Source organism: Bradyrhizobium sp. U531 (assembly GCF_051710265.1).
Classification (GTDB): Bacteria; Pseudomonadota; Alphaproteobacteria; order Rhizobiales; family Xanthobacteraceae; genus Bradyrhizobium.
This window is the reverse complement of record NZ_JASVEN010000011.1, coordinates 114,078-171,748: the sequence shown is the minus strand read 5'-3', so window position 1 is coordinate 171,748 and position 57,671 is coordinate 114,078. Positions and strand designations below refer to the sequence as shown.

Here is a 57,671-nt window from a genome sequence, read left to right as displayed (position 1 = left end):
TCGAGCTCGGCGGCCACGTCCGCAAGGGCGAGAGCGGAACCATGGTGGTCTACACAAACAGGATCACCAAGACCGAGACGGACGACAGCGGCGACGACGTCGACCGGACCGTACCGTTCCTGCGGGCCTACACCGTGTTCTGCGTCGATCAGATCGACGGCCTGCCTGACCACTACTACGCGCGCCCTGCTCCGAGCACGCCGCCGGCACAGCGCATTGCGCACGTCGACGCGTTCTTCGCCAACACCGGCGCGACCATCCGGCAAGGCGGCGACAAGGCGTTCTTCGCGCCATCGCTCGACCTCATCCAGATGCCGTCGTTCGAGACCTTCCGCGACGCCGAGAGCTATGCGGCCACGCTCGCGCATGAGTGCGTCCACTGGACGGCGCCGGCGCACCGCGTCAATCGCGATCTCAGCCGCTACGCGAAGGACAGCAGCGAGCGCGCCCGCGAGGAGCTTGTCGCCGAGCTCGGCGCCTGCTTCCTTAGCGCGGACCTTGGCATCGTGCCCGAGCTCGAGCCGCGTGCTGACCACGCGAGTTACCTTGCGTCGTGGCTGGAAGTGCTGGCCAACGACAAGCGCTTCATCTTTTCGGCGGCGGCGCACGCGCAGCGCGCCGTTACCTATTTGCACGATCTTCAGCCGAAGCCGGCCGAAATCGACCAGGCGGCATGAGCGCGACCGCGTCGCGTCTTGCCCTTCTTCATGAGCTCACCAAGGCCCTCGCCTCGCGGCGAGGTCCTTCTTGCGTGCACAGTCGTGCGCTTGCGTCTTCCGGAGGCGGAGGCACTTCCCTCATCACCTCGTCCAGCGCGGCTGGGATTCGCCGCGTGGGGCCGCTGGGATCCCGAGATGTTGTCTGTTCCTCAATGGGCGTCTTCTCGCAGCGGCGTGAGGGCGGTGCATCACGAATTGCGTTCGTCCGGCATCGCACTCGCGGTGGCCGTACCTCGAAAGAAGCCTCAGGGGCGCGGGCGAGTCTCTTTGGTCAAGTGGCTCTGCCGCTCTCGTGCGGTGCGCGCCTGTCACCAGTCATATCCCCTCGGTCGGCCTGACGCGCTCAGTGTGTCCTCGATTTGGCATGTCTAACCGAAGGCCGTCGTCGCTGCGCTCCAACTCGATTCCATGACCGCAACGTCCGTTCGCGACTTTCTTCCCCTGGCCGCTGCGCGCCCATTCCTCGCGAGACAAGAAAGCCTCGCCCTGGCCGCCCTCCACTTCGTTGCGGCCCTTCGGGTGCGGTCCAATCGCCTCCGGTCAACGACAGCCATCGAGGTCGCGGTGGTCGCGGCCCGAGAACCGAAGAGGATACGAATATGGCTACCATCGGCAACTTCACCGTGAACGGCAACGGCTTCGTGGGCACCGTCAAGACTCTCGCCCTCGGTACCGTGAAGGCCAAGATCGTCGCGGCCGACCGCACCTCGGAGAAAGCCCCGGACTACCGCATCTTCGCCGGCACCATCGAGTTCGGCGCCGCGTGGAAGAAGAAGTCCCAGGAGCAGAACCGTGACTATCTCTCGGTCAAGCTCGACGACCCGAGCTTCGCGGCGCCGATCTATGCGACGCTGGTCGAGATCGAAGGCGAGGAAGGCCACTCGCTCATCTGGTCTCGCCCGAGCCGCGACTGAAAGCCCGCGCAAGAAGGCCTCGCCAGTGGCGAGGCCTTCGCCTGCCGAAAGACAGGGGCAACGATGTGCAAGGTTCTGAACGTGCGAATGTCGGCCAACCGCTTGAGCGCGGTGCGATCTGTCTCGGCCGACCCAGCAAAGGGCATGTCGCTCTGCCCGAGGTCTCTAGAGGATTCCCCACGCCCGGTACCGCCCTCGCCCGGTGGCCTCGCGCAGGCCGAGCTCGGTCACCAGGCTCAATGCTGCGCGTGACGTGATTCCCAATTCCTCAGCGATCATGCCGGCAGAGACAACCGGACGGGTCAACACGTAGTCGACGAGCGCCGGCAGTTTGGAAGTCGACCGGCGGCCGGTTAGTTTCCGAAGCAGTAGCGTGCGCTGGTTGAGCCAGCGATCGTGCGCCTTCAACCCAGCCTCGGCGGCAGCCGTGATCGCATCTAGCTCCGCGACAAGCCTCGTCGCGGTGTCGCGCGACCGGCGACGCTCGCGCGGGATAGTTTTCAGCCCGTCGTGCAGGCAGGCGAGATGCGAGCGTGTTTTGCCACGTTGACGCAACAGCGCGGCCGCCAGCAATTGGCCCAGCCATGGCCTGTGCTGTAGCGGTTCGATGCTGCGCCATGCGTCGGCCGCGATGGCCGCTGCGAGCGTCGGCGGCAGGCTGCGGGTCTCATCGAGGCTGGCGCGCCAGGCGGCGAGGCGGTCGTCCTCGTCCCAATCGATGTCGTAGACCAGCGGATCGCGATCGGTTGCGTGACGGAATTGACTCGGGCTATCGCTGGCAAGGGCGCGATCGGTCTTGGCCATCGCGGCATCGATGGCAGCGAGCGCCTCAGACAGCCGGTCGTTATTTCCGGTTAGTGCAAGTGCTACCTCCGACACATCGCCCGCCTCTTTCGAATCCCAATCCCCTGCTCCACTCTCTTCCCGCTTGCCGCCGACCTCGTCCAGGTTGCCCGTCCCGTCCAGGCCGCGCAAGGCGGCAAGGCCGGCCGCCGACAACGCCCAGTCGGGCTTTTCCCGGTGGATGCGACGGCGGGCGCGCAGCACGGCGCGTGCCCGAGTCAGCTCATGGGTCGGTGCGCGGATATCCATGCCGGCGTCATGGAGAACCAGATCTTCGAGGTGGACGAGTTCGCCCTCCAGCCATAGACTGGCGCAGGCATCGGTGAAGTGGTTTCGGCTGATCCACCCATCCCGAATTGGGCTCTTTGCGAGGCGCTCGTCGAGGCGGGCAAGCGCGTCCTCGGCAGTCGCAAGCGGGCCAGCAATAGCGGCCCAGGGCAACGGATCTGGCGTTTTGTAGCCGAAGAGCAAGGCCTTGATAACCTTAACAGGTGCGGTTGAAACGGAATCTATCAGGCAGATAGATTCCGTCATAGCGGTAGCCGCCTTCCCTTTGTCTTGCTAGCCACTCTTATCGACAACATTGGACGTCAGAACACAAGCTCAGTGGCTCTCGCGGCCTAGGGGCGTGAAAATCAAGCCGGCGGGCGTCGCCACCCTGAAGGTCGACCGTAGCCGATTGCGCCTTCCGACCAGTCGCGTGCCGCCATCGATTTTGGTGAGACATCTCGCTCTGTGTAAGGCACCTGCCATTTCAAATCGCTGGCCGGTCGTCGTCCAGGATTTGTAGCTCTCGTCCTGTCTACACTTGCCGTGAGCACTCCTGCGTAGACCGCTTCAGGCAGCTTCGATGTCAGTCTGCGAGAAGTCCATGGCTTTGAACATCAAAGGGTCCCCTAAATGGCTGGGTCCGTGGGCGAAACAATCTCCGAAATTGAGCCGTGCTGGGGTCGGCCCTTGTCGTAACGGTCAATGGCGTCGAGCGCGGTTAGGGCGGTTTCAGCCCGCACTTGCTTCATCTTGAATCTCCATCAGCGCAAGATGACTCTCGACCGCTTCGCTAACGCGCGAGATCAATCAAGCCCTCAAGCGATCGCTGCCTCCCACATTGCCACCGGCGAGTGCATGGTCGCTTGGTGAAGGCACGCCGAGAGCACCTCGCGCGAACTCCAGATTGTTGACCGCGGTCAACTTTGGCGTTCGAGTCGCGGAAGATTGAGGTGTTATAATACCGTAAAGCCGGGTTCCTGGAGCGCAGGAGCCGCTGACCTTCCTAAGAGGCGCAAGAGGTGCCCGTCTTCTGTAAAAAGTTGACCGCGGTCAACTTTTCCGAATGCGCATTCCCGGACGCGGTTCCCCTGCGGGCGGAGACACGGCCAGACCTTGAGGGCGCGCAGCCGTCCAAATCCGAGCCGATTTGCCAAACTCGACCAACTGGGACCAAGGTCTTTGACCTTTAGCTTCGGCGAGCAGAGGGCCTAGACCGGGGAACCGCAGAGTTCGAGATTGGTGTCACGGAAATGTTCGATCAGAGCTTCGGCGGGCAGGTCGGGTAAAAGCCTGGCCGGCCTTCCGCTGAAAGCCCTTTGGAATTCGACTCCATGGGGCGCATAGACCACGGGCAGATCGAAGATGCGAGAGTTCGCTTGGGCGGTCCGAATGAGGTCCTCGGAATTTCCCCAATGAAGGGGTTCGGCTCACGGCCGTCATCCAATGTCCGGCTGGTGCGAGGCTAGATCGATAGGCACCCTTCTCCGGTCGGGCTGATCGTTGATGGCGATGAGGTTCTGCGCTGGCTCGATGTCGGCATGGGGCATCGTCTTGCAGTTGCTGCAGACGACGCGGGGAGTAGACGGCTCGAAAGGACGCAAAGCCGGCTCAGCCCACGAAGAAAGTTGGTGACGCCCGGTGTGTTGCTCGGAAATAAGAAGGGCTCTCCTTTTGAGGTCGAAAGCTCCTTCATCTCGTCACGGGCCGAGAACCTCCATCGCTCGCGCTTCAAGATTTTCTATCCCAGACAAAGACTGCATTGAGCTGGCAGCAGCCTATCGTTCGGGGGAAGGAAATCTTCATGGCGCCATCCATGGCTTTCTGAACGTGGAGGGTCGTCCACGGCAGGATGTTTGGCGGCTAGGGAGCCGCGATGTTGTAGCTGATGGCGCCGAATGACTGCAGCGGTGCTTGAGAAGTTCGACGTCGAGCAGTCTGGCCGACGCCACTTATCAGACAGGTGAGGGTGATTGCGGGCGAACTCCGCCGAGCAGGGGACCACTTCGCGACCGCATTGTCGCTGCCTCGTTGAATCGCGATGCACGCAGAGCTCGGCCTTTGCACGACTGGTTCGTTGGCCTAGCCAGCGCCCTCCCGCCTTAATGTCTCGTTAACCCTTTCTTCATTGCCGAGCGATACAGAATCGGAGTTACTAACGCCGAATGTAGAGTTTTCGGCAAAATGTCGTAACCACGAGATGCCGCCGTGTCTTTGACAGAACAAACTGTTGCCGATCATTCGGCGTTAAATGAGCCTCGCGCGATCCATGAACTGATCGCTGCGGACGCTCGCGAGCTATCCGCGAAGCTTGTGGCCCACAGGCTGAAACTCTTCCCGCCGAAAGCCGCCAAAACCTTACGTCGATTCTCGTCCGGCGAGGCGGCCAAGTTGATCGGCGTGAACGACTCCTATTTGCGGCAGTTGTCGCTCGAGAAGAAGGGGCCCGATCCCGAGATCGGCCCGGCCGGCCGACGTCTCTATTCCTTGGGCAACATTCAGGCCCTTCGGACTTATCTCGACGAGACCGGAAAGGCCTCGCGCCGATATCTTCCGACGCGTAGGGAAGGCGAGCATCTGCAAGTCATAGCCGTCGTCAACTTCAAGGGCGGTAGCGGCAAGACCACCAGCGCGGCGCACTTGGCCCAGCACCTCGCGTTGCAGGGATATCGAGTGCTTGCCGTCGACCTCGATCCTCAGGCGTCCTTGTCGGCTCTGCATGGATACCAGCCCGAATTCGACGTCGAAGAGAACGGCACCTTGTATGGTGCCATCCGCTACGACGACAGCCGCCGCGAGCTGAGCGAGATCATCCGACGGACCTACTTCCCGCTCCTGGATATCGTGCCAGCCAACATCGAACTGATGGAATTCGAGCACGAGACGCCCAAGGCTCTGGCCCAGCGGCAGTCCGGAGATCCACTCTTCTTCGCAAGGGTGGCCACGGTGCTCGGGTCGGTGGAGGCGAATTACGATGCCGTGGTCATCGATTGTCCGCCCCAGCTGGGATTCCTCACGCTGTCGGCGCTATGTGCCGCGACCGCGGTCCTCATCCCGGTGCATCCCCAGATGCTCGACGTGATGTCGATGTCGCAGTTTCTCCTGATGACCTCGGACTTGCTGGAAGTCGTCGCGAAAGCCGGCGGCAACATGAACTACGATTGGATGAGATATCTCGTCACCCGCTACGAACCCGGCGACGGTCCGCAGGCGCAGATGGTCGGCTTCATGAGATCGCTTTTCGGCGACCGCATGATCACAAACATGATGCTGAAAAGCACCGCGATCAGCGACGCCGGCATCACCAAGCAAACCCTCTACGAGGTTCCGCGCGAACAGTTCACGCGATCGACCTACGACCGAGCGATGGAGTCGCTCGACGGCGTCAATGGGGAAATCCAGAATCTCATGCAAGCGGCCTGGGGGAGAGCCTGATGGGACGCAAGAACCTACTCAGCGATCTGCTGAGCAACGCCACCGGTCCGAGCGCGCCGCCGACGGAGGAGGGGAGGGCACCCCAGCCGACCCTCGGCGGGCGCGGCGTTGTCGGAGCCATGAGCCGATCGCTTGAGCGACTGTCTGCCGAGAGCGAAGCGGCGAGAGCGCTGGCCGATCGGTTCGCCAATGGCGAGACAGTGCTCGAAATCGATCCCTCGCTGATCGACGCATCGATCGTACCCGACCGGATGCCTGGTACGGACGAGGAGCATGAGACTCTGGTCCAATCGATTTCCGCCAACGGCCAGCTCGTTCCCGTTTTGCTGCGTCCTCATCCGAGTCAGCCGGCCCGCTACCAGACGGCTTACGGTCATCGCCGGGTGAGAGCGCTAAGTGCGCTCGGAAGGCCGGTCCGTGCGGTCATCAGGAAGATGACCGACGAAGAGCTCGTGGTGGCGCAAGGCAAGGAGAACGGCGAACGGAAGGATCTTTCGTTCATCGAGAGGGCAATCTACGCCGTCGCTCTCGAGGACCGCGAGTTCAAGCGCGAGACAATCGGATCCGCCCTCAGCGTGGACAAGACCGAACTCTCCCGCCTGATCTCGGTTGGCCGTGCCATTCCGCGCGCGTTGATCGATGCAATTGGCCCAGCGCCGAAAACTGGCCGGAGACGCTGGATGGAGCTCGAATCCTTGCTCCAAGGCAAGGATGCAATCGGCGATTTGGCGACGCTGATCTCGAGCCAGGCCTTTCGCAGTAAAGATTCCGATGCGCGTTTCCTTGCCGTATACGCAGCGCTAGCGCCCCCGCCGCAGCGAGCGGAACCCGAGTCTTGGACATCGGCCGACGGCAAGGCAGTCGCCTCGATCGACCGCAAAACGGAAAAGACGACGCTCGCGGTAAATGAAAAGGTCGCCCCGGGCTTCGGCGAATTCGTCGTAGGGCGGCTAGGTGAACTCTACGTGGAGTACCTCAAGGGAACTGCGTAAGCGCGCTTCCCCAGGCTCCTGCAGAACATGGCGCAGCCAGCAACGAAGGCTTGCCGCGCGATCAGTAGGCGTATCGATTTTCAACAGAGGAGTAGAACGCAAAGAAAAAGGCCCCCGAAACGTCTCCGCCCCGGAAGCCTTCTCTAACGTGTAAGCAGCCTTAGAGAATCACGGACGCGAATCCCAGTCAAGCGTATTTGCTGCGGTATCGATTCGCCGAGCGCTTTTTCTTTGCCTGGAAAGGCGAAGAACATGACCGACAGTCACCCAACGACGCCCTTCGGGCGGCGGACGCTGACGCTTGCCATGGTGGCGAGCCAGGCGGCCGCGAAGGCATGCCCTGAAGACAGAGTAGTTCACAAGTGGAAGCTCTTCCGCGCGATCACCGATGCAAGGGATCGGCTCGATATCTCGGATCGTGCGCTGACCGTGCTCAACGCGTTGCTGACGTGTCTACCGGAGACGGCTCTCACCCCTGGCAACCTCGTCGTCTTCCCCTCGAATGCGTCGCTGAGCGAGCGCACGCACGGCATGGCAGGGACCACGCTCCGCCGGCATCTCTTCGCGCTGGTCAACGCGGGACTCATCATCCGCCGCGATAGCCCCAACGGAAAGCGATACGCTCGGCGATCCGGCGATGGCACAATCGAGCAGGCCTTCGGGTTTGATCTGACGCCGATCGTAGCGCGGGCCGAGGAGTTTGATCGTCTGGCTGACGAGGTGAGGATCGAGCGCCGCACCATCGCCTTGGCGCGGGAGCGTGTCTCGATACTGCGGCGGGATATCTCCAAGATGATTGCTATCGCGGCCGAGGAGGGGGCCCAGGGCGACTGGGCGAACGTTCGGAGGCGCTTCGCCGGCCTCAGTGGCCGTTTGCCGCGAGTGGTCGGGCTAGGCCTCCTCGAGCCTTTAGCCGAAAGCCTGGAGCGTCTCGCAGCAGAGGCGGGCAAACTGTTGGATTCCCATCTCTCTGCACAGAAAACGGACGGCAATGACAGCCATTCCGGCGCGCACTATCAGAATTCAAATCCAGAACCCTCAATTGAACTTGAACCAGCCCCTCAAGAAGGCGGGGGGCCGATCAGTGAAACCCAACCGGTGCCGGAGAGGAGGAGCCAACAGGCGACGGGATTCCCGTTGGGGCTGATCCTCAAGGCCTGCCCCGACATCGCCATGTACTCGCGGACAGGAATTGGAAGCTGGCCGGAATTCATCGCGACGGCTGCGGTTGTTCGATCGGCGCTGGGGATCAGCCCGAGCGCCTGGGAAGACGCCGTGGATGCGATGGGGGAGGGCGATGCAGCGGTTACGGTCGCCGCGATCCTGCAACGCTCGGCGGAAGTCAAAAGCCCGGGCGGCTATCTGCGGGGTCTTACGGCCAAAGCTAGGGCCGGCAATTATTCCATCGGGCCGCAGATCATGGCGCTCTGGAAGAAGCAAAAGACTGCGAATGATAAACAGGCTTCCTAGAAGCGAGCGGGCGTTCCGATGCCCTGCGACTCCGGAACCGCGGGACGCAAACTGCACTGCGGGCGCGATCGGAGTGTTCGATGGTTCGATAGAACCAAGGCCGCCGCCGCAGGGCGCAGGAGGCCACCGTGGTGCGATGCGAGGGAAGGAGTCGAAGGGGAGCGGCAGAACATCGACTAACGGCGCGCCCACGATGTGGCGGTGAAGCGGCCCACGATCTGCACTGCGAGCTTTTCAGGACTCGCCAGAGCTGGAGAACAGCACGGTCGGTGGCGTTGCGCGCGGGGGCGGGATGGACCGTCCGCCGGGTGATCCTGGTCTGCTCTTGAGGTCGTATCGCTGGGCCAGGTCGAGGAGCCGCCGCCTGGTGAATGGGTCCGCGTTCTCGGCTAGATCGCGCGCCCGCTGTGCAAAGCCCCTGTAAAATTCTTCCACGACGCTACCCCCGCAACATCACTGAAAGCCGGATTTCAATGCTGGACGCGCTCCACGTCAAGCGGTCCGATGCATGCGGACAAGTTTCGGCGATCTACTTGTGCTCGCGGCGCACTGGGAACTAAGCTGGTGCCCGGCAGGGAAAACCATGACTCCGCTCTACCTGAGCCGGAAGCTGTGCCCGAAGTGCGGGAAGCCGATGACGGCTGTGCCCGACGACGTCGCGCCGGGCCGGCCGCGCAACGTCTGCCTGGCCTGCGAAGACGACCCGCTGCGCGATCCCGCTGCCCGGAAATGGGCGGAAAGCCCGCTGCGGCCGCCGGCCAAGTAACGTTCGAACCGAAATCGAGCCCGCCAGCCGGATCGCTGTTGACGTCGATCGTGCTCACAACCCGCACCAATGCTGTGTTGCGACCCGCACGCCGAGCTTCGTTCCATCGCGCGTGCCGGCGGAATCGTCCCGGACTCGGCGGCCGGCACGTCCACCGACGCTAGCATCTGTTTCACGCCTCGCAGGGCGTGTCGGTCGCATGGATGCGGAGGACCGGGTTACATCCGCATGGCGGGAACGTCGGCAGCCTCGTTATCGATCTTGCGATGGCCACTTCGACAGGTGCGCCGACGTTGCTGACAGCGATAGTTTCCCTGGTAGGTGACGACCCGGCGCTTAGGTGGCCTGCTTATGGTGAACGACGTTTCGCTGCGACGCCCATTGCCCTGAGATCCGAATGCCCGACTAGGGCCGCCTGCCTTCATTCCATGTGTTTTCGCGACGGGCACACCCATCTGCGACCTCGATAGAGGCTGGTCTGACCGAAGGCCGATCCCGCTTTGCGGGCTCTCGATCTTGTCCCTGCAACGCCCGTCCTCGACTTTCTTCCCCTGGCGCTGCGCACCATTCCTCGCGGTCCAAGAAAGTCGCTGCCGGCCGCCCTCCATTTCATTCCGGCCCTCCGGGTGCAGGTCGATCGCCTCCGGTCTCACGACCGCCATCGAGGTAGCGATAGGCGCGGCCCGAGAAAACAAGGAAATGAGACAATGGCTACCATCGGCACCTTCACCTCCACCGGCAACGGCTTCTCCGGCGCGATCAAGACGCTCAACCTCAACGTCAAGGCCAAGCTGATCCGCGTCGAGAACCCTTCCGACAAGGGACCGCACTTCCGCATCTACTCAGGCAACGTCGAGCTGGGTGCTGCTTGGCAGAAGACCGCCAAGGACACCGAGCGCGACTACCTCTCCGTCAAGCTGGACGATCCGAGCTTCCCCGCCCCGATCTACGCCACTCTGACCGAGGTCGAAGGTGCGGAAGGTCTCCAGCTGATCTGGTCCCGGCCCAACCGGGACTGACGCTCAGCCAGTGGGCTCCGCCGCAAGACGGGGCCCGCTCCCTTCGACTGGAGATGCGATCATGACCATCGACACCATTGAAGAGTTGCGCGCCGAGCTGCGCGACTGCGTATTCACGCCGGCGGAGCGCAAGGCGCTCGAACTCGAATTGGCCGAGCTCATCCGCCAACGCGACGAAGCGCGTGCAGCCGGGGAGGGGGCATAAGCCCCCTCGTCTTGCGTCTTGCGTCTTACGACGCACCGTCGCTTGGGGCCGCTCCTCCGTTCAGAACATCTTTCATGGCTTTGGCAGGTGTAAACGTCAGCTTCCTGGAAGCTGCGATCGCAATCGTTGCGCCGGTCGAGGGATTGCGGCCCTCACGGGCAGGGCTATCCTTGACCTTGAACTTGCCGAATCCGGGAAGGCTGGTCTCGGCTCCGCTTACGGCTGCATCAGCGATGGCCTTGAACACGCTATCGACGATGGATTTCGTTTGAGCTTTTGTCAGGTCGTTCTCGGCTGCAATCTTTTCGGCGATCTCATTGGCAGTCGTCATTGAACGAGCTCCGTCTTGTTTCGATTTTGCTCGTCTGACATCAGGGCCGTGGAACAGATAGAGCCAGCATCACAAGCAGGGCCGTAATCCCCGAAAAATTGCGAGACTATGACAGTTTTCCGTCCGCATAATCGCGCCTCTGCTTGTCGCGTTCCAGCCGTTCGTACCCTTCGACAGCCTCTGCACTGCCGTCGAAGGTTTGCACCATGGTCTCGCCATTCGTGCCGATTGGCCCCAATTGCGGATCAGCGACAATTCTCTGAACAGGGTCGGCTTCGCGGATAGCTGGATGCTGCTGAATCGAAGATCAGCGATCCGCAGCGCTACTCTGCAAGGATTGGCAAGTTTTCTGGAGCGATTGCAGAATAGGGTTTTCCCCCACGATTGCTTGGTCTGAAGCCGGGTCTCGAGCCTTTGCGCCCGAGGCACGTTCCCTTTCGAGTACACAAAGCGCGCCCAATTCCGTGGTTGTTGCGGGCTCAATCAAATGCTTACGAGGCTCTGGCAACAACAGAGGACATGACGGCCTGAGCTATGAGTACGACAGCTAGAACTCGGTAGACAGCAACTGCTCTCCAGACGCCTATAATGTCAGCGAGCAAAAGCATAAAACTCAGAACGCCTAAGCCATATGACACGACAGTCATCCAGTACATGCGAAATCCTTGAATTGGCCGAATTGAATGGTCGCCAATGCTTAAAAAAAGAGAGTGGGCCCCGACCAATAAGGCTAGCCTACGGGTAGTACTGCGCTAATCGTTTGGGCGAGCCCCTCCGGGGACAGCTCTATTCGCGCCGCCCGGCGGCGCTCCCGGAGCCCGCAAGCGGTCTCCGCGCATTCGCGTGACGATCCTCTCGCGACCCTGTCGACAGCAATGGTCCAGCAACGAGCACGGTCCCGGCCGCGCTTGCCAGCTTTGTTCCTTCCGTTGGCGATGTACTGACCTGACTCTTCTGGCAGGGGATTCTCCGGGTGAATTTCGGGATCGTTCCGGTGATCGGATTCGCAATCGCTGTTGGTTCAAACCAACACCTCCACGAAACGATGGACGAGGACATGAACCCACGCCGCCAGACCCATTCCGGATTTTGAGATGAAGACCATTGTCATCAACAATCAAAAGGGCGGGGTCGGCAAGACGACGCTTGCTGTGCATTTGGCTTGGTTCATGGCGGAAGCCAATCTCCGCGTTCTCATGATCGACGTTGATGCGCAGAGCAATGCGTCGGACACGTTGAGGCACTATGCCGGTTCAACGTTAGCCGCGGATCTGTTCAAGCCGGGGATACGGATCGCACCTCGGGAAGAAGGCCTCACGCTGGCGCCGGCCGACAGCTCGCTGACTGATCTCGATCGCAGCAATGCGGCCGCCATAACGACCCTGCAAGAGAATCTCGCTCTCGCGTCGGATCAGTTCGACGCCTGCGTCATCGATACCCCGCCATCTCTTGGACTGCGCAGTGTTGGCTGCTTGGTTGCAGCGTCGCATGTCCTGGCCCCCATTTATCTGGAGGACTACTCGATCAAGGGCGTGAAAGGTCTGATGCAGACCGTAATCGGTGTGCAGAGGCGTTATGGTCGCCAGGATACGAAGTTTCTCGGGTTGCTGCCCTCGAATTTCAATACGAAATCGCCCCGTCAAAGGACCCATCTTGAGCAATTGCTGCGCGAGGCCGGCAAATATGTGTTCCCCGGCCAGATCGTTGCAAGGGATGGCTACGCTGAGGCTGTCGCGGAACGCCTGCCAGTCTGGAAGCTCAAGCGCCGCTCTGCGCAGGAGGCTGGTCGCGAAATCCGTGATGTTCTCGGCAAGATCGTCGCGCAGATGAACGAGACGGCACATGGCGCTTGATCTCAGCTTTAAGCAGCTCATCGACGCCGCGGAAGATGGTGTCGTCGCAACCGGGCGACCGACCTCCATCTCCATCGATCGCATTGACGAAGATCCAGGCCAGCCCCGTCGCAGCTTCGACGAACAGAAGCTCGATGAGCTCGCGGAATCGGTCCTTCAGCATGGCGTGTTGCAACCGATCGTGCTGCGGCAGGGGGCCGACGAAGGCCGGTACCTGATCGTCATGGGTGCGAGGCGATATCGCGCTGCCAAGCGCGCCGGACTCCGTGACATCCCGGCTTTCATTCATGCCGCTGGTTCTGCGGATCGCTATGTTCAGATGATTGAGAACATCCAGCGGGATGACCTCGATGCCCCTGAAATTGCGGCATTCGTCGCGGACCGCTTGGAGCAGGGCGATAGCCAAGCTGACATCTCGCGCAAGCTCGGCAAGCCCAGGGACTGGGTGTCTCGCTACGCGTCGGTCCAAAGTATGCCGGAATTTCTCCGGTCGAAGCTTGCCGGCTCGTCAATCCGTGCTGTGTATGAACTCTACCAGGCTTGGCGTGAGCAGCCCAACGCCGTCGAGACCATATGTGCGGCGCAGGAGAGCTTCACCGACGCCCACGCCCGCCAGCTGGCTCGCAAAATTCGCAGCGAGGCCAGCGGTTCCCATGTTGATAGTGAAGGTGCCGCTGGAGCACAATCGGCCCGAGGCCCGATCGCACCGCAAGTAGCATTGCGACCCATAGAGAAAGACCGTGTAACGGCGGCCGCGGAGAAGCGCTCCAAGTCTTCCGTCCATCGAAATGATCGAATGAGTTCGTCAGTGACGATCAGAGTGCGCCACCAAGATCGCGCCGGCTGTCTTCTCGTCGATCGGCTCGCGTCTCAAGGCTCACGCCATGCCGTGCTATTGGTCGATGGCGCAGAAGAAGCGGAAGAGGTGCCGGCATCGACGATCACGATTGAAGAGATCATTTTCGCATGAAGCTGGCCTTGGACTGTCTCCTCAGAAACACTGCCGCGCTTGGCACGGCGGCGGAGCGGATTTCCCATCCGAAGGATGGCGCGTTAGCGCAGCAGCCGGAGGCCGAACGCGCCCCCCACAGCGCTGTAGAGAGGCCGGAGGCTGCTGGAAAGCCGCGGTCCACATGCTCGGTGCCAATGTTGCCGATCTGCACGCGTGGCGTTCGTGGCGTGCAAGCATTAGGGGTGACGTCTGCGTCATTCCCGGAGGAATACTCCGCATCGATTGTCGTCTGCGTTGGATCTCACCGGCAGAAACTCCCGAGCTTTGGATGCAGAGCCTATTGGTTCGAACCAACATCGAGCGGTTGGAGAGATTCGCGTTTTCTAGTGCAGGATAGGCTTCGCGCCAGCGATGTATTACATCGCGATTGGGATTGGACTGCATGGCTCTGATCTCTCTTCGCGTCTCCGACGAAGTCGCGACGGAGTTCTCAGCTCTTGCTGCGAGCCAGGGCGGCAAATCCGCGCTGTTGCGGCGTCTCATTGCTGAGGCACTTGCTACACCAGTGCCGCGCATCTCCGTGCTGCCTGTCGGGCGACCGGAGAAGGTGACGGTGCGATTTCGCGAGAGCGAGATGCGGCAGCTTGCAGAGGTTTCACAGCAGCGTGGCATGACCCGAACTGGCTGGATCGTCGCCCTAGTGCGCTCGCGACTGGCGTCACCGGTGCAGCATTCTCCGAGCGAGCACGAGGCGCTCCGCGCGATCGTTCGCGAGCTGAACCGAATCGGTGGCAACATCAACCAGATCGCGCGCGCCGCAAATGCCAGTGTGCTGCAGGGCAGGGCGGTTGAGCCCGATCTGTCCGCAGTTCAAGAGGCCAAGTTGGTCATTGAGAAAGAGCTGGCGCAATTGCGTAATGCCCTACACGGCAACGCAGATTATTGGGATGGACGGCGATGAGTCGGCGCAACTCGCCGCGGCCGAACGACCTGGCCGCAGAACTTCCGCCGATCTCGTACGTCTGGGAAACCCCCAATCGGCGCCCAAGGCGGGCCGAGTGGGATATCCCCGATCCGGCGGTTCCCGGCCACCTTACGCCGGCGATGCGTGCAAAGCTCGAGCGCATCGTGCGCCGAGCACCAGAGGTGATGGTCAAGATCACCGGTCGCACCGAGGGTGTGGCGCATCTCAAGTCGCACCTTGCCTACATCACGCGAAACGGTGAGCTCGATGCGGAAACCGAGCAGGGCGCGACGTTGGCTGGTCGTTCCGGATTGAAAGATCTGCAGCAACGCTGGGAGGATGATGCCGGTCTCGACGACAAGCGTCGCCGCGATGGATCGCTTTCGATCAACATCATTCTGTCGATGCCTGCTGGCACCGATGCCGCCGCTGTCAAGGATTCAGTCCGGGCATTTGCCATCGAGACGTTTGGCTGCAATCGCGATTACGTCTTCGTCCAGCATCTCGATAGCAAGCATCCCCACGTGCACTTGACCGTCCGGTCACTCGGCCATGACGGCAAGCGTCTTAATCCCCGCAAGGCGGATCTTCAGGCCTGGCGAGAACGGTTTGCCGGCGAACTCCGGCTTCGCGGGATCGCGGCGGAGGCAACGCCGCGGCGGACCCGCGGACGAGTTCGAAAGGCCGATCGCGGGGCGGTCCTCGCCATGCGCAAGCGAAAGATGATGCCCCATGTCGATCGGCTCGCCCGTGAGGAGGTGCTTTCGGAAGTGAGGGGCGGCAAGACTGCCAAACATCCTTGGGACCAACAGATTAAGTCACGTCAGGACGCGATTAGGCGGCGATACCTCGAGTATGCCGCCGAGCTAGATCGGTCTGGAGCGGCAGCAGATCACGAGTGGGCTCGCCAAGTTCTGCAATTCGTCAAGGACATGCCTGCTGTCGAAACCCGCCGGCATGCGCTAAAAAATGAGCTCTCGGAGCTTGCCAAGACCCGGCGCCACGGCCCGGAGCGAGGCATCGACGCAGAGGGGCGCGACAAAATGCGAGGTGATGAGCGGACCAGATAGGCGAGCCCAAGAATCATAGTCCTGGGGTCGGGGCCTGAATCCCAACAGTAATCTAGTCCTTGAAGCGGTCGCGGCCCCGAATGCTTCGGAGTCTCCGGATCGCGCCTGTGCACTATCAAGGCGGAAATAGGGGTGCGATTGCCTTCGTGACAGATATCGGCGCCGATGTCACAGGAGCTAAGGCATAGCGCTTCAGCACGCGCCTGCGCAATGAAATCCTTGAATAAACTAATCGGCCCCTCCCTGGACCCGGGGCCTTCACGCGGCCTCCGACCGTGGTGGCGGGCTCGCGGCTACCGGCAGTGTAACGCCGTTGATCGGAGCGCCCAAGGCCTTTTGAGCGACTTCCAGCAGGTGCTCGTGGTGCGTGAAGAACAGGACTTGCGTCTTCTTGGCGAGCTGGCCCAAGACACGGAAGCCTGCCGCCGCGCGCTTGTCGTCGAAATTAATGAACAGGTCGTCCGCGATGAACGGCATGGGTTCGGCATGATCGAGATAGTCCTCGACAGCGGCGATCCGGAGCGCGAGGTAGAGCTGGTCCGCGGTGCCGGTGCTCATGCCGGCAACAGGCACCGTTCCATGGTCGCGGCGTAGGCCGGCGAGCTGTATATTGTCATGTTCGTCGAATTCGAGCTGCAACGTTTGGAAGGAACCACACGTTAGGATGGCGAACAGCTCGCCTGCGCGCTTAAGCATGGGCGCCTGCTTCTCGCGCCGATAGCGATCGATCGACCATTGCAGCAATGTGATTGCGGAGCGAAGGCGGACATACTGCTCCGCGATCTCGGTCATCTCGGCGAGTGCCGCCTGCCGATCGGCGGCATCCCTCGCCGCCCGGTCGTCACCTCCGACGGCTTCGAAGGCTTGGCGCGCGGCGTTACGGGCCTCACGCGCTTCCATCAAGCGATTGTGCAGTTCCTTCACGTCGTCTGTGACCGTCTGGTCTTTGGCTGCGATGGCATCGAGGTCGATGCCCAAGCACTCGGCGCTCAGTTCCGCCACCGAAAGGCCGTCGCCATCCTGCGCCAGCGCGTTCGTGAGCCGATCAAGCTCGGTGTTGAGCTTTCGCATCTCGTCAGAGCGCTGAATTGCGATTCGCAGCTCGTCGGTCGATGCGACGCCGGCCTTCTGCGCAAGCTGCGCGATCGTCTCGTGTGCCTCGCGGCTCGATTCGCGGCATTCATCGATCTTCTCTTGCAAGCCGGTGATCTCGGAATCCTTCGCTGCCCTCAGATCCTGTAGCCGCGTTGCGTCTGCGGCCTGGCGGTCGAGCAACAGGATGGCTTCTTCTGGATCAGTGACGCTCAGGCGTAGCGCGATGGCTCGAGACAAGGCTGCCACGTCGGCCTCGAACGCGTTCGCATCGCGTTCGATCTTTTCGATACGTTCATGTCTCAGGTCGTTGATGCGCGCTGCCGCGTCCCGCATGTCCTCAATGGCGTTGATCTGCGCTTCGGCTGTCTCGGGCGTGGACGTGTCGGCGAGCTGCAACGCCGCCAGGGCGGTTTGCCAGGCGCTCGTCCACGCCGTCCATTCCGCCTCGGCCACTTCGAGATCCTTGCGCTTGCGCGTAACCAAACTGGTCGCCTTGCGGTGCGCTTCGTTGAGATCGCGGGCCGTCTTGGCGGCGTTATCGTGCCTGCGCTCTTGTGCAGCACCAGCCTCAATGAGGAGGTGGAACGGCTGTGAAATCAGCGATGCAGAGCCAATCCCCAGTGCGTCAAATTCGGCGAGCACGAGACGCTTGGCCTCGTCTTCACGCTGTTGCCATACGCGTGTATGCCGCTCGGCCGCCGCGAGCCGCGCGTTCAGGTGAAGGATGTCGGATCTCATGCGCAGCCACTCGATCATGACGTCGGGATCTTGCGGCGTAATGGAACCACCGGACCACAGCGCTACCCAAGCTGCATCCAGGATTGCGCGCTCCTGCGCCAATGCCCTTTCTTCCTGACCTAAGGATTCCAACAGATCGTCCTGCTCGCTGATCTGGCGTCCAATGACAGCAAGCTGCGCGGCAGCATCGGCGTGCTCGAAGCGCCGATCGGCGGCAAAGTCTGCGCCGAGCAGTGCGGCCTCGAACGCCTGCGCGAGCGCATCGGGCGGACCGAAGGCTGCCGTTTCATCGTCGGAAACCACAACGCCTTCTACATAGCGGCGCCGAATGATCGACCAGCCCGTGTCGCGCCGACCGCGCAAGCAGTCGAGATCGTCGGCTGTGATGACGTGCTCGTCTGCAACGAGGCGTTCGAGGGCTTTCCGACGACGGACGCGCTCCTGCTCAGCGCTGCGAATCTGTTCCGCCCAGGTCCGCTGCCGCTGCTCCAAGGTGCGGCACGCATCTCGATGCGTCTCAACCGAAGCTAGCGGGGGAACCGGCGCCAATTCGAGGACGGCAGCATCGGCGACTGTCGGCCGCAAGGCTTTCAGCAAGCGTGCAATGGCAGTCCGCGCCTCCTCTTCCTCGCGCTTCGAATTTGCGATCTGGCCGGCGGTGTCGCCAATTTGGCGTCCGGCCTTAATGATCGCCGCCAGCTTCGAGACATCCGTAACCGGTCCTTGGGCCTCGATTTCCGCCGCGGTCTCGGCGAGCTTCTCTTCGGCTTCGGCCACACCGCTCCTTGCATTCTCTACCGCGCTGGATTTCGCACCGCGGCGATTGAGCAAACCGCGAAGGACCGTAACCTTAGCCTTGCCAGGGATGCGCGCGATCAGCTGATCGATGTCTCCGCTCCATTCAAGCTCGCCTGCCAGCCGATTGAGAGTGGCTTCTGCCGCAGCCAATTCCGCCCGCCGCTTGGGGAGATCGGCCTTCCCGGCCCGAACCTGGATGCGGCGATCACGGAGCTGCGCAATGTCTTCCGCGCGTGCCAGCAAGGCATTGTCGAAAATCAAGGCGGCGCATTCCGCCTTAAGCGTGGCGATCTGCTCGCTCAAAGTCGCGATGCGCGCCGTAGCGGCCGCTTCGTCCTTGGCGGCCTTCTCCAGAATCTTGGAAGCGTCGGTATCGAACGGGATGACCGTGCCGAGTGCGTCGAGAGCGCCTTCAGTCTCCGCTCGCTTGCGCACATCCCGGTGAACCCGACGGATGCGGCCCAACTTGCGCAGCTCCGCCGACTTGATCTCGATTTCGCTCTCAATGATGCTGTAAGCATCATTGGCCGCCTCGAATGCGCTCTTGAGCGACTGCCACTTGGCCGTGGTCACGACGTTGTCGCGCATGGAGGCATCGGCAGTCATCATGCGTTCTTCCGCGTGAAAATACTTTCGATGCGCCGCGCGGCGTGAACCCCAAAGGGCGTCGGCTTCCGCCTCCATGGCCTTGAGCGTATCGCGCAGGCCTATGATCCCGGCACTTGCCGAGAACAGCATCTGGCCGACATCGTCCTGCGCCTGCAGGATCTCCTTGCCGCCTTGTCGCAAGCGCTCGTGATCGAGGCTGAACATGCGCGTGTAGAACCGGCGATCCGTTCCGGCCAGAAACGGTGCAAGCGCCCCCTCGCCAGAAGGAAGGGGTGTATCATCGCTGCCCAGCAATGTGTCCTTATTGCCCTTGCGACGGCGCACCTTGAGGGTATTGTCGCCCTTCTCCAGAAGCGCGCCTACCCGCATGGTGTTGTATTCGTGCACGAAGTTGCGGGACGAGTTGGCTGGGATGCCGAAAAGCAGGTCCTCGACCCCGCTCATGGACGTCGACTTTCCGGCTTCATTCCCGCCCAACAGCATCTGAAAGTCCGGCCTTCCGGCCGGCAAATCGATGATGGCGTCGGTAAAGTGGCCGTATCGGAGTAGATCGAGCTGCCGGATGCGCATGATTACACCTTCTCCGCTGCGAGACGTGCGCTGAGATACGCACCCCCGCGGGCGATCAAGTCTGTGATGTTGCCGTCGATGGCCGCTTTGAGCACGGCGTCGTCCGCGTCCGTACGGATGTCGTGGGGTAGTTTGCGAACGAGATCGCCAAGGTCCGCCGCGAGTCGCGCCTGCAGCTCAGTGTCGCCGCCAGCGCTTTCGATGATGCGCTCAAGATCGCCTAACGCGTCCTTGCGCGAGCCCCCCGTATCGCTCGCGGTTGCAACCACGAGACGCTCGACCCATACCACTTCCTCCCCTAAGCCCAGAGCTGCGGCTTTTGCCTCTGCAAGGAGGTGAGCCGCCGAAGCGAGCAATTCAGCGTGCAATCCGGTGCGTCCCGTCAGTTCGATTCTGGACGCGAGCAGCCGCCCTTCCGCGTCCCGCTCGACGGCCTCTTCGATGGCCTGACGGATGCGATCGACGGCGTCGGCAACAGCGCCGCACTGTTCCACCGCAACCGGCAAACGGATCCAGCGCACGCAGTCAACATGAAGCGGCGCAATTTCCGCGACTTGACCGTCCTCGACCGTAACCAGCGAAGCGCCTTTCGCCCCGCTCTCGCGAATATGGCGACCTTGCAGATTACCGCAGAACACGATGTGAGGTCGCTCATGGAGAACTGCGGCTTGGTGCACATGCGCGAGCGCCCAATAGTTGTAGCCCTTGTTGATAAGGTCTTCGATGGCGCATGGTGCATAATTCGCGTGCCCCGGCATGCCGTCCAAGCCGGTGTGCAAGACTCCGATGTTGAAACAACCGGTGACCGGCGGCGGGTAGGCCGGTACCAGATTGTCCGTGATGTCGCGCTGCCGGAAACTCTGGCCATGCAAGGCGACGTCAAGATGCTGCAGGCGGAAGGTTTCCGCCTTGCGCGCCGAAAACACGCTGACATTGGTCGGCAGTGTGAGTTTGCGGGTGATCTGGCTTTCGGCGTCGTGATTGCCGTGAAGCAAGAAGACGGGGATCTTGGCCTGCGATAGGCGGCCCATCTGCTTCACGAAGAAGAGGCCGGTCTGGTAGTCGCGCCAATCGCCGTCGTAGAGATCGCCGGCGATGACTACGAAATCGACCGCCTCCTCGATCCCATGGTTGATGAGGTTCTCGAACGCGGTGCGTGTCGCGGTACGAATCCGTTCGGCTGCCGCGCCTTGCTGTCCCGCAAGGCCCTTCAAGGGGCTGTCGAGATGGATATCGCCGGTATGGATAAAGCGAAATGACTGCACGACGGAAATCCTCCAATTCGGCGCAAGCACCGATGCTGATCGAGAGAGCCGTCCGCTTCCGCAACTGATCTCTCACTGAGTGATCGGAAATCTGCGGGAAAACCCGGAAAGCCAGACTCAGCTATCTTTTATCGGTAGCCTCTTTCGAAGAGAAAATGAGCGATCTGGTATTCATGAAGTCGAGACTTCTTGTGGGCAAGGCACCCTTTATCCACTGTTTATCCTTGTAGGCAGCCTAGTTGGTGAGCCAACGCGCGTAGGCCTGGATATCGATCATTGGGACCGTTCCGCTGAATTGAAGGCGTGAAATCAGATTGAATAGAAACGCCGTTGCCGGCCGTCCCTCTGGCGTGAACACGTAGCGGTTAGGATTCGGCTCGCGTGTGTAATGCCCGTGAGCTGCGATACAGCCCATATCAAGTTGACCTTCCGCGTCTCCGCCGGCGAGGGCATTCTCGAGGGGAGGGCCGAAGGCAGGTGACCAGTCGCTCTCGAATGTCAGTAGCCCGCCCAGAATGGGTATGAGCGCTTTTGCCGGGTAGACGCCCCCTGCATGGGGAATCGGAAGGCTGGTCCGGTGCAGCCGCCGCACAGAGGCAACCTTATCCTGAGCGTACCGAATCTGCGCGGCGTTGATGGCCTGCTTGGCCTCGAAAGCTGCGTAGACGCTCTCCGCCGGGATGATAGTTTGCCCCTGGTACTTGAAGATGAAGGGGGAGTACTGTCGATCAAAAACGACGACGTCGATCTGATCGCTGAAGTTGCCCTTGCTGTCGACAACGTGCGCTGTCGCGGCTTGATAGCGTTGCGGTAAATAGGCGCTCAGCATCTCCAGCCAGACAGACTCACTGGCGTCACCCTTGGTGCTAGGGTGTGCGAAAGACTTTCTCGAGATTTCGAGCTTCTGCTGGATGTCAGCATGCAGACCCGCGAGAAGTTGGGACAGCGACCAATCACTCATATCGTCTTCTCCTGGAACGGCGGGGTCGGACCAATCGCCTTCGCGACCGCTAGCGCGCGCTCAAACGTAATGGGCTTCGCGGGATATGCATCGAGAACGATGCCAGGCAGCAGGCGCTGAGTGAGATCCGAGAACGTGAATCCATGCGGGGTTCCCGGTCGCGGTCCGGTCGCCGTGACCAGCTGCTCGACCTGGGTCGCAGAAAATCCAAGCTCGGAAAGTGGCGCAGTGAGCAAAGCGCGCCGTTGGACATCGTCGGGCCGCTGGAAGTGAAGGATGTCGGCGGCACGGCGCTTAACCGCAGGATCCAGCGCTCCGAGGCGGTTCGTGCACATCACAACAGCAGCCGGGAGTCCGCCGTTCCCCATGCGATCAACCCCCCGAATGAATGCATTGACGCCGGCGCGATCCTCGTGGTGCATTTGCGCATTCTCTCGCGACTGAGCCAACGCGTCAGCTTCATCAACAAGAAGAATGACCCCGCCTCGCGACTTGCTGGTTTGGCTCTTGAATTTCGTGGCCTCGCTTACGGCATGGTCGAATGCCGCAGAGATGAGCTGCGTCATTTCGCCTACGCGACCCTGCCCTCGCGCGGACAAGCTCAACGGAAACATGGTGATCTCGATGCCTTCCTGCCTTGCAACGGCATCGCCAATCGTCTCGGCAAGCTCGGTCTTTCCGGAGCCGACATCCCCGGCGAGCACGACGAGCGGCGGGCGGCGAGTGACGGTCTTCAGAAGGCCGGTCATCTTCGGGTGATATTTCGCCGCCCAGTCTGCAAGTCCGCCCCGATTGACGAGAACAGCCAGGATCTTCGTCAGACGCGACTTCTGATCGTCGATACCAACGAGGGCGGCGAGACGATCCTGAGCAGCAAAGTCGGGAAGCAGCGTTCGCCGCTCAAACAGGTCGTCGATGTTCGGCTTACCGCTCATTTCCAGCTCCGTACAGTGTCACGATTGAGGGCCTGACCGCCGGACGAATAGGTTTTGTCCGAGCTGAAATAGCCGTCCACTCCGGGCTCATCTGCTCCGGTGCGATAGTGGGGAAGAGATTTTTTGAACGCATCCCGCCGGTCTGACGTCAGCGCGTCCCATTTCGCGCTATAAGTGAGAAACGACGAGAAGCGGGCGTTGCTAACGTCGGCGCCGGCAGGAATGCGTCCCGGATCATCGTCATTTGCGGTCATGCCCGCCAAGTCTTGCGCGGTGTATCGCAGCGTCGGCGGAATCCAGGTGTCGTTACGCTTAAACCCAAATGTCACTGTGCCCATGTAGCCGGCTTTGAGGAGCTCGATCACTTCAGTCTCGTAGTCAGCAATGTCGCTATCGCTAGGAACGCCGTAGAAGCGCTGCACGCGCTTCAAATCGGTCGCGACCTTCGCGGCCATGTGCCGCGCGTGGGTGACGGTGAAAGACGCCGATTCCGAGATTGAGTAACTGTTGCTCATGTTATTTACACCTGGAAGGAGGAACCAAAGACTTTCTGCCAGTAATAGATGGTCTCCTGCTTCGTCGGCGCTCCGCGCGCGGCGTCGATGGCATCCCCGGCATCCATAGCTGCATCGACAATCGCGCCGGCCCGCTCCTTGGTGTACAATCGGCTGACGTTGTTGGCAGCGTTGACAGGATCGATAATCTGCACGGGCTCGGTGATCGAACCCACGGTTGAGGGCTTGTAGTAATCCGAAAAAACGATCCGCTCACGGAAGTCGCTTTTCACGATGTAGGTGAAGAAGTGCTGAAGCGCTTCAGGATAGTCCGAGAAGTCGGCGCCATTGTCGACGAGGTGTGCGAGAACCAACTCGACCATGAACGATTTGAAGCGGAAGCCTTCCTTTTCACTCTTGATCTTGCGCGTCCAAAACTTTGCGAGTCGCGCAACTTGCGCAAAATGAGCTTCTTGTGCCTTCTTGCGTTTCCGGATGAATTCAAGGTGATAAGGAATATTGGTCTTGAGAAACGACCCGTCGTCCTGGCTGACCAAGTTGCCGTACCAATCGGGATCGCCATTGTACAAAATCGGCACGACATCAACGTCGAGGCCGGTGCCTTTAAAGGACACCGTGACGCTGTAGGTTTGAGGCTTGACCTGGTCGGGACTGAAATTCGGGAACGCCTTTCGGAGGCGCTGCGCCAAATACTCCAACAGGGCCGCAACGTCTTGCGGCGCGTCGGCGCCGCTGATGTAGCAGGCGACGTCGATGTCGTTCAGCGTGCGGAGAGCAGTGCCCTTCGCGAGACTGCCCGACAGAAGCATCTTCTTCAGCGTAAAGTCGGGGTGCTCGCCCAAATACGCCTCAAGCTTTTCGCGCAGACGCCTGGCTTGCCCGCGGTATTCGTCTGCCTTGTCCTTGGGCAGGTTGACGCGCTCCTCGGCGAAGCGAACGATTTCGGAATGGCCAACGTGGGCAAGGCTCATAATTAACCCTCGATAGGTGTGCAGTGCACAAGCCCTAGTGTTGACCCGAGTGGCCGGTGCGAATAGTATCTATATGGGTTAAGTAAATTTACCTGTCAAGAAACTTTACTGATAGAGGGGTGGCCCCTGTGGAAGACCAGTCTGCGCGCTTAAGATGGGGCATCGAACAACGCCTTGAATTTATTGAGTTTCGTCTCTATTGGGACCGGAGCGTCAAACGTGCTGACATTCGGGAGCGTTTTGGCGTCTCCGTGCCGCAGGCGTCCGCCGACCTCGCTCAATATCGAGAGCTCGCTCCCGAAAATATCCGCTATGACGCCAGCGCTAAGCGCTTCGTGCCGGCCGATACGTTCGCGCCCCGGTTTCTCAAGCCAAACGCGGAACGCTATCTCGCGCAGCTGCGGGCGCTATCTGAGAATGTCATTGGTAAGTTCGATACCTGGATTGGTGATCTTCCGGATGTCGGCGTGATTCCGATCCCGGCTCGCAGGGTCGACGCCAAAGTGCTGCGCTCATTCTTGCAAGCAGTTCGTGAGCGGCGATCTATTTCGATCGAGTATCATTCCTTGAATGACAGCCGTCCTGAACCGATATGGCGTGAGATTACCCCTCACGCGTTCGGATCCGATGGCCTTCGATGGCACCTGCGAGCGTTCTGCCACATCGAGCGAACATTCAAGGACTTCATCATTTCGCGCTGTCTCCGGATTGGAGAAATGGGCCCGCCCGCGGCAGACGCCGCGGCCGATATTGACTGGACGGCTTTCTTCACCGTCGTTTTGATTCCCAATCCAAAACTTTCCAAGGCACAGCAAGCGACGATAGAGGGAGATTACGGAATGATAGACGGCCGCTGCGAGCTGCGCGTCCGCCATGCGCTATTATACTATTTGGATAAGCGCCTCCGTCTCGACGTTGCTGAACAGCGGGATCGTCCGAAGGAAACACCGATCGTTGTTGCGAATAAAAAGGAGTACGAGGCGGTTCTGAGAAAGATCAAGTACTAGCCGTGACAAGAGGCGGGCGCGCAATTGGCATCCTGCGCCGGCCCGGTGCGGACGGCGCGAGGCGGCACTCGTTTTTGGGTCGCGCGTCCTCCGCCAAAGATAGGCAAATCGAAGGCTCGCATAACCCATAAGGCTAATGCGGCCACATCAACCAGCGCGTGCATCGCTGACCCGTCCGGCTATACTACTCGGCAGATTCGTCTGCCGGGGCCGGTATGTTTCAAATAGCAAAGCCAACCGACAATTTGCGACTTTTGCATTGGATCAAGGAGCTGCCCAGAGCTAGCGAGGCAGATCCTCTTGGCCACGAATTGAGGGTTTCAGCAAGACTTTCGAACGAGCTCCTCTATTGCATTACCTCGATCACGCCCCGAGCACGCTACTACGCCTTCTTTCCGTGGGCTCTGCAAGACTACAATGAGCGAGAGCGCCTGGCCACGGTTGGCCGGCGGCCCGTATCGACTCAGTCCGCGCGGGTTCATTTTCTGGAAAGGCATCGGTCTTGGCGGTATCGCCCGGAGTGCTGCAATCGCTGACGCTGAATGAGTTACGGCTGTGAGGCCGCATTGAAATTGGCGCGGCGCGCTCTGATAGAGTCGATGGTAAATGCTGGACCCATCTCCTCAAGTTGTTAGAGAGCGGTGCGGGCACGGGGAATGGAATGAACAATATGCACTCTAGCGGCAGCGATCCGCTTGAACCTACCATTCAACTGCCGAAATTCATGACCCTTAACTGGGTCGCGACAAATATCGGTAACGTGCCGCCGTCCGATATCAGACACATATCCGACAGATGCCGTGGCCTAATCGCGAGATGGCCAGAAGGAAGGCTAAGCCATCCGGCTTTCATTGAGCAAGTTCACCGCGCCTTGGGAATCCCAGGTGGCATTGGAATGCTCAATGCCGCTCTCAAAAAGAGAAAGCTGTTCGATCCTGTCATTGAACGGGCCATAGACGTTGTTCATCGGGCGGGCCGGCTGAAGGAATTGAAGGCACGCACGACCAGGCCAGGCGCGAGTCCAGACGAATTCGCGGCGTTTGTGGCAGAAACGCTCGCAGCAAAGGAGGAGCCGGAGCTTATCCAGGAGTTTACAGCCGTTTCGATTCTCCGGAACCAGCTCAGCGTCGCGGCGATTTCGTGGAACGATCAGTCCTCAGGCTGGACCGACTTGTTGCAGTTTGCACGCGAGTATCAGCTGAACGATCCGCCGGCTTCTAAGGGCGAGACGGGCGAGTTTGGTGTTTTGGTCGCTCCGAGCGATGAATATGGTGAGAGTTCAGCCGTGGACCTTGTCACTGCGGAAGATGTCGAGACATCGTGGGTTGATGAGCTAACGAGGGTCTCGAGGCTGGCAAGCGAAGTGAAGCCCGATGTTTCAGTCGCCGCCGCGATCCTGAGCAGGGCAAGAACGTTGGTCGCCCTCGCACGGCAATATGAAGATCTCAAGGTAAGCCCTGGCCGAAAGATTTCTCTGGCCTTCAAGGCCCTTCTCGCCGTGGTACCTGCACAAGAGGTCGCGGAAGACGCATTCGACAGGCAGCAACTCAATTTGTGGGCCGAACAGCCAAGCGAAGGTCTCTATTCGGACGGCGAAGCCGATAAGATCGCAGCTATCGCCTCTCAACTTGGAGCATTGGCAGACGAATGGATCCAACAGCGCGCGGCCTATGACCGCGCTGTCCGTGAATATTTGGCTGCCGCTGTCACACAGCGCGCTGAGCTCGATCCTCCGATGCGCGCCAGTCAAAATCGTCTAGTTGAAATCAAGAGCCGTAGCGTTCCACTTGCAGCAGAACTTGGTGACCTTCTGAAACACAAGGATCAGTTGAGCCAGTTCCCCGCCGAGCCAGTCCTGCCGTTGGTCGTCGAAGCACCGACAGAGGCATCTCAAGGCGGAGAGCTGTTGCCGGAGCAGGAGCCCGAGCTATCTGAAAAGGAGTCCGCCGGACCTGCTCAAAGCATCGTTTCTGATGATCAGGCGGGCGCAGCGCCGGATGAGGCGCTGAGGGCTTTGAACTCTGTGAACGAGCTGAGCGCTCGAGGGCGTCACGCGTTGGTTAGCCAGCTCGCAGCCGCTGTGGCGGAACTGTATCCTGCTTCCACCGAGAGAAGCGAGCTGGATATCTATAAGATGCTGGCATTATCGACAGCGGCGCAGGAGGTAGCCGATGTCCCTCCGGAGCCATTGATGAATTGCTGTATATCGCTTGCATCACACAACCTCGACAAAAGCTGGAGCGAGGGGCCGCGTGATCGCGCCGCTCTCCTGTATCTGCTGTCGGGGTTGCTTTTTCCGGCCCTTTTCTTGCCAGCTTCCACGGCCCGCAACGCGGTAAAGCTGCATCTCTTAGGGCGATTTGGATCTGCGGCGCCTTTACACAGGCTTGTGGACCATCTCGCGGAGGCAGACAGGTTCGGCGCAATGCTGGTCCCGGAGGTTCTCTCCAAAGCGGATCAGCAGGAGTTTTGGAAGAAGCGCCTAGGAATCCTGCAAGAGACGGCAAAAGACTGGAAGGACAATAGGGAGATCTATCACGGCTTCGGCAATTTCCGGCCAGCAGAGATCGCGTGGGCTGCGATTATCGACCCACATCGCGGCTTTCTGGGAAAGGTCATGCGAGCGTTTGCGAATACCGGAGAGCGAGCCATTGATCATATCAGGCTCGCTTTGGACGTCCTTCGGCAAGATAATATCGATGACCTTCTCGAGCAAAGTGGGGCGCAGAAGCTTGCGCAACGACTCGAGGGGCGGGCTCGGACCAACCTCCAACACAACTTGACTGCATCCACTGCATTCCTCGAGCGATGCTTGCGGCATCTCCAGCGGGCTCCTGATCGCTCGGGTGGCAATGCGGGCTCCGGCTTGGAGCGCTTCACGAGCGCGCTCCGGGATCGCCTTCAGCAGGCGCAGACCTTCTTGAAGCAGCATACGCCGGAGACAGATTCCGAACGGGCAGCATTGCGAGTGTCTCTCGAGTCTATCGACCGGCTAATTCGAATGTTCAACGCCTACGAGCCGCCGGCGCTCGACATGCCCCTGGATCGATGGTTTGGACGGGAGCTCCTCCTAATTACAGGCCTGCGCTTTTCAGGCGGCTGGGATCCCGATCCGAACGATCGTCAGGTCCTATTGGAAGGAGCTATCAAGTTAGCGCAACTTGAACCAGAACCGCTCGTTGAGGGGTTCGACCGTGCATTTCAAGAGCACATGGTCGCGGGAGCTCACATACCGACAGGCCGCATATTGAACGAACTTGAGGCGCTGGGCGTGCCGAAGGCCGAGCTCGTGCTCAAACAGGCCCGCCGTGAGGAGGAAATTCGGGATCTGCGCGGAGAGTTGGGCCGGCTGCAAACAACGGCCCGTGATCGCATCAACATGGCAATCGCGCTCAACGTCATCAATGATGTCGAAAAAAGAGCTCTTGAGGGCCGGGTTCGTGGAATAAAGATCGACCTCATTCCCATCATGGACCTGAAGGCCGATGACATTCTACAGGATCAGAAGGGGCGTGGCAGTATTGCGGCCGATTTTCCGACTGCGAGAGATACCCTTCAGGGAGTAGAACAACAATTAGACGAGAAGTTTGAGGCCGTTCGAGCTCAGTTGAAGGATAGCGTCGAGAAGTTGGCCTCCGAAGGACAAGCTAAGCCGGTCGCGGTCGATCGCATCAATAAGCTCCTCGAATCAAAAGACATCGTCACTGCAAACGAGTATCTGAGATTGTTGCGCGACGGAGAGGATCTGCCTCGAGATGCACGGGCGAATGCACCGTTGTTCGACTATATGAGGCGGTACTTACCAAAGCTTGAGAACGTCTTCAGCTCAAGGCGCCAGAAGATTGTGGACGTTGCGTTGGATATCCTGAACCGCACCGCAGAGCCAATCCCAGACCTGTTTGATATCGGCACCATGACAGCAGCCCAGCGTGAGGATGCTGTTAGAATGCTCGAGGCGTGGCGCGACATCCGTACGTCAAACGATATCGCTTCCGCTATTGAACGGCTATTCGTTGGTGGCCTGAGCTTCGACGTCAAACAGATAGATGATCTGAAAGAGAAAGGCGGTAGAATCTTCCGCTACTATCTTTCTGCGTCTCGTCTGCTCGTGCCGGATGGATTCCTCGTGCCTTTGTTTGGGTCTGAGGCCAACGGCAACTATCTGGTCGAAGTTCTGAGAGGGCAGCATAAGAATTTCGAGCTATTTCAGCATATGCAGGCTGACGCTGCCAAGCAGAGAGCAACGTTTCATCTCTACACGAACTTTCTAGATTGCGCTGACCGCGCAGATCTTGCCCATCGCGCCCACAACCAGAGCTATCAAGGAATTGTGCTCGATGATGCGTTGATTGCCTACCTCGCGTTTGTACAGAACAATCGCTTGGCGGCATTCTTCAAGATTGCAAGCGCTTTCATCCGGTACAATCCCTACAATGAGATCACGCCGCTGCCTCCCGAGATGTTCTATGGCCGGTCGGACCAGAAACGCCAGATTGTTTCCCGCCGGGGAGGAAGTTTGGTTTTCGGTGGACGCCGCTTGGGTAAGTCGTCACTGCTGCGGGATGTCGAACGAAAGGAGCACAATCCGGACGAAGATATTTTCGTGAGATGCATCGACATAAACGACATTGGTCAAACTGGCGAATACGGCCCCCGATTCTGGCAGCGTCTCGCTTCGGAGTTGCGTGAAGCTGGGATCGGTATTCAACCAGGAAGCGTGACGCCCGACAGTGTCGTCGATGATATCCGCAAATTCTTGTCGGCTCGCAGTTCGCGCCAAATCATTCTGATGCTGGACGAGGCTGATAACTTTCTGCTGGCGGAGGAAGAAACAAAGTATCTCAACGTCGTGCGGCTAAGACAGCTGCTGGAGGGAACAGAGGGCCGGTTCAAGGTTGTTATGGCTGGTCTTCATAATGTTCAGCGAACCGCGACGAGCCCCAATCAGAGCCTTGGACACCTCGGAACCCCGATTTGTATCGGGCCATTCGTCGGGGATGATAGGAATGAAGGCCTCCGCCTTGTGACGGAGCCGCTGGCGGCGCTGGGCTTTGAATTTCAGTCGTCAACGCTGCCTCTTCGGATTCTATCTCAGACGAATTATTACCCTGCATTGGTTCAGCTCTATTGCCGCGAGTTGCTGAATCATGTGCTCAAGGCCAACAAGCAGGAACAAGGCGGGCCGCCGTTCCTGATTGTTAGCGAAGATCTAGAGGCCGCGTACAAGAACCAAACCCTTAGTGAGGAGATCAATAAACGCTTCCGCTTGAGCCTCGATTTGGACGATCGGTACAAGCTTATCACTCTGGTGATCACGAACGCCGCAATTGAGCAGAGTGGCTTCGGAGCCGTGGCGCCGCCAATGAAGCCTGACGAGATCGGCCGGCTTTGCCTGGCGTGGGCACCAAAGCTGTTCGAGAACAAGACGCCCGGCGCATTTCTTGCGCTGTTGGAAGAGCTCGTTGGTCTCGGAGTGCTTTCGCAGCAGGGCAGGGAAGGGTTTGTACTTAGATCGCCCAACCTGGTCACGATGCTTGGATCGAAGGACTCTATCAGCGAAGAATTGCTTCAGTTTGAGAACCGGGAGCCGCTTAGCCGCGACCGGAGCACGCAGCGGCGAATGCTCGATGCCCATCGAGGCATACCCTCGCCGTTGACCCCTGCCCAGGAGCATCGCCTTCTGGAGGCTGAGTCATCCCAAGTCTCCATAGTATTTGCTAGCGTGGCAACCGGGTTAGCTAATGTCGAGCGGGCTATCCAGTCAATCCGCGCTGATGATTCCGTAGAGGTCATGCGAGTTAGAAGTGCTGATGAGTTGCTGCGAAAGGCGGCTAGTCGCGGCAGGTTCGCCGGCAAGAGCGTTGCGCTTGTTCCGAGTTCTGTTGCTTGGGACATGTCGTGGGTGCGCAGGGTCAACGCTGCCTCTACGGAACTGCGTGATCGGCGAGTTCGCATAATTTTTCTTGGTGCGCCATCTCATGCGCGTCTTCTGGCGGAACAGCCGAATCTCAGTGATGAAATTCAGGTCGAGTCCGTTGAGCTCTGGTCTGAGAGCACTTTCCGCTCCTACTTGTCCGAACGCGAGCGGCGTGATTGTGACATACCCGAGCTCCGCACAGAGTTGCTTGAGGCAGCCGGCTATTCGGGTGAAGGGGTATTCCATCTGCTAAGTGCTCTTCAGGAGAGGGGTGAGAACGTCAAAGCCGCCGCAGAGCAGGTCATAAAGGAACTTGGCCGGCGAGCAGGTCTTCTGGCAAATTTTGGTGTTTCATCCGATCTGGAGCCAATCTTCGTTTCCATCGCCGGATGGTCTCCGATCAATGAGGGGGATTTGGAGATCATCGTCGACGACGAGCTCAGCGGGCGCGCTCCGATGTCTCTGGAGGGCTTCTTGCGGTACGGTATCTGGATGGGTTCGTTGTTTCAGATTGGAGAAAAAGTCTACGTCAATCCGCTCGTTAAAGCTCACCTAGACCAGCACCATGCCGATTGAGCTCGGGGATATCTGGTGGTCTCTACCAGGGCCGCACAGCTTCGTTGTTGACGTGGTGGATGCTCTCGAGGCGGGAAGCAATGCGATTCTTGCTCTTCCACCAACGACTCCGGCAGGCTTGCACGCGAGCTTGATTGCAAATCTGGATCTGCGTGGAATGCTCGAGTGGAGAACGGTTGATCTGTCTGGATCGGGCCGGATTGCTCAAGTTCTTGCGAACCAGCTCATTCCGCTTGCACGGCGGTCGCCCCGAGCGTTCGCCAACGATATTGCGCTCGATGCTGGCCTTCAGACCACTGTGATCCATATCTCTGGCATAGAGTTGGAGGCTCGGTTTACAGAATTTGCAGTCTTCTTACCCGAATTTTTGAGCTGCGTGCGGCAGAGGGCCAAGTCTAAGCGCGCGATGCCTCGCTTAATCTTTGATTTGCCTCAGACGCTCCTGTCAGATCCGCGAATTGCAAGCGACGGCGACATCGTTCGTGTGTTCGAGTGGAAAGGTCGCGTGCGTCCATCCGACGTCCAGCTGTATGTCTCCACCCGGATGCATGGCAGAAACGGGCTGGGGCCCACTAATCTATTCGAGCGGATCGTGGTTGAATTCGCTGGATGGGACGCGGGCTTGGCGGATCAATTGTGCAAATGGTCCGACGCCGATTTATTGCATCCATATGCCGGCTTACAAAGAATTGCGAGGATGTGGGAACGTACATCCCGTTCCTGGAAGGCGGGGACCGAGGATATGTTTGGTGCCCGCCGACTTTCGCATATTCTACAGCACGTCTCAATCGGAGACTCAGACGAGATCACGCGGCGTCTTTGGCGTGCGCACGTGTCGGAAGTGTTTCCTTGGCTTGAGGAAATGCGAGCAGAGCTGATTGATGAATTTCGTGAATCTATCAAACTGCCCTATGTATCGCAAAATAATGAAGTCATAAACGACGCCGATCTTCTCGAAATTGGCCAGCTTTACTGGAATTTGCGATATTTGGCGCGAATTCCTGAAACACGCCTGCAACTCGTTTTCTTGTGCCGTCTTGCTCGCAATGATTTGGCGCACCGGCGGCCAGTGGATACTCAGCGATTGCGATCGCTGGAACGGGAATGGCGGGCGATGGCCCGCCGAGCGCAGTGATGCGCGTCATCTCAGTATCCGCTGTTCCATGGTTCCTTTTTGGTTTATGTTAAGGTGATTTCACTTAGTTTAACTGTGCAAAATAGCCTAACTTTAAACCTTGAGGATGGTTTGAAAAAATGCTATTTTGCTTAGTATGGCTGAGCAAAACGACAGAAAGCTAAACAAACTCGAGCGAACCCTCCCGCAGGGGCTTCTTGTCGATGCCGCTTGGATGGAGCGGCATGGATACTCCACCAGCCTGCGCAGCCAATACGTATCGGCTGGCTGGCTCGTTCAGCCGGCGCGGGGAACCTTCAAGCGCCCCCTCGGCGAACTCTCCTGGCAGGGTGTCGTCGTTTCACTTCAGCGACTGCTCGGCTCTGACCTCGTCGTCGGCGGACGCACCGCGATCGAATCGCAGGGCCTCGGCCACTACTTGAGCGAGAAGGGGCCTTCGACTGTACATCTATATGGAACGCGGTCTGCTCCAGGCTGGCTCGGCAAACTCCCGCTCAAACAGAAATTCCGCGTTCACCGCACACAAAGTCTATTCACAACGCATGGGAGCACGCCCGGATCAAAGTCGGGGACGACGCGCGAAATACCGGGACCATTCGACTGGCCTCTCACGGTATCGACGCCCGAACGTGCGTTCCTCGAACTGCTCGACGAACTGCCCCGGCACGAAAGCTTCCATCAGGTCGATGCGCTGGCAGAAGGCCTGAGGAGCCTGAGTCCCCGACGGCTGCAAACGCTTTTGGACGACTGCAAAAGCGTCAAGGTCAAACGACTGTTCTTCTGGTTCGCGGAGCGACATCAGCACGCCTGGCTCAAACAGATCGACAAGTCGAAAGTCAATCTCGGCACGGGAAAGCGCATGCTCGTTAGGGGCGGCAAACTCGACACCAAATACCTCATAACCATCCCAGACGACCTCAATGCCCCTGTCTGAAAAATACCGGCGTCAGGCGGCCTTGTTGATCGAGACGATCCCATTCGTCGCGGCGGAGCCCGATTTTGCGCTCAAGGGCGGCACCGCCATCAATCTCTTCCACCGCGATATGCCGCGTCTGTCGGTCGACATCGACCTGACCTATTTGCCGGTGGCTCCGCGCCCCGAATCTCTTGCCGCGATCGATGCGGCGATGAAGCGCATGGCAGCGGCCATCAGGAAAGCATTGCCGGGCGCGCGGGTGATGGACGTCGTCAACGCCCGTGAAAGGATCGTCACCAAGCTGACCGTCCAGAAAGGCGACGCGCAGATCAAGATCGAGGTCACGCCGGTGATCAGGGGCTGCGTCTTCGAGCCGGAGCTGCGCGACGTCGCGCCGAGCGTCGAAGAAACGTTCGGCTTCGCACAGATGAAAGTCGTTTCGTTCGCCGATCTATACGCCGGCAAGCTCGTCGCGGCGCTCGACCGGCAGCATCCGCGCGATCTCTTCGATGTCCGCGATCTGCTCGCCAACGAAGGTATCACGGACGATCTCCGCAAGGCGTTCATCGTCTACCTCATCAGCCATGACAGGCCGATCTCCGAGGTCGTGGTTCCTCGTCGCAAGGCCATCCAGCACGAATTCACGCACGGCTTCGAGGGCATGACCGCCGATGAAGTAATCCTGAACGAGTTGCTCGAAGCCCGGGAAACGCTGATCGCCGAAATCGCGGGAAAAATGCCGCAAGCTCACAAGGATTTCCTCATGGGATTCAAGCGCGGCGAGGCGGATTGGAGACTGCTGGGCGTCCCCGGTGCGGCGGAGCTGCCGGCGGTGCGCTGGAAGCAGATCAATCTGGACAAACTTCCTGCCGCGCAACGGGCGAAGCTCGTCGCGCAACTTGAGGAAGTCTTGCGCAATGCCTGAGGTCGGAGGAGGGGATCTCCGTCGAGCGCGTGCGGATCGACTTGTTCAGACAATATCTCCAGGGAGTGCGTTAGCTTGCGGGCTCTAGCTCAACTGCCTATCGCTAGCCTAACCCCGACTGACCCCGTTGCATGCATAAAATTTCTGAATCTTGGACTCGGATGGATTCATTTATTTAATTGGACGGCCGATTCGGGAATTGCGATTCTGGCGCATGTCCGAACTCACCGTGCAATATCTCGTGCTTGAGCGGCGCGATCCGACCCGCAACATGGCGCGGTTCTACGTGCTCACGATTGAGCCGACGCTCTTTGGCGATACGGCGTTGGTGCGTGAATGGGGCCGTCTCGGTGGGCGCGGTCGACGGCGGCTCGATCTGTTTGATGGTCACGTGCAGGCTGTCGAGGCTCTCGAGTCCTGGCTTAGACGAAAAACCCGACGTGGTTACGTCCAGCGGCACTTTGCGGGCTTGGAGTCAGCTTGCGACACGCCGCAAGCTGGCTGATCTGGACAAAATATCAGTCTAAGTATATCAAAGTAATCCGAGGTCGTTTCCGTCGCATTCCAAGAATTGCAAAAGTATTCCATAATCTATGTTATGGGCATACAAGGGAATAGCTGTGTCCATGTACTCTTGGGCAGCTGACCAAACGTCCGCACATCCTAAGTCTCGCGAGGTCGCTGCAGAACCCAAAGCGGGCTTCGAACTACGCCCAGCTAAAGCGGGCCGCCAAACCACGTAGAGCCCACACCGAGCTATTTGATGTCTACTTTGCTCTCAAAACTGACGGCCGCTCCCTGTGAAAATGCGATCACGTTTGAGGGGATTGCGGCGAGGGAGGTCGTGGGAGGCGGCCAAACCTGGTTTCTACCCTTGCTCTTAGCGGCATAGAGGGCCTGATCCGCCGCGGCGATCAATTCAACGGGAGACAGGTCAGATGTGCTGGAGGCCGCAATGCCAAAGCTTGCGGTGACAACTCCCCTCATGCCGCTGCCCTCGTTCGGAATTGCGGCGCTCTCGATCGACCTACGAATGCGTTCGGCGAGACGAATTGCGTCCACCAGATCTAAACCGGGCAGCAGAAGCAGGAATTCTTCTCCGCCATACCTAACCGCTAGATCACCGATCTCGTCGAGTTCTGCGAGAAGCAGCGCTGCCACCCGTTTCAGACAAAGGTCGCCGGCTCCATGTCCGTACCGGTCATTTAATCGCTTAAAATGATCAATGTCGATCATAACGACCGATACCACTGAGGCCTTTAGTTCGGTAAGTGACCAAAGCTTCGCCAACTCACCTTCGAGCCGAAGTCGATTGGCTAATCCCGTCAACGGATCCCGTCGAGAAGCCGCATCCGCCTCGGCGTGCCTGAGGCGATCTCGGAGGGAAAACAAGTACGCTCGGCGGAGGTCGCGCTCCATAGTGTAATTGGCGACGAGGGTAATGTAGGCACAAATCAGGATTTGAACGATGATCGTCGCGGCGACCGCGGTAGAGATGTAGCTTGCCCACAGAACCAAGGCGGTATGAAGAACCAGAATCGCGCCACTTACGGCCCGCGCGAATCTGAATTCCAGTCGATGAATCGAAACATTGGTGTAAAGCAGAGTCGGTATGACTACGTACTGGTAGTGTGCGGCGCTCGCGCTTGTTGTCACTGAGAAGCCGAGGTCGATCTGTAAAATGATCAGCAGCGGAACACTCGCGGCAATACACTCGCGCACGAATGGATCGGGACTGCGTGAAACGATCCACGCAGCCAGCAGCATCCAGGGAGTTACGACGGCGAAGTGGATCCAGGTTGCCAATCGTATCACGTCAGGCACCAACAGCCAGTCGCCTAGCAAGAAGAAGTTGTACAGAGGAACAGATACTAGCAAGCCAATCGTCAGTCGTTTGCACCGCTTGGCATGCGTATCAGCTTCAAACTGCCGTTCGATGGCGTGAGGGAAACGAATAGAGCGCCTTCGCCGCTCGCTCATGAATGCCTCTAACGAGGCCAGCGCTACATCGGTCATTGTGAGATGCCATTTTAAATCACCTTCATCCTATTCTTCAGGCGTTACTGAATGGCTCCGAGACATGCTTAAAATCCTTCGAAATCAGCCGCTTGCTGTGGGTGGAAACGCGCATTTTGGCGCTAAATCTGATCCAACTGCCGACGAACACAGTGCGCCCGAGAGTGCACCACACGCGGCACCGCCGGGCCGTAAGATTACGGTCTTTGGACCATGCAGTCTGGCAGGCCGGTCTTAGATCGCGTGATGCTAAGACGGCACAGGGCGTCGTTTATAGATCGTGTTGCCGGTCGTACGGCGGGACACCTTGCCGTCATTTGCGCGATAGGCGCGACCCAACGAATCGAGCGGGCCCGTGCGAGCAATGGCTTCCCAAGGACGATGAGGTGGCGGGCAACGGAACGCTATTCAAGCGAAGTTCTATTTGGCCTCCGTGATTCGCATAACCTTCATTATGGAATATCCGAAGGAGGTTCTGCACCGAATCCTGCCTGCCAAAGCAGGTCTTGGTGAGTTGCGGAATCGATTAACAACCAGATGAGTCAGGCTGACCTTAGCACGTCAATTGTCTCAATCAATCATGACACCGAAGCCGAAGAATCCGACGGTCTGCAGTGCTCATGACATCGGCCGCTATAGTCCCCAGGGCGGTCTAGCTTGCGTCTCCTCTTGAGTAACGAAGCCCTCAAGCACGCAGGAGATTTGACCTTTCGTCCCGACTGTCCAAATCAGAAGGCTTAAGAGCGCGCCCGAACTAGTGGGCAACGGTTGGCGCCACGGTACCCTACATCTAGTGAGACGAGCCTCCCAGCGGACTACTTCAACGGAAAATTGCGTGCAATGCAGTCGAGAGCACTGCTCACCCTGTTCGTGAGATAATTACGAGTCGGGCGAGACCATGAGGTCTCCGCAGGTAACCAGACAGCGAGGAGTAGCGATTTAGCACCGGCTACTTGACGAGCAGGCAATCTCCTTCCTCCAGCGGCCGGAACGCCTGATTGGCTGGAATAGTGGAGATCAGCTTGTAGTAGTCGTAAGGATATTTCGATTCTTCCGGCTTCTTTACCTCAAAGAGATACATGGGGTGCACGACCCGGCCGTCCTGCCGAATTGCGAGATCACCGAACAATTTGTCTTTTCCGGAGACTTTCTTCATCTCCGGAACGACATCGTGTGCGTGATCGCTTCCCGTAGCGGCGACTGCGTTAAGATAGGCGAGTGTGGACGCATAGACACCGGCTTGGTTGGCGCTCGGCATCTTGCCATTCATGCCTGGCCGCGACGAGAACCGCTTGGCAAACGCACGTGTATCGTCGTTCATGTCCCAATAAAACGCCTCAAGCAATCGCAGTCCCTGCGCCACTTTCAAACCCATACCATGCACATCGTTGACAAAGACCAGAAACGCGACCACCGACTGCCCGTTCTGCTGGATGCCGAACTCGGCTGCCTGCTTGACGGCGTTAACAGTATCGCCACCGGCATTTGCGAGCCCTATTACCTTAGCCTTCGAACCTTGCGCCTGCAGCAGCAACGAGGCGAAGTCGGAGGTATTCAGCGGATGCTTGCTTGATCCTAGGACTTTGCCACCGTGGGCTCCGATATACTTGGTCGCCTCGGCTTCGATGCCCTGACCTAACGCAAAGTTGACCGTAAGGAAATACCACGTGTCGCCGCCACGTTCCATCATGGCTGCAGCGGTCGCATTGCCGGTTGCCCAGACGTCGTTGACCCATTGAATCGTATTTGGCGAGCACGCCTTTCCCGTCAGATCGGAGCTGGCCGTCGAGGACGCCAGGAACGTCATACGGGTATCACGTAAGAGCGAATTGATCGTGAGTCCCACAGCCGAGTTCGGTACATCGACGATCGCATCAACCCCGTCGATATCGAGCCATTTTCGGGCGATCGCGGCACCGACATCGGCCTTGTTCTGGTGATCAGCGTATACGATCTCAACCCTGATGTTCTTACCGCCGCCGCTGAAGTCCTCCGCAGCCATTCGCGCCGCTTCGACCGACCCCATACCGTTGGTGTCCTGAAAAAGACCGGAAATATCGTTTAGTACTCCAATACGAACGATGTTGTCCGATATCTCGGCCTTTGCCGCGCCGCAGCCGAGGCAGGCCACCAGTACTGCGATCCGACTCACGCACTTCATTGTTTCCTCCCGAGTTCTGGATTTTGCATGTTTTGTGTCAGGTCTGCCGGTCGGGTAGCCGCAATTCAACTCCATCGAGTTCAGGACCGATTTTGATCTGGCAGGATAGCCTACTGTTCGGCAGACGCTCGGCTGCCGCACCGTCGAGTAGTGCATCCTCTTCGCTTCCCATGGGAGGCAGGCGGTCGAGCCAGTCACCTCAACATAGACATGACAGGTGGCGCACATCGCATTGCCGCCGCACTCCGCTAGGATACCCGCAACTCCGTGGGATGTTGCCGCCAGCATGACGGTTTCCGCGCCACCAGCGTCAATTCGCTCGCGCCGGCCATCAGGATGAACAAATATAATGGCCGTCATCTGCAGTCTTCCTCAAACCGGATTGATCGTCACAGGCAGGCTTTCCAGTCCGCGTAGCGTGTTGTTGTAGCGCCGCTTCACGGGCCCATTGATCTCGATACCTGCTATTCTACGCGCGAGCGCGGCGAGCACGGCCTCACCCTCCAGCCTCGCCACGAGTTGACCCGCGCACATATGGATGCCGGATCCGAAACCGACATGACCAGAGGTCTTGCGTGCAATGTCGTAACGGTCGGCCCGGTGCCAGCGCCGCGGGTCGCGGTTGGCTGCTCCAAGGAACATGAGCACCTTCTCACCCTCGCCCACGCGATAGCCTGAGATCTCGACCTCCCGCGTGGTCGTTCTGAAAAACGTTTGCACGGGACTTTCGAAGCGCACCGCCTCTTCAAAGGCATTGCGCGCAAGTGACGGATCGCGCCGCAGCCGCGCAAACTCTTCGGGAAACCGCGCCAGGCAATAGATGGCGGCGCCGATGCCGTTGACTGTGGTGTCGAGCCCCGCGGAAAGTAGCGAGCGCACGAGCAGAGGCGCTTCCTCATTCGTGATCTCACCCGTATCGGAAAACGCGTGGACGCAGGCGCCAAAACCACCGGCAGCGAGATTGGGCCTCTGGCACTGCTCCGCCACATAAGCCTGATGCGGCGCCGAACGTTCGAGGGCCGTCTGACGCAGTTCGTTCGGTGGACCGAAGGCGTTGAACACCACCCCGGCATAGGGCAGCAAATGTTCGCGGCCCTCCTTTCTCAGGCCCACGGCATCTGGAAAGACCGACAATGGATAGGCTTCGGCAAGATCTGCGATGGCATCGAAAGTTTTTCGTTCTATGAGTTCGTCTATCTTTGCCTCCGCCGCCGCGGTAAAGCCGTCCCGGATCTGCTTCATTGTGGCCGGAGAAAGCACTTTGCTGAGCACAGCACGAGTACGCGTGTGTGCTGGCGGATCGGCTTCAAGAATAAGGCTGGGTGGCCGCCATGGTTTTTCCTTCGTAAAGTCGCTTAAGCCTACCCCGCGGCTGGAACAGAACGTCTGGGGATCGTTGAGGATGGCGTGAACCTCCGCATGGCGCGCCGCGCCGTATACGTTCCACTTCTCGAGAAAAAAGACCGGCCCCGCTTCCCGAAGCGTCTCCTGCGCCGGGTAAGGGTCATCGAAGAACTCGATCGCAAACGGATCCACGTCGGGACGTGGGATTCCGAACGTGTCCTTGGACGCTTCGATTCCAGAAGAGATTTGCGCGCTCATGATGTCCTCCCATTTCGCGTTCTTCCTTGGCGGGAACGATCAAGTTTTCTGCGTTGTGCTACCCCAAAGATGTCGCGTCGCCAGATCAGCGCCCTCTCGCATCGCCTTAAACTTCTCCCAAACAACGCTGCTGTGCACCTCCGTGCGGTAGAGCGCCTGAGAGGAAAAGCCGCAATCCGCGGTCGCGATGACATTCTGGCGCCCGACCAGCTTCGCAAAGCGGATGAGCCGCTCCGCGATCCATTCCGGATGCTCCACGATGTTGCTCGCATGCGTAATGACACCGGGACATATCACCTTGCCTTCCGGCAGCTTCACACGTTCAAAGACATGATATTCGTGTTCGTGGCGCGGGTTCGCGGCTTCGAAGCTGTATGATCCCGCATTGACCTTGAGTACGTAGGAAATGATCTCGCTGAGAGAGGATTCGTGGATCCGCGGCCCTTCGTTGATGCCATAACATGTATGGAAGCGAACTCGTTCGGCCGGTATTCCGTCGAGCGCGGCATTGGTTGCTTCGACATAGATCTCGGCACGTCGCGCCTTCTGCCTGTCGTCGAGCTCCGGCTCCACGAAGATGTCCGCCATGAAGGGATCATCGACCTGCACCAGGAGGCCCGCGTTTGCGATGGCCCGATATTCCTTGTTCAGCTCGGCCGCGAGCGCATGGAAATATTCCTCCTCGGTCTTGTAGTACTCGTTGCGGCCGACCCCCGAGGGAGCGGTCGCAGGCAGAAACACGTGGTGATCCGGAACGCCGGCAGCCTTGGCTGCAGCCTTGACGTTGGCAATGTCGGTTGCGACTTTGTCCTCGCCCTTGTATCTCAGCGGCCCGGTGCAGACGACAGAGGCAATCGCCAGGATCGCGCCGCCCATCATCGCCTCTTTGAAGTACTGGGCGTAGTATTCCGGGAACGCCGCGACCTCTTTCTGAAACAAGGCCAGCTTCTGGTTCGGCCGGGATTCAAACCCATCGAAACGTTCGCGGATGTAAGTGAAGAAGCCCGGCTTGGAGAACTCGCCGTCGGTCACGATCTCGATGCCGCCTGCGACCTGCTTGCGCACGCTGTCCGCGACCGATCGGGCCAGCACTGCGCTCAACTCGGATTCGTCGTACGGCTGCCCCGCGTATTTTGCCTTCATCAGATCGAGAAGGTCGTGTGGTCGCGGAAGGCTGCCGATATGCGTGGTCTGGATATGGTCGGTGTTCTGCTGCAAGCTCATGGTGACGTCTCCAACGGCCGAACAATCTCGAAGGGGGAGCGGGCGCTCTGCGATCAGCCCTTGGGCGAGCTGAAGAGGTCCGTCGCCGTCTCATCGACTGCAATATCGACCAGCCTGGGACCATCCGCCGCCAGCGCTTCGGCGAGCGTCGGGTCGAGGTGCGCAACGTCCGTGACGCGCTTGCCGAGACAACCAAGTCCTTTGGCAAGAGCAACGAAGTCGAGCCCAAGCAAGTCGATCCCGGGCGGCCGATGTGACTGCATGATCTGGCTGAATGCGCGCATCGCGCCATAGCCGGAGTTGTTCATCACGACGAACGTGATGGGCAGGCCGCGCTGCGCTGCCGTCCAGATCGCCTGGATGGAGTACATTGCCGAGCCGTCGCCGATCAGGCACACGATACGGCGGCCCGGCCGCGCCAGAGCAACGCCGACCGAGGCCGGCAGGCTGTAACCGAGCCCGCCGCTCGCCATGGTGTAAAAGCTGTCCGCACCGCGCATGGGGAGGAATTGCTGGATTGCAGGTCGATGCGACGGCGCCTCCTCCACGACAATCGCATTTTGCGGCATCAGGACTGACAGCCGGCTCAACGCATAGGCGGGAGGAATTGGATGGGCCGCCACGGAAACGGCGGGCGTGACGCGCGCGGCGGGCAGCTCGCGGTCGGCACGATTAGGCAACGCCGACAGGAGCGCGCCGAGCGCCTTGGGGAGCGTTGCGATCACGGCGTCGCCGACCGGTGCGGACGCAGCCTCGATCGGATCGTCGGTGATCTGCCAGACCGGCGTTCCGTCGTCGAGCAACTCGCATTGCCCCTCGACATGAAAGGTGAACACGGGCGCGCCGAACACGACGATCAAATCGGCTCCGCGTAAGGCGCGCGCGAGACCGCCGGGTGCTGCGGGAAGGAACCCCGCGAATTGCGCATGCCGCTCGGGAAAACTCGACCGGCTCGACATCGGACTTGCCCAGACGGCCGCCCTCGCCCGCTCCGCGACGGCGACCATTTGTTCAACGCAGCCGCTCCGATCGACCTCGGGCCCGACCACAAAGACCGGTCTCTTGGCCACCCCGACCGCCGCGGCGAGCCGAACGATTGCGGCGGGATCTGGCGCAAACTCCGTCGCGATGTGGCGCACCGGCGGAGCGACCGCGGGTCGCCCCCAATCATCTGACGGAACCGACACGAATGTCGGACCGCGCGGATGCTGCATGGCGGTGAGGAAGGCCTGCGCAATCACCGCTGGAACGTCTTCGGCGCGAGTCGGTTCCGCGCTCCATTTCACATAGGGCTTTGGAAACTGTGCGGCATCCTCGGCGAAGAGATAGGGACGCATTCGTAACAGGCTGCGCGCCTGCTGCCCGGCTGTCACGACCATCGGCGTCTTGTTGCGGAACGCGGTGAAGAGATTCCCGAGCGCATGGCCGAGCCCGGCCGCTGAGTGCAAATTGACGAAAGCCGGACGCCCCGTCGCCTGCGCATAGCCGTCGGCCATGCCGACGACACAGGCTTCCTGCAGACCGAGCACGTAGTCGATGTCGTCGGGCCAGTCGCCCAGGAAGGCAAGCTCGGTCGAGCCGGGATTGCCGAAAACGCGATCGACGCCAAAGGAGCGAAGCACACCGAGGGTCGCTTCCCGAACCGTGAGAACTTTCGAATTCATGACTGGACGTCCTGGTGGGCTTCGCTTGCGGCGCGGTTAGAAGGGATAGTGCTGCGGCTGCGTCTCGATGGTGATCCAGCGCAGATCGGTGAACTCGGCGATGCCGACCTGGCCGCCGAAGCGGCCGTAGCCCGATCCCTTCACGCCGCCAAACGGCATCTGCGCCTCGTCATGCACGGTCGGGCCGTTGACGTGGCAGATGCCGCTTTCGATACGCTGCGCCACCGTCAGTGCACGCGCGACGTCGCGGCCGAACACGGCAGCCGAAAGGCCATACTCCGTGTCGTTGGCGAGCCGCACGGCCTCGTCCACGCCACGCGCGCGGACCACCGACACGACGGGACCAAAGCTCTCCTCGGTGTAGATGCGCATGCCGGGCACCACGCGGTCGAGCACGGTGGCCGGGACGACCGTGCCAATCCGGTCGCCGCCCGCGAGCTTGACGGCGCCTTTGGCGATCGCGTCGTCGATCAGTGCAACGACATGCTTGGCCGGCGCCTCGTCGATCATCGAGCCGACCACCACCGGACCGTGGCGCGGGTCGCCGGCCGGAAGCGCAGCCGTTTTCTCCGCAAGCTTCTCGACAAAGGCGGCCGCTACTGCCTCGTCGACGATCACGCGCTCGGTCGACATGCAAACCTGGCCCTGATTGATGAAAGCGCCGAACGCGACTGCCGCGACGGCGGCATCGAGGTCGGCATCGTCGAGCACAACCAGAGGCGCTTTGCCGCCAAGCTCGAGCAGCACCGGCTTGAGGTGGCGACCGGCGAGTTCGGCAATGACGCGGCCGACGCGGGTCGAGCCGGTGAAGTTGATCCGCCGCACCGCAGGATTGGCGATCAGGCGCTCGACCAGAGCGGGCGCGTCGGGCGGTGCGTTGGTCAGGACATTCACGACGCCGGGCGGAAAGCCTGCGTCCTTGAAGACCTCGCCGATCAGCCGGTGCGTTCCCGGGCAAATCTCGGAGGCCTTGAGCACGACCGAATTGCCGCAGGCAAGCGCCGTCGCCACGGCGCGCACGCCGAGAATGATCGGCGCATTCCACGGTGCGATGCCGAGGCAAACGCCGGCCGGCTGGCGAACTGACATGGCGAGACATCCCGGCTTGTCCGACGGGATCACCTCGCCCACGATCTGCGTGGTGAGCGACGCCGCTTCGCGCAGCATGCCGGTCGCGAGCTTGACGTTGAAGGCCGACCAGATCTCCGTCGTGCCGATCTCGGCCATCATGATCCGGACGAAGGCGTCGCGCTTGGCCTCAAGCGCATCTGCGGCCCTCAGCAACAGGGCTCGCCTCGCATTCGGGCCAAGTGCCGACCATCCTGGCAATGCGGCGGAAGCCGCCGCCACTGCGGCGTCGGCATCGGAAGCCGTGGCAGCGGCCGCGCGGCTTGCGACTTCCTGCGACAGCGGATTGCGCCGCTCGAACACCTTGCCGCCGGAAGCGGCCTGATCCTGCCCGTTGACGAGAAGACTGACGTCCATGAAAACCTCCCTGGTGTTGTGGCCAAGCTCAGCCGAGCAGCCGCGACTTGCCGGTTTCACGCGCGAAGCCGAGCGCAATCATCGCCGCAAGCGCGAGCGCGACGTAGTATCCCGTGATCGCGTAGGTTGAGCCCGTCTGCGCAAACAGGCTGGTGGCGACCAGCGGCGCGATGCCGCCGCCCAGCACCGTCCCGAGCTGCTTTCCGATCGACACGCCGGTGAAGCGAATGCGGGTCGGAAACAATTCGGGGAAATAGCTCCCTTCGCTGCCGAACATCAGCGGATGGATCACCCCCGCGGCGAGGATCACCGCGCCCGTCACCAGCATCGTGTCGCGGCTCGCGACCACACCGTAGAATGCAAACATCGAGATGGCTGCGAGCACGACACCGGCCAGGAACAGACGCTTTCGCCCGATGCGGTCGGACCAGATGCCGATGAGCGGCATCGCAACGAGCCCGACGAGATTGGCGAACAGCACGGCCTGCGTGATGACATCCTTCTGGACGCCGAGCTGACGGGTCGCGAAGGAGATGGTGAAGATGGCGGTCAGATAGAAATAGGAAGTCTGCGCCATCTCGGCGAAGAACACGATGAGGATCGGTCGCCAGTGCTCCCTCAGGGCTTCGACCACAGGCGCCACTTCAGTCACCTTCGCTTCGCGGAACGTCGCGCTCTCCTCGATGCGCAGGCGCATGTAGACCCCGAGCGCGACCAGCACCGCACTGATCAGGAACGGCACGCGCCAGCCCCATGACAGCAGGTCCGCTTCCGGCAGCCGTGAAATCGTGAGCGCCGCAAACGAGGCGAGCACGACACCGACGGGTCCTGCGGCCTGGATTACCGCGGCCGAGAAGCCGCGCTGATGTCCGGGCGCCGTCTCGATCGCCATGAGGATCGCCGCGGTCGACTCGCCGCCGAGCGCAAAGCCCTGAAGAAAACGCAGCACGACGAGCGCGACGGTCGCGGCCACGCCCACACTGGCGTAGGTCGGCAACAGTCCGATCGACATGGTCGCAAGCCCCATCATGAGCAGCGTACACAGCAGGACGGACTTTCGGCCGAGGCGGTCGCCGAAATGACCGAACACCAGTCCGCCGAGCGGACGCGCCAAAAATCCGACGGAGAACGTTGCGAACACCGCAATGGTCGCCGTGAGCTGGTCGAACTTCGGAAAGAACAGCTGGTCGAACACCAGCGGCGCGATCAGGCCGTAGATGAAGAAATCGTACCATTCGATCGCGGTGCCGATGGTGCCGGCGATCAGGATTCGCCGGCGGCTGCTCGCTGTCTGCCCGGCAGTGGCGGCGGCGGCATGATCGTCGTAGTCGTCCAATGCTCTTGTCGTCACGGTTTCCTCCTCCGGTGTCATTGTCGTTTTTTTTGTTGTTGGCCGCGCAGCCGTTGATCGGATGCGACGGCGAGAGTCGATCAGCTTGCCAGGCGCGCGCCGTCGCTCGCGCTGTGTCCGAGTGCGCGGGCAAGGACGCGTCCGATCATCCCGGCCTGTGACGCGCTGCCGCGCCAGGCCACGATCTGGTCCGGGCGTATCAGGGCGAGATCCGCCTCGTAGAGATTGCGCAGGGATTTCGGCAGCGTGACGAGTTTCACATCGACCCCGATCGCGCGGATGGTCTCGGCGAATGACGCGGGAACGGACATGACCTCGCCGAACTGGAGCAGCGTCCACTCGAACCCGAACAGGTCGTACAAGGAGACGCCATCGTCCAACCACGCATGCGGCGCGCGGCCGCCGGGACAAGCGCTGGGAACGTAGACGTTCGCGGCGTCCGGCGGCGGCTGGCTGCCGTCGGAGACGATGATCGGCGAGCCGTCGTAGCGCCCGCCGAAGGTGACGCCGGGGATGTTGAATTCGGCACGCGCGTGCTGCTCGAGATAGACACCGGCCGTCCGCCGCGCTTCGCTGCCTTTGTCCGTAGCGTCTTCGATGTCAGGCGCGGGCGCAAACAGACCGAGCGAGTCGGCAAAGCGCCGCGCATAGTCGGTGTTGCGGAGCGCCACCGGACGCCGCTCGACCTCGTAGCTGTCCAGCAGCGCGGCCGGGCTCACGCCCTTGACGACGCTTGCGAGCTTCCAGCCGAGATTGACCGCGTCCTCGATCGCGGTGTTGTAGCCGAGCCCGCCGGTCGGCGTGAACAGATGCGCCGCGTCGCCGCCGAGGAACACCCTGCCCCGCTGCATGCCGTTCGCGACCAGCGCGTGACCGGCGGTCCAGGTCAGGAACGACAACACTTGGCAGTCGATCGGCGTGCCGCAGGCGCGCTGGAACGCGGCCTTGGCCTCGTTGATTGTGATCGCGCTCTCGTCTTCCCCGGGGCGAAGCTGCGTGTGAAACGCGAATTCGTCGCGACCGTTCACGGATGCCATGAAGGCACGGCGGTCGCCGTTGAAGCAATTGTACATCCACGCCTTGGCGTGCGGGATGCTGGCGTAGAACTCCGGAGAGCGGAGATACACAGCCAGCATGCGGCCGCCCATGAAATCACGCTGCGCTCCGGTTTCGCCGCCGTAGACGATCCCGAGCGACTGCCGCACCATCGAGCGCGGGCCGTCCGCCCCGACCAGGAAGTCGGCCCGGACCTGAAAGCGGCTGCCGTCATCGAGACGTTCGACGTCAGCAACGATGCCGTCGTCGCTCTCGACATAGCCGATCAGCCGGCGGCCGTAGTCGAGCCTTACCCCGGGGATTCGTTCGGCGTGGCGGCGCAGCACCGCCTCGACATATTTTTGCGAGACCCGATGCGGCAGCTCGGCCGCGCTCCAGGAGCCCGACATGCCCTTGACGAGCTCGCTCGCGCGCGACGACGACGGCAACTGGAATCGTGCCAGCTCGTAACCGGTGTAGCGCGTGAAGTACGCAACGTCGGTCGGATAATCCGCGGGCAGGCCTTCGCGCCTGATCTCGTCGGCAAACCCCAGCCGCCGATAATGCTCCATCGAGCGCGCCTGCGTCGCATTGGCTTGCGGATTGAAGGCGGTGCCCGGCTTCTCATCGACCAGAATCGCGGACACGCCGCGCCGGCCGAGCTCGTTGGCCAGCATCAGACCGCAAGGGCCCCCCCCCGCGATGAGCACCGAGGCCGTCAGACCTGTTTCCAAGACGCTTCTCCCTACCAGCATTATCCTGCATGGTAAGGTCGCCTGACGAGATCGTCAAGTTGCCTGACTATTTGTTGTCGTCGAGCGTGTCGAACTCTGCGCCATAGACAGAAAGGCCCTTCAGAATTGTGTCCATCGCGGCCTTGCCGAGCTCGGCGCGCATCTCCAGCTCAGCGACGTCGACCGCATCGCGGAACGCATCGAGCCATTTGCGCCCGGCCGGCGTGAACATGACAATGCGCGCGCGCCGGTCGGTCGGATCGGCGATCCGATCGACCAGGCCGAGCTCGGCGCATTGATCGACCAGCTCGCCCATCGCCTGCTTGCTCATGGAGGCGCGGCGGGCGAGCTCTGTCAGTCTGGTCCCCTCCACGTCGAGATTGCGCGTGAGGCCGACATGCGCGATCCGCGTTTCGTCGTGCCCCTTCTCGCTCATCAGTTCGAGCACACGACCTTCGAAGCGCCGCACCGCGTTGTTGAGCAGGCGACCGATGTTGGCATGCCGCCATGCGGTGCCGGATGTCCTGGCTTTCAATGGATGTGCCTTCTGTGAAGCCGTCTGAGCTTGAGAATGTGGCTCACTTCGTCGCATCGATCCAGATGCGCGGCTCGGAATGCTCGCGGATCTGGGTATCAGAAAGTCGGAGGCCCCTATGGTCTTGGCGGGCAACTTGATACGGTTCTGGTACGCAACGCTGCAACAGCTCTTGCCCCGCCTCGGTCAACCATTGCTGGCGCGTATTGCGATCGATCAGCCGCACCGCAAGCCGCTCGTCCAGCGAGCTGAGATGCCCGCTCGCCGCCGCGTTGGACATCCGTAGGATTTCGGCGGCCTTGGATAGACTGCCGAGTTCGGCGATTCTGGCGAACACTTCGAGTTGGCGCAGCCGGTCCATTTTTGCTGAAGTAGGAAAAGAGACTTACAAAATTTGACCTTTATTCCCGCTTTCTGCAAGGCAAAATGACCTCAACAAAGCAGATTGGCTGACGAGGAAATCAGGAAATGTCGGGCCCGATCAGGCACATCGTGATGTGGCGGCTGCGCGGGGAGACCCCGGAGGAGCGCTCGGCCGCTCGGCTGAAGGTCAAGACCCTGTTCGAGGGCCTCAAGGGCCGGATCGACGGCCTCACCCATATCGAGATCGGCGTCGACGTCAGCGCGGTCGACTATGCCTGCGACGTGGTGCTTTTCTCCGAATTCACCGACCAGGCCGCGCTCGCCGCCTATGCCAACCACCCCGAACATTTGCGCGTCCGCGAGGCGCTTGGCGACTTGCGGATCGGACGCTTCCAAGTCGATTATCCCATCAAAGAGACGGCCGCATGATCGGTTCGTTCACCTTTGAAAACCTGCCCTGCCGCGCCTCGTATTCGGCAACGCTGGCTGGCGTCAGGGCCCAGGTCGAGCGGCCCGGCGGGAAGTGCGCTGGTGCCGACGACCCCGCAGCAGAAACTGTATTTACAACCTGTAGAGACGATTCTTTGCCGATCCGTCCCCAAGAGATCCTCGCGCGTCCGGACCAGTGCGGCCGTACCATTAGGAGCCAGATTGAGGCGGCTCAACAGCTCCTGTCGGCGCGGCTCCGTGGCCGCGTGAAGGTCCTCGATCGCCTCTGGCTGCGACGCGTATTGCAGAATGGCGGCCTCAATGCTGCTCTTGTCTGGACCGATTGATATGACGAGTTGGAGAAATTCCCGTCGTTGGCCTGACTGGCGCTGCCGTATAACCCAATAGCTTTCTTGCCGTGTCCACTCCAGAGGCTTCGCCGCTGCCAAGAACAAATCTCTCGCCAAGTCTGGGAGCGCGAGCGGCATCGCGTCTTCGGGAGCGCATCCTTGAAGCCGAAGATGGAACAGACGCCACCGCTCGGTAACCACCTCTAACAGGTCGCTTGGACAGCGCCTCATCTGCCCCCTGACCGCTCAATCGGCCGCAAGACGCTCAAAGTCGACCGGCCTGAGCATTTCCCGCGGCTGCGCCGCGTTGTCCGCAAGCTCGCGTCGCTCACTTTCGATGAAGACCGCTGGATCGCGGTGTGACCTGTCGATCGTCAGGGAGAACACATCGAAACGATTATAGTAGCCCACGACGTCGTGGAATTGCTTCGGCTCGACGCAATGCGCGACGTCGATATCAGCGTACGCAATACCTTCGCTTTCCGAGAGGACCGAGCTGATGATCTGTCCGGTTGGATCAAGGATCATCGAAACGGCATGCGGAGTCCCCTCGATCATGTCCAGCATTGCTGGATTCGCCTGACCGAGTGCATCCCTCATACCCACATCGACGCACGCGGACGAAACAATATTGAAGCATTTCGCTTCAAACGAATGAGCTCCGGCCCGGATTTCGATCGCCTTGCGCAGGTCATACCCTCCCTTCTCCTTGGACGGCCGGGTCGGCCAAATCGGCGGGTAGGTCGAGATATGCACCTGCTCGCCCTGCGCCATCAGCGAATAGCGCGCGAGCGGATTGGTATTCTCTCCGCAAATCAACATGCCGACGCGGCCGACAGACGTCTCGGCGACGCGCAGTCCGCGTGCATCTCCAGCTGCCCAGACCAATTTCTCGTAGAAGGTTGGAACAAGCTTGCGGTGATGGTTCAAAACCGCACCATCGTCGCCGATCAACAGGTTGGAATTCCAGATGCAGCCGAGGCTTGCAACCGTTCCCTCCGTAAAGCCGACAGAGACCACGACGCCATGGCGTTTGGCGGCCATTCTGATCTTCGTCAACTCGGGGCTGTCGAGCCGCAAGGCCTGCGCCGACAACGCTCTGAAGAAGTCATGCGACATGATTGGCGCCTGCAGCGCCGCCCATACGGGGAATCCGGGGATGAAGGACTCCGGGAAAGCCACCAATGAGGCCCCGTTGCGGGCCGCCTCTGCGATGAGGTCGCACGCCTTTTCTGCGCTCTTGGCCGCATCCAGGAAGACTGAAGACGTGTGGCATGCGGCAGCCTTAAAGCGCGGCAAATTTGAAGGCATTTGAGACGATCCTCTCCGTTTCTGGCGCTCCAGGTTAGTCCTTCGTCGAAAGGGCGCGAACGCGGAAAATCTGCACGAGCGGTTGCGCGTCTTCAGACGACCGAGATCGGCACCCGATAAATCGCATTGCGCCGCCCGTCTGGCGGCTGGCTCTCCCCCAAGCGAGATGTCGCCCGGGACATGAGGCCGGTGCATCCCTTTTCTGCGGACCAATCACAGACGAACTTTATCCATGACCGCCCCGGCGGCTTCTCCAATCGGCATTCCTGCCAAGTCCGTCCCTCGTCGAAGCTCAACTCGACGGTAGCAATGCCATCGTCCCCCCAGGCCCATCCCCAGACCTGCACAAGGTCGTCACCGTTGAAATGGCTGCCGGGCTTCGGCCATACGACGACGGATTGGGGGGCGATCTCCCAGACGGGGCGGATAGACCCGTCCGGCTCGGGGTCATTGTACCATTTTGTGGTGAATACCCCGGGTGCCCGTTCCGGGTGCAGCTCGACCTTGCGGAGCCATTTGACGCTGTTCGTGCCGTAGAAGCCCGGGACCACGAGCCGCAGGGGGTACCCGTGCTCAGGAAGAAGCGGCGCTCCGTTCATCTCGTAGGCCAACAAGACGTCGTCGGACATGCGCGACAGAGGTAGATCCTTGACGTAGTTTCCGCACTCCAGGCCCCCGAATTCGCCAGAATCCGCACCATGCGACCAAAGGAAATTTGCGCTCCTTTCCGCACCCGCCAATCCGAGCACATAATCCAGGCGAACGCCCGCCCAGCGCACATTGCAGATCCGCTGTGTCGGCTTGTCGGGCGTGAGCGGGCTGCCCGCACATTGATGCACCGACACGACTTCGGTCCTCGGAAACGTCTTGAGTTGACCAACGGAGAAACTGGCGGCCCTTTCGACCAATCCGCCGACCTCCAATTTCCAATCATCCCCCTTGGCAACTTCAAGAACGCCGAGGTGGCACAGAACGATGCAGCCTTCGGTCGGGGTCAGGCGATCCACCAGTTGATGGGGCTCCAACGGAATCCTGCCGAAGAAACCGCGCACCTTGTACGTAAAGTCGTCCGCCATCGCCGCGCTCCCTGAGCGCCAGTATTCTAGTATATCTCTGAAGAAGCCGTGCGAGGGAAACCCGCAAATGACCTTGCACGAATTGGATCACTCGAAGTCGTTCAGGAAGGCCCTGTCCGTCTTGAGTATCTCATGAAGGAAACGCAGCAATGTGCGCACCCTGCCCATATATTCGATGTCCTCATGGACTGAGATATACAGAGATCGCGTAACGACAATGTCCTTCATGAGACGCACGAGGCGGGGATCCTTCTTCGCCGAGAAGAAGGGCAGAAGGCCGATGCCGCGCCCTACGGCAATTGCATTCTGCTGGGCAGCCATGCTGGTCGACCGAAAGACCACGCTTTCCGGCACCAGCACGTCGTGCAGCCATTGCACCGGCTGGATCGCCACAAGGTCGTCGACATAGTCGATGAAATCATGACGCTTCAATTCCTCCATCGTGGCCGGAGCCCCCCGCTCCAAGATGTACTTGGACGACGCGAACAGCCCGAGCTTGAACTCGCCCGCTTTCTTGACCGATAGCCTCGGACCGGCCAAAGGAACGAAGCTGATGCAGACATCCGCTTCGCGCTTGGTCAGGTTGATCAGATGCCTCTCGGTAACCAGCTCCACCACCACGCCCGGGTGCTTCTCGTTGAACTGGACCAGCTTTTCCGCCAGGTAAAAGGCGGCAATACCCTCCATGCTCGTAAGCCGCACACGACCGGTTGGCTCGGTTGGGGCCGCGCGAAAATCCTCCGTTATCACCAGGGCAGCACCTTCGATCTTCTCGGCTGCCTGGTAGAGCTTGTGGCCGTCCTCCGTGAGCACGAACCCATTTGGCTTGCGATCGAAAATCTTGATTCCGAGATCCCGCTCGAGCTCGGAGATGCGCCGGCTGACAGTCGTGTGGTCAACCTTGAGACGCCGCGCGGCCGGCATCAACCGGCCTTGCCGCGCAAGCTCAAGGAAGAACTTCAGATCGTTCCAATCAAACATTCGCCCGCGCGCCGCAAATTTCGGACTATACCAAATTCATTCTATCCGGCAGGTGGCCACCGGGCGCCCGATGAAACAATCTCTTGCAGCCGCTTTCAAGGTGTCTAAAGTGAAGTTTGCGCCGGGAGCCCGCGACGGGGCGCCACAGGAGTTCGTCCGAGCACTGACGGATCCCGCGAGGTCGCTGGTGCTAGGACTAAGGCGTCAACCGCCGATTGCCTTCGACGTGCACAACCCGGCAAACGCGAGCGAGTTTCTCCTTAGCTCTCGGCAACGTCTTGCGGCGCCCGTTCTCTCTTGTACAGATATTCCAGAATCTCTTTTCGGTAGTGAATACTCCCGGCATCCGTCGCCAGTTTGAGCCGATCGCGGGGGCGTGCAGTATCGATCTCCCAAATCCGGCCGATCCGGGCCGCTGGTCCGTTCGAGAGAGCCACGATCCTGTCACTCAGGAAAATCGCTTCGTCGATGTCGTGGGTGACCATAACAACCGTGGTTCGTGTCTTCTCGACGATCCGAACCAGTTCGTCCTGAAGGCTTGATTTCGTCAACGCGTCGAGCGCGCCGAACGGCTCGTCCAGCAACAGGACCTTGGGCTCGACCGCGAATGCCCGAGCAATGCCTACCCGCTGCTTCATTCCACCGGAAACCTCAAACGGATATTTGTTGATCGCGTGTTCGAGGTGAACGAGCTTCAGCGCCTGCTCCGCCCGGTCCTTCAATTCTGATTGCGACGCCCCTTTGAACGCCTGCTTGACGGCAATATGGACGTTTTCGTAGCAGGTCATCCACGGCAGGAGAGCGTGGCTTTGGAAGACCATCGCCCGTTCCGGCCCCGGCCCCGAGATCGGTGCCCCGGCGCAGAGCAGTGTTCCCTTGCTGGGCGCCAGGAGCCCCGCCACGATGTTGAGCAAAGTACTCTTGCCGCAGCCGGAATGCCCGATCAGACAGACGAACTCGCTGTGCTCGATCGCCAGCGATATCCTATCGAGCGCCAGAAGGCCCTTGCCGGACCGATCGACAAACGACATCGATACATCGTTGATCTCGAGATCCGCCATCGTCCTATTCCCGGAAGCTGAGGCTTTCGCCGATACGCTTGAGCATGATGTCCAGCGCCAACCCAATTCCGCCGACGAGGACGATGGCAACGATCATGCTTGCTATTTGCAGGTTATTCCATTCGTTCCAGATGAAATAGCCGATCCCGCTCTGCGCGCCGACCATCTCCGCGGCAACGATGACGAACCAGGCTATGCCGATCGAGATTCTCATGCCCGACAGGATCATGGGCACGCTCGATGGAAAGACCACGCGGGCGACGTACTCGAGCCTGGGAAGACCGAATACGCGCGCCACGTTGACCCACTCTGCGCGGACCGAAGCGGTCCCGGTCGCCGTGCTGATCAACATCGGCCAGACGGCACAGATAAAGATGATGAAGATAGTCGAAACGGTGCTGTCGCGGAATGTATAGAGCGCGAGCGGCATCCACGCGAGCGGCGACACCGGCCGGAGAATTTGGATGAATGGATCGAGTGCGCGGTAGCATGCCGGCCACAATCCCAGGACAAATCCCAACGGAACCGCGACGAGCAGCGCCAACGTGAAACCCAAGGCCACCCGGCCCATGGAGTAGGTCAGGTGCCATGCGATGCCCAGATTGTTGGGATTGTCGCGATCGAATGCATGTGTGATCAGCTCCGAGCCGCGGAGCGCGACCGCCCACGGCGAAGGGATCGCACCGGCTTGCTGACCTGGCGCGCTTTGCCCGGCAAGACGGGCGTATTCGGCGTCGGCAGCGCTGATGTTGCCCGCGGGAGCGGACGTAAACCAGGCCCAAATGCAAACAAACACGACGAAGATTGCGACCGACGATACCCAGGGCTGCCGCAGCCAGCTTGACGCCCCGTTCATCACCCCGGCTTCCTCACCGAAGCCAGGTATTCCTGCGGCTTGCTCGAGTCGAACTCCTTCCCGAGGATTTTCTCGGTACCGAAGCCCACCGACGGCGGAGTGGCACCCTGTTCGCGCATGATCCGCGCGGCATCCGTTGCCAACATCACTTTTTCGGCGAGCGCCTTGTAGTCAACGTCCTCCTTCAGCATGTTCCAACGCCGAAGTTGGGTCATCAGCCAGACTGCTGCTGAGTATTGTGGGAACGGCTGATAGTCGACCCGGCGCGGATCCTTCTTGATGGCGCCGAGGCCGTCCGCATAAGTGCCACTCAACACCTGCTCAACCACGATCTCCGGCGCGTTGAGGTATTGCGGCTCCGACAGCACCTTCGCCATGCCGGCGCGATTCTCCGGCTTCGAAACATGAAGACTGGCCGCGATGATGGCGCGGTAGAAGGCCATGAACGTGTTCGGGTTCTGCTGGACCCAGCTTTCAGCCGCCGTGACCGAGCAGCAGGGATGTCCGTCCCAGATCTCCTTCGAGATCAGATGAATGAAACCCGCTCCCTCGTAGACGGCCCGCTGACCGCCCGGCTCACCGCCGAAGAAGCCATCGATGCTTCCGACACGGAGGCTCGCCACGTACTCGGTCGGAGGAACGATACGATACTTGACGTCCTGGTCCGGATCGAGACCAGCGGACGCCAGGTAGTTGCGAAGTTGCAGCGTTTGATGGCTTTGCTCGAACGGGACCGCGAAGGTGAAGCCCTTCCAGTTCTTGGGATCCCGATTGTCCTTGTGCTTGTTGGCGAGCACGAGCGAATTGCCGTTCTGGTTCAGGATCGTAAGCACCTTGATCGACTGGACGTTGCCGCCGAGCCCCGCGGTCATCGTCAGTGGCACGGGCATGACCTGCTGCGAGACGTCCAGCTCGCCGTTGAGCATCTTGTCGCGGATCAGGGCAATGCCGGCGATTTTCTGAAGGCTGACCTCCAGGCCTTCCTTGCTATAGCTGCCGAGCTTCTCGCCGTAGATCAGCGGGACAGCACAGGTAATCGGCAGGAAGCCGACGGCAATCTTGGTCTTTTCGAGCGGCTTGCGCTCCTGGGCGATCGCCTTCAGGGTGTCGATGGGGAGGATGCTGGACAGCGCTCCAATGAGCGCGCCGGCACCTACGGTCCGGAGCAATTCCCGCCGCAACATGGACTGCGGAAACAGGCCATGCAGGAGCGCTTCCTGGACGCCATCGGATATCGCTTCCTCGACGCTCGGCTGCGCCGAAGCGTGTTCGCCGCAACTGCAAAGGTTGCCGATGAAGCGGTGATCATGGGGTGCGTCACGCATCTGCGTTCCTCCGTCGAAATATCCGGCACAAGATCGTAACATCGGTGTTCACGCGGCCCACGCCAAAATTGCGCACAAACGCCTGCAATTTTCTGCCGGTGCCCCCCGAGAACTACGGCCCCGGAGGAATGGACACGCACCGAATGCAGCCGCTAGAGCGGCAGCTTCGACAGGTCGACGCGCGGCGGCATCAGCAGCGCCAGATCGTCCTTTGAGACGTGCTGCTTGACCTCGAACTTGCCGCTCTCGACCCGGGAGATGTAGCAATCCACAAGGCCGGAATGATCCTGCTTGCGCAGGCTCTTGGCGCCCTGGGGATGCCCGATGGAGTTGTCCATCGACAGCCCTTCGAGCGCCTCGATCACCAGCGGGTCATCCTTCTTCGACTTCCAGCCGCTGAGCTCGATTGCCCGCTTGAGAGCGAAGACATTTTCCCAGCTCTGCCAGGCATGACTCTTTGCCATCACACGGCTCGAGGACTTTTCCCGTGCATCGACATCATCGATCTCCATCCGGGCATTGTGCTCCTTGTGAAAGGCGTCGTCCTTGTAGGACAACATGCGCGGGAAGTTCTCGACGAGATAGACGCCCTCTGCCGCCCCCTGCAAGTCGGCCGGGGCAATCGCCTCCATGGTGCCGCAGACAGAATACATTCGCATCGTCTTCTCCAGGCCCATGTTCTTGGCTTGGGTATAGAAAGCGACGGACAGCGCTCCGAAGAAGACGGAGAACAGCACCTCGGTGTCCTGAGGGATCTTCGCCAGATAGGGCACCATGTCTTTCGCATCGAGCGGCACGAAGATCGGTGGATTGACCTTACCGCCAAGCTTCTCGATGACCGCTTTGTGCTCCTGATAGTGACTATGTCCCCAGGCATAGTCGGGGGAAATGATGGTCCAGTTCTTTCCCAGGTTGGCAAACGCCCAAGGGGCTCCCGCTGCTGCCAGGGCATAGGTGTCCGTGCCTGTACGGAACGAGTAGCGGGTCCCCTTTTCGCCGGTGACCTCCGTCGCTTCGCCGGCCGAAAAGTAAATGGTCTTCATCTCGGTAGCGATCGGCACGGATGCCAGCATCACGCCCGAATGGACCGATCCGATGATGAAGCCGGCGCTGCTGCGGTCGATGAGCGATCGAAGCTTGCGGCTGCCGGTCGCCGGATTGGACTCGGTGTCCTCGGTCACCAATTCCACCTTGCGGCCGGCGATTCCACCCTGCTCATTCACGAGCTTGACCGCCGCCTTGACGGCCTTGTCGTGCCAGTAGCCCCAGGAGGAGAAACCGCCGGTGAGCTCGCAATGATTTCCGAGCACGATCGGGCCGCTCGCCTGCGCATAAAGATCCTTCGTCAGGCCGAGGTATGAGGTTCCCGCGGCGACTCC

At 60.3% G+C, this 57,671-nt stretch carries 45 protein-coding genes and 4 pseudogenes (2 of these 49 cut by a window edge); 20 read left to right on the top strand and 29 right to left on the bottom strand.

The features are described from left to right. Together QRQ56_RS34210 and QRQ56_RS34205 are read left to right on the top strand one after the other, a co-directional pair. Nucleotides 1-677, top strand: the 3' portion of a protein-coding gene (locus QRQ56_RS34210; RefSeq protein ID WP_438745839.1) for an ArdC family protein. It extends 250 nt beyond the left edge of the window; only the last 677 of its 927 coding nucleotides appear in the window; its start codon lies off the left edge, out of view; its stop codon occupies nt 675-677. 641 nt (nt 678-1,318) lie between these two features. Next, nucleotides 1,319-1,633 (top strand): DUF736 domain-containing protein, encoded by a 315-nt coding sequence (locus QRQ56_RS34205; RefSeq protein WP_280711914.1) that lies wholly within the window; start codon nt 1,319-1,321, stop codon nt 1,631-1,633. A gap of 165 nt (nt 1,634-1,798) precedes the next feature. On the opposite strand, the gene QRQ56_RS34200 is transcribed toward QRQ56_RS34205, so the two are convergent. Then, on the bottom strand, nt 1,799-3,010 hold the full coding sequence (locus QRQ56_RS34200) for an RHE_PE00001 family protein (protein ID WP_438745837.1): 1,212 nt from the start codon (nt 3,008-3,010) through the stop codon (nt 1,799-1,801). 1,947 nt (nt 3,011-4,957) lie between these two features. Between QRQ56_RS34200 and repA the strand changes: the two genes are divergently transcribed. The 3 genes from repA to repC all read left to right on the top strand — a co-directional run bounded on the left by repA (nt 4,958) and on the right by repC (nt 8,640). Continuing rightward, nucleotides 4,958-6,178, top strand: coding sequence for a plasmid partitioning protein RepA (repA, locus tag QRQ56_RS34195; protein WP_438745920.1), 1,221 nt, complete (start codon nt 4,958-4,960; stop codon nt 6,176-6,178). Further along, a complete protein-coding gene (repB, locus tag QRQ56_RS34190) occupies nt 6,178-7,170 on the top strand; it encodes a plasmid partitioning protein RepB (protein ID WP_438745836.1) in 993 nt (330 codons plus the stop codon). The genes repA and repB overlap by 1 nt, the downstream gene beginning before the upstream one ends. Nucleotides 7,171-7,422: 252 nt before the next feature. Further along, nucleotides 7,423-8,640 carry a plasmid replication protein RepC gene (gene repC, locus QRQ56_RS34185; RefSeq protein ID WP_438745835.1) on the top strand — a complete coding sequence of 406 codons (1,218 nt, stop codon included), beginning with the start codon at nt 7,423-7,425 and terminating at the stop codon, nt 8,638-8,640. Nucleotides 8,641-8,874: 234 nt separating this feature from the next. On the opposite strand, the gene QRQ56_RS34180 is transcribed toward repC, so the two are convergent. After that, nucleotides 8,875-9,075 carry a hypothetical protein gene (locus QRQ56_RS34180; RefSeq protein WP_438745834.1) on the bottom strand — a complete coding sequence of 67 codons (201 nt, stop codon included), beginning with the start codon at nt 9,073-9,075 and terminating at the stop codon, nt 8,875-8,877. Between the two features lie 148 nt (nt 9,076-9,223). Between QRQ56_RS34180 and QRQ56_RS34175 the strand changes: the two genes are divergently transcribed. The 3 genes from QRQ56_RS34175 (at nt 9,224) to QRQ56_RS34165 (ending at nt 10,630) form a co-directional block, all read left to right on the top strand. After that, a complete protein-coding gene (locus QRQ56_RS34175) occupies nt 9,224-9,406 on the top strand; it encodes a hypothetical protein (protein WP_438745833.1) in 183 nt (60 codons plus the stop codon). A 707-nt stretch (nt 9,407-10,113) separates the two neighbouring features. Next, nucleotides 10,114-10,425, top strand: coding sequence for a DUF736 domain-containing protein (locus QRQ56_RS34170; RefSeq protein ID WP_018273795.1), 312 nt, complete (start codon nt 10,114-10,116; stop codon nt 10,423-10,425). Nucleotides 10,426-10,486: 61 nt separating this feature from the next. Further along, nucleotides 10,487-10,630 carry a hypothetical protein gene (locus QRQ56_RS34165; protein ID WP_438745830.1) on the top strand — a complete coding sequence of 48 codons (144 nt, stop codon included), beginning with the start codon at nt 10,487-10,489 and terminating at the stop codon, nt 10,628-10,630. A 25-nt stretch (nt 10,631-10,655) separates the two neighbouring features. Here QRQ56_RS34165 and QRQ56_RS34160 read toward each other — a convergent pair whose 3' ends face one another. Then, nucleotides 10,656-10,961: an HU family DNA-binding protein gene (locus QRQ56_RS34160; RefSeq protein ID WP_438745828.1), complete on the bottom strand. Its 306-nt coding sequence runs from the start codon at nt 10,959-10,961 to the stop codon at nt 10,656-10,658. Between the two features lie 106 nt (nt 10,962-11,067). Beyond that, a complete protein-coding gene (locus QRQ56_RS34155; RefSeq protein ID WP_438745826.1) occupies nt 11,068-11,169 on the bottom strand; it encodes a hypothetical protein in 102 nt (33 codons plus the stop codon). 886 nt (nt 11,170-12,055) lie between these two features. Here QRQ56_RS34155 and QRQ56_RS34150 point away from each other — a divergent pair. The 4 genes from QRQ56_RS34150 to QRQ56_RS34135 all read left to right on the top strand — a co-directional run bounded on the left by QRQ56_RS34150 (nt 12,056) and on the right by QRQ56_RS34135 (nt 15,800). Further along, entirely contained in the window at nt 12,056-12,814 is a 759-nt protein-coding gene (locus QRQ56_RS34150) for a ParA family protein (RefSeq protein ID WP_438745824.1), read from the top strand. After that, nucleotides 12,804-13,784, top strand: a complete 981-nt coding sequence (locus tag QRQ56_RS34145; protein WP_438745822.1) for a ParB/RepB/Spo0J family partition protein — start codon at nt 12,804-12,806, stop codon at nt 13,782-13,784. The genes QRQ56_RS34150 and QRQ56_RS34145 overlap by 11 nt, the downstream gene beginning before the upstream one ends. A gap of 424 nt (nt 13,785-14,208) precedes the next feature. After that, nucleotides 14,209-14,727 (top strand): plasmid mobilization protein, encoded by a 519-nt coding sequence (locus QRQ56_RS34140; RefSeq protein ID WP_438745821.1) that lies wholly within the window; start codon nt 14,209-14,211, stop codon nt 14,725-14,727. Next, nucleotides 14,724-15,800, top strand: a complete 1,077-nt coding sequence (locus tag QRQ56_RS34135) for a relaxase/mobilization nuclease domain-containing protein (RefSeq protein WP_438745820.1) — start codon at nt 14,724-14,726, stop codon at nt 15,798-15,800. The genes QRQ56_RS34140 and QRQ56_RS34135 overlap by 4 nt, the downstream gene beginning before the upstream one ends. 258 nt (nt 15,801-16,058) lie before the next feature. Here QRQ56_RS34135 and QRQ56_RS34130 read toward each other — a convergent pair whose 3' ends face one another. The 6 genes from QRQ56_RS34130 to QRQ56_RS34105 all read right to left on the bottom strand — a co-directional run bounded on the left by QRQ56_RS34130 (nt 16,059) and on the right by QRQ56_RS34105 (nt 24,257). Then, nucleotides 16,059-19,610, bottom strand: coding sequence for an AAA family ATPase (locus tag QRQ56_RS34130; RefSeq protein WP_438745818.1), 3,552 nt, complete (start codon nt 19,608-19,610; stop codon nt 16,059-16,061). A 2-nt stretch (nt 19,611-19,612) separates the two neighbouring features. Beyond that, entirely contained in the window at nt 19,613-20,875 is a 1,263-nt protein-coding gene (locus QRQ56_RS34125; RefSeq protein ID WP_438745817.1) for a metallophosphoesterase family protein, read from the bottom strand. A 235-nt stretch (nt 20,876-21,110) separates the two neighbouring features. Then, nucleotides 21,111-21,836 carry a DUF6602 domain-containing protein gene (locus tag QRQ56_RS34120; protein WP_438745816.1) on the bottom strand — a complete coding sequence of 242 codons (726 nt, stop codon included), beginning with the start codon at nt 21,834-21,836 and terminating at the stop codon, nt 21,111-21,113. Next, nucleotides 21,833-22,771 carry an AAA family ATPase gene (locus QRQ56_RS34115; RefSeq protein WP_438745814.1) on the bottom strand — a complete coding sequence of 313 codons (939 nt, stop codon included), beginning with the start codon at nt 22,769-22,771 and terminating at the stop codon, nt 21,833-21,835. The genes QRQ56_RS34120 and QRQ56_RS34115 overlap by 4 nt, the downstream gene beginning before the upstream one ends. Then, the gene (locus tag QRQ56_RS34110; RefSeq protein WP_438745813.1) at nt 22,768-23,286 is read right to left on the bottom strand and encodes a hypothetical protein; all 519 of its coding nucleotides are present in this window, start codon (nt 23,284-23,286) and stop codon (nt 22,768-22,770) included. The genes QRQ56_RS34115 and QRQ56_RS34110 overlap by 4 nt, the downstream gene beginning before the upstream one ends. Before the next feature lie 5 nt (nt 23,287-23,291). Continuing rightward, nucleotides 23,292-24,257 (bottom strand): CBASS oligonucleotide cyclase, encoded by a 966-nt coding sequence (locus tag QRQ56_RS34105; RefSeq protein WP_438745811.1) that lies wholly within the window; start codon nt 24,255-24,257, stop codon nt 23,292-23,294. Nucleotides 24,258-24,385: 128 nt separating this feature from the next. Between QRQ56_RS34105 and QRQ56_RS34100 the strand changes: the two genes are divergently transcribed. The 6 genes from QRQ56_RS34100 (at nt 24,386) to QRQ56_RS34075 (ending at nt 35,238) form a co-directional block, all read left to right on the top strand. Continuing rightward, on the top strand, nt 24,386-25,264 hold the full coding sequence (locus QRQ56_RS34100; RefSeq protein WP_438745810.1) for a WYL domain-containing protein: 879 nt from the start codon (nt 24,386-24,388) through the stop codon (nt 25,262-25,264). A gap of 661 nt (nt 25,265-25,925) precedes the next feature. Beyond that, on the top strand, nt 25,926-31,757 hold the full coding sequence (locus QRQ56_RS34095) for a hypothetical protein (protein WP_438745809.1): 5,832 nt from the start codon (nt 25,926-25,928) through the stop codon (nt 31,755-31,757). Beyond that, nucleotides 31,747-32,892, top strand: a complete 1,146-nt coding sequence (locus tag QRQ56_RS34090) for a hypothetical protein (protein ID WP_438745807.1) — start codon at nt 31,747-31,749, stop codon at nt 32,890-32,892. The genes QRQ56_RS34095 and QRQ56_RS34090 overlap by 11 nt, the downstream gene beginning before the upstream one ends. 136 nt (nt 32,893-33,028) lie before the next feature. Further along, nucleotides 33,029-33,826 carry a type IV toxin-antitoxin system AbiEi family antitoxin domain-containing protein gene (locus QRQ56_RS34085; RefSeq protein WP_438745806.1) on the top strand — a complete coding sequence of 266 codons (798 nt, stop codon included), beginning with the start codon at nt 33,029-33,031 and terminating at the stop codon, nt 33,824-33,826. Beyond that, nucleotides 33,813-34,733, top strand: a complete 921-nt coding sequence (locus tag QRQ56_RS34080) for a nucleotidyl transferase AbiEii/AbiGii toxin family protein (RefSeq protein WP_438745804.1) — start codon at nt 33,813-33,815, stop codon at nt 34,731-34,733. The genes QRQ56_RS34085 and QRQ56_RS34080 overlap by 14 nt, the downstream gene beginning before the upstream one ends. Nucleotides 34,734-34,947: 214 nt before the next feature. After that, nucleotides 34,948-35,238, top strand: a complete 291-nt coding sequence (locus tag QRQ56_RS34075; RefSeq protein ID WP_438745803.1) for a WGR domain-containing protein — start codon at nt 34,948-34,950, stop codon at nt 35,236-35,238. Between the two features lie 251 nt (nt 35,239-35,489). Here the strand turns inward: QRQ56_RS34075 and QRQ56_RS34070 are convergent, their stop codons facing one another. The 11 genes and pseudogenes from QRQ56_RS34070 to QRQ56_RS34020 form a co-directional block, all read right to left on the bottom strand. Further along, nucleotides 35,490-36,749, bottom strand: a complete 1,260-nt coding sequence (locus QRQ56_RS34070) for a diguanylate cyclase domain-containing protein (RefSeq protein WP_438745802.1) — start codon at nt 36,747-36,749, stop codon at nt 35,490-35,492. Nucleotides 36,750-37,698: 949 nt separating this feature from the next. Next, nucleotides 37,699-38,910 (bottom strand): ABC transporter substrate-binding protein, encoded by a 1,212-nt coding sequence (locus QRQ56_RS34065; protein WP_438745801.1) that lies wholly within the window; start codon nt 38,908-38,910, stop codon nt 37,699-37,701. A 37-nt stretch (nt 38,911-38,947) separates the two neighbouring features. Further along, nucleotides 38,948-39,270: pseudogene (locus QRQ56_RS34060) on the bottom strand (2Fe-2S iron-sulfur cluster-binding protein). Nucleotides 39,271-39,282: 12 nt separating this feature from the next. Next, a complete protein-coding gene (locus QRQ56_RS34055) occupies nt 39,283-40,512 on the bottom strand; it encodes a cytochrome P450 (RefSeq protein WP_438745799.1) in 1,230 nt (409 codons plus the stop codon). Between the two features lie 39 nt (nt 40,513-40,551). After that, the gene (locus QRQ56_RS34050; RefSeq protein WP_438745797.1) at nt 40,552-41,736 is read right to left on the bottom strand and encodes a cobalamin-independent methionine synthase II family protein; all 1,185 of its coding nucleotides are present in this window, start codon (nt 41,734-41,736) and stop codon (nt 40,552-40,554) included. Nucleotides 41,737-41,789: 53 nt separating this feature from the next. Further along, nucleotides 41,790-43,400, bottom strand: a complete 1,611-nt coding sequence (mdlC, locus tag QRQ56_RS34045; protein WP_438745796.1) for a benzoylformate decarboxylase — start codon at nt 43,398-43,400, stop codon at nt 41,790-41,792. Nucleotides 43,401-43,436: 36 nt separating this feature from the next. Then, on the bottom strand, nt 43,437-44,885 hold the full coding sequence (locus QRQ56_RS34040; RefSeq protein ID WP_438745795.1) for an aldehyde dehydrogenase: 1,449 nt from the start codon (nt 44,883-44,885) through the stop codon (nt 43,437-43,439). A 28-nt stretch (nt 44,886-44,913) separates the two neighbouring features. After that, nucleotides 44,914-46,236 (bottom strand): MFS transporter, encoded by a 1,323-nt coding sequence (locus tag QRQ56_RS34035; RefSeq protein WP_438745793.1) that lies wholly within the window; start codon nt 46,234-46,236, stop codon nt 44,914-44,916. Nucleotides 46,237-46,316: 80 nt separating this feature from the next. Beyond that, the gene (locus QRQ56_RS34030) at nt 46,317-48,026 is read right to left on the bottom strand and encodes an FAD-dependent oxidoreductase (protein ID WP_438745791.1); all 1,710 of its coding nucleotides are present in this window, start codon (nt 48,024-48,026) and stop codon (nt 46,317-46,319) included. A 46-nt stretch (nt 48,027-48,072) separates the two neighbouring features. After that, nucleotides 48,073-48,540 (bottom strand): MarR family winged helix-turn-helix transcriptional regulator, encoded by a 468-nt coding sequence (locus QRQ56_RS34025; protein WP_438745790.1) that lies wholly within the window; start codon nt 48,538-48,540, stop codon nt 48,073-48,075. Nucleotides 48,541-48,697: 157 nt separating this feature from the next. Then, a pseudogene (locus QRQ56_RS34020) lies at nt 48,698-48,901 on the bottom strand (LysR family transcriptional regulator); the annotation flags it as partial. Nucleotides 48,902-49,008: 107 nt separating this feature from the next. Between QRQ56_RS34020 and QRQ56_RS34015 the strand changes: the two are divergent. Both QRQ56_RS34015 and QRQ56_RS34010 read left to right on the top strand, forming a co-directional pair. Further along, nucleotides 49,009-49,332, top strand: a complete 324-nt coding sequence (locus tag QRQ56_RS34015; protein ID WP_438745789.1) for a Dabb family protein — start codon at nt 49,009-49,011, stop codon at nt 49,330-49,332. Continuing rightward, nucleotides 49,329-49,458: pseudogene (locus QRQ56_RS34010) on the top strand (maleylacetate reductase); the annotation flags it as partial. The gene QRQ56_RS34015 and the pseudogene QRQ56_RS34010, both read left to right, overlap by 4 nt. Before the next feature lie 98 nt (nt 49,459-49,556). Here the strand turns inward: QRQ56_RS34010 and QRQ56_RS34005 are convergent. The 8 genes and pseudogenes from QRQ56_RS34005 to QRQ56_RS33970 all read right to left on the bottom strand — a co-directional run. Beyond that, nucleotides 49,557-49,820, bottom strand: a pseudogene (locus tag QRQ56_RS34005) (malonyl-CoA decarboxylase N-terminal domain-containing protein); the annotation flags it as partial. Nucleotides 49,821-49,928: 108 nt separating this feature from the next. Next, nucleotides 49,929-50,993 carry a carbon-nitrogen hydrolase family protein gene (locus tag QRQ56_RS34000; RefSeq protein WP_438745787.1) on the bottom strand — a complete coding sequence of 355 codons (1,065 nt, stop codon included), beginning with the start codon at nt 50,991-50,993 and terminating at the stop codon, nt 49,929-49,931. A gap of 92 nt (nt 50,994-51,085) precedes the next feature. Further along, the gene (locus QRQ56_RS33995) at nt 51,086-52,069 is read right to left on the bottom strand and encodes a molybdopterin-dependent oxidoreductase (protein ID WP_438745786.1); all 984 of its coding nucleotides are present in this window, start codon (nt 52,067-52,069) and stop codon (nt 51,086-51,088) included. Nucleotides 52,070-52,156: 87 nt separating this feature from the next. After that, on the bottom strand, nt 52,157-53,050 hold the full coding sequence (locus tag QRQ56_RS33990) for a LysR family transcriptional regulator (protein WP_438745785.1): 894 nt from the start codon (nt 53,048-53,050) through the stop codon (nt 52,157-52,159). A 260-nt stretch (nt 53,051-53,310) separates the two neighbouring features. After that, nucleotides 53,311-54,111: an ABC transporter ATP-binding protein gene (locus QRQ56_RS33985; RefSeq protein WP_438745784.1), complete on the bottom strand. Its 801-nt coding sequence runs from the start codon at nt 54,109-54,111 to the stop codon at nt 53,311-53,313. A gap of 4 nt (nt 54,112-54,115) precedes the next feature. Next, nucleotides 54,116-54,967 carry an ABC transporter permease gene (locus QRQ56_RS33980; protein WP_438745783.1) on the bottom strand — a complete coding sequence of 284 codons (852 nt, stop codon included), beginning with the start codon at nt 54,965-54,967 and terminating at the stop codon, nt 54,116-54,118. After that, on the bottom strand, nt 54,967-56,292 hold the full coding sequence (locus QRQ56_RS33975) for a CmpA/NrtA family ABC transporter substrate-binding protein (RefSeq protein ID WP_438745782.1): 1,326 nt from the start codon (nt 56,290-56,292) through the stop codon (nt 54,967-54,969). The genes QRQ56_RS33980 and QRQ56_RS33975 overlap by 1 nt, the downstream gene beginning before the upstream one ends. 152 nt (nt 56,293-56,444) lie before the next feature. After that, a protein-coding gene (locus QRQ56_RS33970; RefSeq protein ID WP_438745780.1) for an ABC transporter substrate-binding protein crosses the window boundary here: on the bottom strand, nt 56,445-57,671 show its 3' portion. It continues 78 nt past the right edge of the window; 1,227 of the gene's 1,305 nt are visible here — the last part of the coding sequence; its start codon lies off the right edge, out of view — the gene reads right to left on this strand; it ends in the stop codon at nt 56,445-56,447.

Coding starts and splice junctions, on each gene's coding strand:
- QRQ56_RS34205 (WP_280711914.1), top strand. CDS start 1,319: ATGGCTACCATCGGCAACTTCACCGTGAACGGCAACGGCTTCGTGGGC.
- QRQ56_RS34200 (WP_438745837.1), bottom strand. CDS start 3,010: ATGACGGAATCTATCTGCCTGATAGATTCCGTTTCAACCGCACCTGTT.
- repB (WP_438745836.1), top strand. CDS start 6,178: ATGGGACGCAAGAACCTACTCAGCGATCTGCTGAGCAACGCCACCGGT.
- repC (WP_438745835.1), top strand. CDS start 7,423: ATGACCGACAGTCACCCAACGACGCCCTTCGGGCGGCGGACGCTGACG.
- QRQ56_RS34175 (WP_438745833.1), top strand. CDS start 9,224: ATGACTCCGCTCTACCTGAGCCGGAAGCTGTGCCCGAAGTGCGGGAAG.
- QRQ56_RS34170 (WP_018273795.1), top strand. CDS start 10,114: ATGGCTACCATCGGCACCTTCACCTCCACCGGCAACGGCTTCTCCGGC.
- QRQ56_RS34165 (WP_438745830.1), top strand. CDS start 10,487: ATGACCATCGACACCATTGAAGAGTTGCGCGCCGAGCTGCGCGACTGC.
- QRQ56_RS34160 (WP_438745828.1), bottom strand. CDS start 10,961: ATGACGACTGCCAATGAGATCGCCGAAAAGATTGCAGCCGAGAACGAC.
- QRQ56_RS34155 (WP_438745826.1), bottom strand. CDS start 11,169: ATGGTGCAAACCTTCGACGGCAGTGCAGAGGCTGTCGAAGGGTACGAA.
- QRQ56_RS34150 (WP_438745824.1), top strand. CDS start 12,056: ATGAAGACCATTGTCATCAACAATCAAAAGGGCGGGGTCGGCAAGACG.
- QRQ56_RS34145 (WP_438745822.1), top strand. CDS start 12,804: ATGGCGCTTGATCTCAGCTTTAAGCAGCTCATCGACGCCGCGGAAGAT.
- QRQ56_RS34140 (WP_438745821.1), top strand. CDS start 14,209: ATGGCTCTGATCTCTCTTCGCGTCTCCGACGAAGTCGCGACGGAGTTC.
- QRQ56_RS34135 (WP_438745820.1), top strand. CDS start 14,724: ATGAGTCGGCGCAACTCGCCGCGGCCGAACGACCTGGCCGCAGAACTT.
- QRQ56_RS34130 (WP_438745818.1), bottom strand. CDS start 19,610: ATGCGCATCCGGCAGCTCGATCTACTCCGATACGGCCACTTTACCGAC.
- QRQ56_RS34120 (WP_438745816.1), bottom strand. CDS start 21,836: ATGAGTGATTGGTCGCTGTCCCAACTTCTCGCGGGTCTGCATGCTGAC.
- QRQ56_RS34115 (WP_438745814.1), bottom strand. CDS start 22,771: ATGAGCGGTAAGCCGAACATCGACGACCTGTTTGAGCGGCGAACGCTG.
- QRQ56_RS34110 (WP_438745813.1), bottom strand. CDS start 23,286: ATGAGCAACAGTTACTCAATCTCGGAATCGGCGTCTTTCACCGTCACC.
- QRQ56_RS34105 (WP_438745811.1), bottom strand. CDS start 24,257: ATGAGCCTTGCCCACGTTGGCCATTCCGAAATCGTTCGCTTCGCCGAG.
- QRQ56_RS34095 (WP_438745809.1), top strand. CDS start 25,926: ATGAACAATATGCACTCTAGCGGCAGCGATCCGCTTGAACCTACCATT.
- QRQ56_RS34090 (WP_438745807.1), top strand. CDS start 31,747: ATGCCGATTGAGCTCGGGGATATCTGGTGGTCTCTACCAGGGCCGCAC.
- QRQ56_RS34085 (WP_438745806.1), top strand. CDS start 33,029: ATGGCTGAGCAAAACGACAGAAAGCTAAACAAACTCGAGCGAACCCTC.
- QRQ56_RS34080 (WP_438745804.1), top strand. CDS start 33,813: ATGCCCCTGTCTGAAAAATACCGGCGTCAGGCGGCCTTGTTGATCGAG.
- QRQ56_RS34075 (WP_438745803.1), top strand. CDS start 34,948: ATGTCCGAACTCACCGTGCAATATCTCGTGCTTGAGCGGCGCGATCCG.
- QRQ56_RS34070 (WP_438745802.1), bottom strand. CDS start 36,749: ATGACCGATGTAGCGCTGGCCTCGTTAGAGGCATTCATGAGCGAGCGG.
- QRQ56_RS34065 (WP_438745801.1), bottom strand. CDS start 38,910: ATGAAGTGCGTGAGTCGGATCGCAGTACTGGTGGCCTGCCTCGGCTGC.
- QRQ56_RS34055 (WP_438745799.1), bottom strand. CDS start 40,512: ATGAGCGCGCAAATCTCTTCTGGAATCGAAGCGTCCAAGGACACGTTC.
- QRQ56_RS34050 (WP_438745797.1), bottom strand. CDS start 41,736: ATGAGCTTGCAGCAGAACACCGACCATATCCAGACCACGCATATCGGC.
- mdlC (WP_438745796.1), bottom strand. CDS start 43,400: ATGAATTCGAAAGTTCTCACGGTTCGGGAAGCGACCCTCGGTGTGCTT.
- QRQ56_RS34040 (WP_438745795.1), bottom strand. CDS start 44,885: ATGGACGTCAGTCTTCTCGTCAACGGGCAGGATCAGGCCGCTTCCGGC.
- QRQ56_RS34030 (WP_438745791.1), bottom strand. CDS start 48,026: ATGCTGGTAGGGAGAAGCGTCTTGGAAACAGGTCTGACGGCCTCGGTG.
- QRQ56_RS34015 (WP_438745789.1), top strand. CDS start 49,009: ATGTCGGGCCCGATCAGGCACATCGTGATGTGGCGGCTGCGCGGGGAG.
- QRQ56_RS34000 (WP_438745787.1), bottom strand. CDS start 50,993: ATGCCTTCAAATTTGCCGCGCTTTAAGGCTGCCGCATGCCACACGTCT.
- QRQ56_RS33995 (WP_438745786.1), bottom strand. CDS start 52,069: ATGGCGGACGACTTTACGTACAAGGTGCGCGGTTTCTTCGGCAGGATT.
- QRQ56_RS33990 (WP_438745785.1), bottom strand. CDS start 53,050: ATGTTTGATTGGAACGATCTGAAGTTCTTCCTTGAGCTTGCGCGGCAA.
- QRQ56_RS33985 (WP_438745784.1), bottom strand. CDS start 54,111: ATGGCGGATCTCGAGATCAACGATGTATCGATGTCGTTTGTCGATCGG.
- QRQ56_RS33980 (WP_438745783.1), bottom strand. CDS start 54,967: ATGAACGGGGCGTCAAGCTGGCTGCGGCAGCCCTGGGTATCGTCGGTC.
- QRQ56_RS33975 (WP_438745782.1), bottom strand. CDS start 56,292: ATGCGTGACGCACCCCATGATCACCGCTTCATCGGCAACCTTTGCAGT.